The organism is Mesorhizobium sp. RCC_202 (assembly GCF_041355295.1).
In the GTDB taxonomy this organism is placed as follows: domain Bacteria; phylum Pseudomonadota; class Alphaproteobacteria; order Rhizobiales; family Rhizobiaceae; genus Mesorhizobium.
The window spans coordinates 1-56,350 of sequence record NZ_JBFUPO010000013.1 but is presented as its reverse complement, the minus strand read 5'-3'; the positions used below and the strand labels follow the sequence as shown (position 1 = coordinate 56,350).

The following is a 56,350-nucleotide window of genomic DNA, read 5'->3' as shown; positions in this document are numbered from 1 at the left end:
TTTCTCGACATCGCCGGCCTGGGTGGCGACATCGGCTTCCGGCAGCATGCGGTAGTCGATCGAGACGAACACGAAGCCGTTGGTGAGCAGGAAAGCGGGCTTGGCTCCGACCTGGCTGCGCTTGCCGAGCCGCCACGCGCCGCCATGGACGAAGAAGACCACTGGCAGGTTGTTCGGTCCTTCGGCTGCATAGACATCGAGCTTGGCCGGACCGTAATCGAGGGTTTGCGGTTCCGGCCGGCCCGGACGCCCGGCGGCTGACGCACCTGGCGGCAACAGTGCCGCCAGCAATGCCGCGATGAAGCTGCGTCGATCGATCGTCGTCATCTCCGGCCAGGTTGCGGCAACAGCGCGCGAACGCTCGCCACGCACCTCATTATGGACCAAAAATGACAACTTTCGGTGCGAAAACAAATCCGCTCCTTGACGGTCCGCTGGCAATCACCACGTATCATATCAGGCGAGCATTTTCGGCCGAATCGGGCGACCCCGAGGGCCGATGTCGGAGTGCGGTGCGCTCTCCCTTCACGTGAAGGGAACCACACTGCTTTCCGGCAGTTGATGGATAAGCCGATTGGCTGCCGGTCGGCTCCGAGGCGAAGCATCATGCGCGAGAATCAATCAGACGTCTTCGACCTGTTTTCGGAGATTTATTCCAACGCGGCCCAGGAAGAGATCAGCCTCCAGCAATATCTGCTAGCCTGCCGCGAGGACAAATCCATGTATGCCTCGGCGCCCGAACGCATGGTCGAGGCCATCGGCGAGCCGAACCTGATCGACACCAGCAAGGACGAGCGGCTCGGCCGCATTTTTTCCAACCGCACCATCAAGGTATATCCCTCCTTTTCCGATTTCTACGGAATGGAGGACACGATCGAGCGCATCGCCGGATATTTCCGCTACGCCTCGCAGGGTCTCGAGGAGCGCAAGCAGATCCTCTATCTCCTAGGTCCTGTCGGCGGTGGCAAATCCTCACTCGCCGAACGGCTGAAGAAGCTGATGGAGGAGCGCCCGATCTACACGCTCAAGGTCGGCAACAAGATCAGCCCGGTCTTCGAATCGCCGCTCGGCCTTTTCCATCCCGACCGCATGGGCGATCTGCTGGAGGATAAATACGGCATCGCCCGCCGCCGCCTGAACGGACTGATTTCACCCTGGGCGGCCAAGCGCCTCGATGAACTGTCCGGCGACATCTCCAAATTCAGCGTGGTCAAGCTGATGCCGTCGCGGCTGCGCCAAATCTGCATCGCCAAGACCGAGCCCGGCGACGAGAACAATCAGGACGTCTCGGCCCTGGTCGGCAAGGTCGATATCAGGCAATTGGAGAACTTCAGCCAGTCCGATCCCGATGCCTATTCCTACAGCGGTGGACTGAATCGGACCACGCAAGGGCTGCTCGAGTTCGTCGAGATGTTCAAGGCGCCGATCAAGGTTCTGCATCCATTGCTGACGGCAACCCAGGAAGGCAACTACAATGGCACCGAGAATTTCGGCGCCTTCCCATATCAGGGCATCGTCGTTGCCCATTCAAACGAGTCCGAATGGCAGCAGTTCAAGAACAACAAGAACAACGAGGCCTTCCTCGACCGCATCCTCGTGGTGAAGGTTCCCTATTGCCTTCGGATCACTGAAGAAAGGCAAATATACGAGAAGCTGCTACGCGAAAGCGAATTGGCCAGCAGCCCCTGCGCGCCCGAAGTGCTGGACATTCTTAGCCGGTTCACGGTCTCGACCCGCCTTGCCGAGCACGAGAATTCGCCACTCTATACCAAGATGCGCGCCTATGACGGCGAAAACCTCAAGGAGGTAGATACGAAGGCAAAGTCGGTCCAGGAATATCGCGACGCGGCCGGCGTCGACGAAGGCATGACCGGGGTCAGCACCCGCTTCGCCTTCAAGATCCTCTCGCAGACGTTCAACTACGACACGACGGAGGTGGGCGCCGATCCCGTGCACCTGATGTACATCCTCGAGGAAGCGATCAAACGCGAGCAATATCCGAAGGAAACGGAAGCCGCCTATCTCGAATTCATCAAGTCGGAACTCGCGACGCGCTATGCCGAGTTCATCGGCCACGAGATCCAGAAGGCGTATCTGGAATCCTACAGCGAGTACGGTCAGAACCTTTTCGACCGCTACATCGCCTATGCCGACGCCTGGATCGAGGATCAGGACTACAAGGACCCCGACACCGGCCAGATGCTCAACCGCGAGGTCCTGGACAAGGAATTGTCGCAGGTCGAAAAACCGGCTGGTATCGCCAATCCCAAGGACTTCCGCAACGAAGTGGTCAAATTCACCTTGCGTGCCCGGGCCCGAAACCATGGCCGCAATCCGTCCTGGACGAGCTATGAAAAGCTTCGAGAGGTTATCGAGAAGCGTATGTTCGGCCAGGTCGAGGACCTTTTGCCAGTGATCAGCTTTGGCTCTAAGCAGGACAGCGTCACCGAGAAGCGGCACAACGAATTCGTGCAGCGCATGGTGGAGCGCGGCTATACCCAGCGGCAGGTGCGCCGGCTGGTCGACTGGTACATGCGCGTGAACAAGGCGGGTTGAGCGACGCCCGAACGGTGCCATGCCGATCTTCATCGACCGCCGCCTGAACCCGAAGGACAAGAGCCTGGGCAATCGCCAGCGCTTCCTCAGGCGTGCCCGCGAAGAGCTCAAGCGCAGCATCCGCGACAAGGTCCGCACCGGCGGCATCGCAGAGCTCGACCGCGAGCACGCCGTGCCGATGCCTCGCAAGGGCACCGGCGAACCGACCTTCGGCAACGACAAGGAAAGCGGCCGGCGCCAGCACATCCTGCCTGGCAACAGGACGTTCAGCCCCGGCGATCTTATCGACAAGCCTGCCAGCGGTGGAGGCTACGGATCGGCTCCGGGAACCACGGAATCCGAAGACGAGTTCCGCTTCGTGCTGTCGCGCGAGGAAGTGCTCGACCTTTTCTTCGAGGACCTCGAACTGCCCGATCTGGTCAAGCTCAATCTAAAGCAGATACTGAGCTTCAAGCCGAGACGGGCTGGCTTCACGGCAAGCGGAGCGCCGACCAACATCAATGTCGGACGCACGATGCGAAACAGCCAAGGGCGCCGCATCGCGCTCAGGCGTCCCAAGCGGGCGGAGCTCGATGCAATCGCCCTGCAGATTGCCGAGCTTGAAGCGAAGCCGGCAAGCGCGGCGGTGCGCGAACGCATCGCGGCCCTGCGCGAAGCGTTCGAGTTGCTTGAGCGCCGGCGCAGGCGAATTGCCTATGTCGATCCGGTCGACATCCGTTTCAATCGCTTCGATCCCCAGCCGGTACCGAACGCGAGCGCGGTGATGTTCTGTCTGATGGACGTCTCGGGATCGATGGGAGAGCGCGAGAAGGATCTGGCCAAACGCTTCTTTGTGCTGCTGCACCTCTTCCTGACGCGCCGCTACGAACGCACCGAGGTCGTCTTCATCCGCCACACCCACGAGGCCAAGGAAGTGGACGAGCATACGTTCTTCTACCACACCGAAAGCGGCGGCACGGTGGTCTCCACCGCGCTCGAGGAAATGCACCGCATCATCGAAGAACGCTATCCGGTCGCCGAATGGAACATCTACGCCGCCCAGGCCTCCGACGGCGATAATTTCGCCACCGACTCCGAGCGCTGCATCGAACTGCTCGACCGCAAGCTCATGCGGCTTTGCCAGTATTTCGCCTATGTGGAGATCATCGACGAGCGGGAAAGCCACATTTTCGGCTCGACCGAGAACGGGACGTCGCTCTGGCGCGCCTACAACGCCGTCGACGGCAAATGGCCGAATTTTCAAATGAGGCGCATTGCCGCGCCGGCCGACATATACCCGGTCTTCCGCGAGCTCTTCGCTAGGCAGCCAGCTTTGCGCAAGAGTGCGTGAGGGCCCGAGCCGATGGTCAGTCAGGCGCGCAAATCCGAACTGCTGTTTTCCGGGTCGGACTGGGATTTCAACAAGCTTTCCCGGGCCTATGACGAGATCGAAGCGATCGGCCGCGAAGAGCTTCGCCTCGACATCTACCCGGTGCAGATGGAGGTCATTTCCTCGCAGCAGATGCTCGATGCTTATTCATCGGTCGGCATGCCGCTGATGTATCGGCATTGGTCGTTCGGCAAGCGTTTCCTCTACGATGAGCTGCTTTACCGCAAGGGCGCGCGCGGTTTGGCCTATGAATTGGTCATCAACTCCAATCCCTGCGTCGTCTATCTCATGGAAGAAAACACCATGGCCCTGCAGGCCCTGGTGACGGCCCATGCTGCGCTCGGGCACAACCATTTCTTCAAGAACAATCACCTTTTCCGGCAATGGACGGATGCCGGCGGCATCCTGAGCTATCTGGATTTCGCCAAGAGCTACATCGCCCGATGCGAGGAGCGGCATGGCCTGGCCGCCGTCGAGGCGATCCTGGATTCGGCCCACGCGCTGATGGAGCAGGGGGTGTTCCGCTATCATCGACCGCCGAAACTATCGACCGAGCAGCAGCGCGAAGGGCTTCGCGAGCGCCTGGAATACGAGGAGCGTTCCTTCAACGATCTCTGGCGAACGCTGCCGCCGTCGCCGGGAAAGAGCAAGCCGGAAGCCAGCGACGAAATCCTTGCCGAGCGAAAGAAATCGCTCAACCTGCCGGAAGAAAACCTGCTCTATTTCCTCGAGAAGAACAGCCTCGTCCTCGAGCCCTGGCAGCGCGAGATCATCAGGATCGTGCGTGTCATCGCGCAATATTTCTATCCGCAGCGGCAGACCCAGGTGATGAACGAAGGTTGCGCCACCTTCGTGCATTACACGATCATGAACACGCTGTTCGACCGTGGCCGCATCAACGAAGGCGCCATGCTCGAGATTCTGCGCAACCACTCGAACGTCGTCTTCCAGCCGGCCTATGACGACCCGCGTTTTTCCGGCATCAATCCCTATGCGCTGGGTCTCGACATGATGCAGGATATTCAGCGCATCTCGACCGCGCCGACCGCCGAGGACCGCGATTGGTTTCCCGACATCGCCGGTCGCGGCAACTGGCGCGACACCCTTCTCGACGCCTGGGCCAACCACCGCGACGAATCCTTCATTCGCCAATATCTGAGCCCGACGCTGATCCGCAAATGGCGGCTCTTCTTGCTGGCCGACGGCGCCGACGAGCCGCACTATGAAGTAGCCTCGATCCACAATGAACGTGGCTATCGCAAGATTCGGTCGGCGCTCGCTCAAAGCTACGATGTCGGGGCGCGCTCGCCGGATATCCAAGTGGTCGACGTCGACCTCCTGGGCGATCGGCATTTGCGGCTCCAGCATAAGGTCAAGGACGGCGTCATGCTCGAGGGCCAGGGCCGCGACGCAACCCTGCGCCATATCCGCACCCTCTGGGGCTACGACGTCAGCCTGGCCGCCATCGATGCCGGAACCGGCTCAATCCTCAGTGAGCGCTCGGCCAAGGACCTTTGAGATCGCAGGAAGGCACTGCCTCACCAATAGGCCTTAGCCCTCGCCGACCGGCCTGATCCTCAACCGGGCGATCCGGTTCTTCTCGCGCCGCATCACCACGAAACGCTTGCCGTGGAAGGTGAAGGCCTGTTTCTCCTCGGGGATCGACTGGGTCTCGTGGATGACGAGGCCGGCGATCGTGGTGGCTTCCTCATCGGGCAGGTCCCAGTCGAGCGCCCGGTTCAAATCGCGGATCGACACCGTGCCGTCGACGACCACCGAGCCGTCAGCCTCCTTCTTGACGCCCTGCATGTCGACATCGTGTTCGTCAGCGATCTCGCCGACGATCTCCTCGATGATGTCTTCCAGAGTTACCAGCCCTTCGACCTCGCCATACTCGTCGACGACGATGGCGAAATGCGCTTTGCGGCGCAGGAAGGCGTTGAGCTGCTCCTGCAAGGTGGTGGTGTCCGGCACGAACCACGGTTTCGACGCGATCTTCATCACGTCTATCCGGGAAAAGTCGTTGCCGACTTCGTTGAGGGCTCTCAGCAGATCCTTGGCGTGCAGCACGCCGACAATGTTGTCGAGCGAGCCTTTCCACAGTGGCATGCGGGTGTGCGGGCTCTGCAGAATCTCGCGCACCACGGCTTCCGGCGCATTGTCGGCATTGACCGAGCGCATATTGGTGCGGTGAACCATGACGTCGGACACTTCGAGCTCGGCGAGGTCGAACAGGCCGCCGACGCGATCGCGATCTTCGCGCACCACCTGGCCGTCGCGGCGGAAATCGTCGACCGCGCCGCGCAATTCGTCCTGGGTCGACCGCTGCGGCTCGATACGCGACAGCTCATAGCCGAAGACCGCAAGCAGGCGCTTGCGCAGGGCGACAGTCAGCACGACGAGCGCGGCAAAAGCGGCAAGGACGATCCAGCCGCTGTCGCTGTTCATCTTAGCCGGCTTTCCTGTTGGCCGGATGCTTCTCCTTAAGGAAAGAAAGCACCTCGGATGGCGGCACGTCCTTGGCGATGAAGGCCTGGCCAATGCCGTGCGTCAGGATGAAGGTAAGCGCGCCGCGCGACACCTTCTTGTCCTGGGTAATGTAACCAAGCAGCGCTTCGGCGTCCGGCAGTTCGCCAGGGATGTCGGACATCCGCCAAGGCAGGCCGACAGCACGAAGATGCGTCTCGACGCGGTCCGCGTCGTCCGGGCTCGCCAGATTGAGGCGGGCCGAAAAGCGATGCGCCAGCGCCATGCCGATTGCAACGCCCTCGCCATGGACGAGGCGCGCGCCGTCATATCGCGTGGCGGCTTCCAGCGCATGGCCGAATGTGTGGCCGAGATTGAGCAGCGCGCGATCGCCGGTTTCGAACTCGTCGCGGGCAACCACATCGGCCTTGGCGCGGCAGGCTTCGGCGATCGCCTCGACCCGCGCCGGACCGCCGGCAAACACATCGCGCCAATTCTGCTCCAGCCAGGCAAAGAAAGACGGGCGGTCGATCAGCCCGTATTTGGCAAGCTCGGCATAGCCGGCGCGGAATTCGCGGATCGGCAGCGTGTCGAGCACGCCGGTATCGGCCAGCACCAGTCTGGGCTGATGGAAGACACCGACGAGATTCTTGCCGCGCGCGCTGTTGATGCCGGTCTTGCCGCCGACGGAGGAATCGACCTGCGCCAGGAGCGAGGTCGGGATCTGCACGAAGTGCATGCCGCGCCGCACGATGCCGGAGGCGAACCCGGCGAGATCGCCGATGACGCCGCCGCCAAGCGCGATGACAGTGTCGCGGCGCTCCAGCCTGGCGGCGAGCACACCATCGACCACCTCTTCAAGGCGAGCAAAGCTTTTCGTTTTCTCGCCGGCGGGCAGCGTGATGACGGCGGATTGGATGCCGCCCCGCTCAAGCCCCGCCGTCAGCGTTTCGAGATGCGCGGCAGCCACATTCTCGTCGGTGACGATGGCCGCGCGGGTGCCGGGAAGCCGCCCGGCGATCTCCTCGCCCGAGCGCGCGAGCAACCCGGACCCGATCAGTATGTCGTAGGCGCGCTCGCCGAGCCCGACTTCGACCTTCACCGGTTCGCTCACGATTGCACCTCATCGCTGGTGGCGATCGCGGCGATGCCGAGATGCACGCAAACTGTCGAGACCACCTCGCCGGCGATGATCTCCTTGCGGTCGTCGCGCGTCGGCACCGTAAGGTCGGCCGTGGCATAGACGGGATAGCGCTCGACCATCAGCTTCTCCAGCACCTCGCGCGGATCGGAGTTTTTCAAAAGCGGCCTGTTTGGCTTCTTCGAGACCCGTTCCATCAACAGGTCGAGATCGGCCTTCAGCCACACCGATATGCCGTGCGCCGAGATCGCCTCGCGGGTCTGCGCGTTCATGAAGGCGCCGCCGCCGGTCGACAGCACCTGCGGGCCGTTTTCCAGCAAGCGCAGGATCACCCGCTGCTCCAGCGCGCGAAATTCGGGTTCGCCGTAGCGCTCGAACAGTTCCGGTATCGTCATGCGCGAAACGCTTTCGATCTCCTGGTCGCTGTCGGTGAAGGGCAGCGACAGCATCGTCGCCACCTTGCGGCCGATCGCCGTCTTGCCCGCCCCCATCAATCCGACAAAGACGAGCGAGCGGCTGCCGAGCTTTTCGAGCAGCGCGGCACGGCCTTCGTCCGGCGGATTTGCTGGCAATGCGTTCATGCGGACCCTCTTTGCGCCGTATCGACATCAAAAGCCTGTTTGCGTCAAGCACGGCGCGGAAAGCTAGCCTTTCACTTGAGTTTCGCCACAAGCCTGTTTCGCGCGCGCGGCTTCGTCCTTGAATTGGTCGGATTGGCGTCCCATAAGGGCACAGGGGCTGGAATCGCAGAACAACAAGACGGGCGAAAATTGAATGCCGACTTTGTTTCGGTTTGTTGTGACGGTGGCGGTTCTGGCCGGTATTGCCTATGGCGCCATGTTTGCTTTGGCGATGTTCGTCGAGCCCAAGAAGGCGGAAATGAGCGTGCGCATTCCGGCCGACAAGCTCAATCCGAAGAAGAACTGACCAAGAGCTGATCCTGGCCCGATGAACAGCGCCGCCCGCATCGAAGCCTTCCTCGAAATGATGAGCGCCGAACGGGGAGCGGCCGAAAACACGCTCTCTTCCTATCGCCGCGATCTGGAGGATGCCTCGCAGGCGATCCGCGGCGGACTGGCGGCGGCTGGATCGTCCGACATCCGCGCCTATCTCGACGACATCGCCGCGCGCGGCTTCGCGTCGACTTCGCAGGCGCGCAAACTGTCGGCCATCCGCCAGTTCTTCAAATTCCTCTATGCCGAAAACCTGCGCGGCGACGATCCGACCGGCACACTGGACAGCCCGCGCAAAGGCCGGCCGCTGCCCAAGACGATGAGCGAGGCCGAGACCGGCCGCTTGCTCGACCGCGCGGCGCTGGAGGCGTTGGACGCCGCACCGGACGGCGACAGTCTGGCCGCGTTGCGTCTGCATGCGCTGGTCGAGGTTCTCTACGCCACCGGCCTGCGCGTCTCCGAACTGGTCGGCCTGCCGGTGACGGTGGCGCTGCGCGATGACCGCTTCTTCATGGTGCGCGGTAAGGGCGACAAGGAGCGCATGGTGCCGCTCTCGACCAAGGCGCGAACCGCCATGCGCGCCTGGCTCGCCGCCAGGGCCGAGCGGCCGGCCATTGCCGAAAGCCCGTTCCTGTTTCCCGCCTCTTCCGACAGCGGCCATCTCTCCCGGCAGGTTTTTGCCCGCGATCTCAAGGGGTTGGCCGCGCGCGCCGGCATTGCCGCGGCAAAAATCTCGCCGCACGTGCTTCGCCATGCTTTTGCCAGCCATTTGCTGCAGAACGGCGCCGACCTCAGAGCCGTTCAGCAGTTGCTTGGCCATGCCGACATCTCGACGACGCAGATTTATACCCATGTGCTGGAAGAGCGGCTGGTGCGCCTGGTCAACGATCATCATCCGCTTGCCGACTAGGCCTCATATCGCTATGTGAGGGCGACGTTCCACCGCCCGGAGCCGGCGTATAAGCGGTTCCGCCAGCCACAAGCCTTCCGACGGATCGGTCCGCCCAAGAATGTATAACTACCTCGATTTCGAAAAGCCGGTGCAGGATCTGGAGCTCAAGATCCTTGAACTGAAGAAGCTCGCCGAGAATGGCGAAGCGGTCGATGTGGCGGAGGAAATCAGCCGGTTGGAGAAGCGCTCGCGCGACGCGCTACGCGACCTCTACAAGGCGCTCACCCCTTGGCAGAAGGTGCAGGTCGCCCGCCATCCCGACCGCCCGCATTGCGTCGACTACATCAAAGGCCTGTTCACCGACTTCACGCCCTTGGCCGGTGACCGCAATTTCGGCGACGACGAGGCAATCGTCGGCGGCTTTGCCCGCTTCCGCGGCGAGCCTGTCGCGGTGATCGGCCAGGAAAAGGGCTCCGACACGGCAAGCCGCATCAAGCACAATTTCGGCTCGGTGCGGCCCGAGGGTTACCGCAAGGCGGTGCGCCTGATGGAGCTCGCCGACCGCTTCAACATCCCTTTGCTGACGCTGGTCGACACCGCCGGCGCCTATCCCGGCGTCGGCGCCGAGGAGCGCGGCCAGGCCGAGGCCATCGCCCGTTCGACGTCCGCCTGCCTTTCGCTCAAGGTGCCGTCGATCTCGGTGGTCATCGGCGAAGGCGGTTCCGGCGGCGCCATCGCCATCGCCACCGCCAACCGCGTCTATATGATGGAACATGCCATCTATTCGGTGATCTCGCCTGAGGGCGCGGCCTCGATCCTGTGGCGCGACACCACCCGCTCCAAGGACGCGGCGACCAATATGAAGATCACCGCGCAGGATCTTCTGGAAATGAAGATCATCGACGCCATCATCCCCGAGCCTATGGGCGGCGCCCAGCGCGCGCCGGATACGGTGATTGCCGCGACCGGCGACCTCATCGCCAGGACGATGAAGGATTTTGGCGGCGCCAACATCGATTTCCGCGAGCAGCGCCGCGAGAAATATCTGGCGATGGGCCGCAGCCTCTGAGGCAGCCAAGCTATTCAACTGTGGCCGGAATGAGCAATTCCGCCACAAAAATGCCGCCGCATTCGGGTCAATGGATTTGACGCGAGGGGTTGGCCCGGACTTGCGGTCGAGGCTTGCGGTAAGGAATTTTCAAGGTTAACGGGCTTACGGTCCGTCAGTGTTCCGCATGGCGGCCCGACCACAATGGACCGTTGGCCCGAGAGAAAAGACATAGCCGTACCGATGTTTGCCAAGCTTGCCCGCACCGGAGTCCTGATCGCCGCCATTGGCGTCGCCGGCTGCAACGATTCGTCGATGAAGGATTTTGCGCCGGAGGCCAACAAGCCGCTGCCCGACAAGATCCTGGCCGACATGCAGGCCAAGGGCATGGTGCGCACCTCTTCGGTGATGGCGCGCATCTTCAAGGAAGAAGGCAAGCTCGAAATCTGGAAGGCCAAGACCAACGGCCGCTACGAGATGGTGGCCAGCTACGAGATCTGCAAATGGTCCGGCAAGCTTGGGCCCAAATACACCGAGGGCGACCGCCAGGCGCCGGAAGGCTTCTACACCGTGCGGCCGTCGCAGATGAATCCGCGCTCGAACTACCATTTGTCGTTCAACATCGGCTTTCCCAACGCCTATGACCGCGCCAACGGCCGCACCGGCCAGAACCTCATGGTGCATGGCGCCTGTTCATCTTCGGGCTGCTATTCGATGACCGATGCGCAGATCGAGCAGATCTATGCTTTCGGCCGCGACGCCTTCCAGGGCGGCCAAACCGAATTCCAGATCCAGGCTTTTCCGTTCCGCATGACCGCCGCCAACATGGCGCGCTACCGCAACGACCCGAACTACGAGTTCTGGAAGATGCTGAAGGTCGGCTACGACAATTTCGAGATCACCAAGGTGCCGCCGAAGGTCGATGTCTGCGAAAAGCGCTACGTCTTCAACCAGGTGGCGCCCGAGGGCACGACCTTCGACCCGACCGGCCCCTGCCCGGCGATGACCCAGCCGGATTCGCTGAAGTCGGCCTTTGCGAACTACGAGAAAAGCTACGACGCGGCGTTCAATTCGGCCGTGAATTCCAGCACGCCGCCGCCGAAGCCGACCATTGCCGGCGTCAAGGAAGCAAGCATCGTCTCCGACTGGTCGAAGCGCCGCGCCCGCGGCGAGCGCGTGCCGATCGACCCGCCATCGATGAATTCGGACGGTTCGGTGACCGAGACGACCCGCATGGGCCGCATCGATTCGCCTGCCGGCCGCAAGATGGCGGCGCTCGACGCCGAGAAGGAAGCCAAGCGCAAGGCCGAGGAACAGCGCGTGGCGGCGATCGAAGCGGCCAAGGCCGCCAAGGAAGCGGCGAAGGCGCAACAGTTGGCTGAGAAGGAAGCTGCCAAGCAGGCCGCTCAGCAGCAGGTCGTCACCGCAGGCGTCGAAACGGCGCCCGCCCAGCCGGCCGCCGAAACGCAGGCGGCGGATGCCGACCAGGGCACTGTCTCGAAGCTGAAGAAGAAGCTGCTCGGCATGTTCGGCGGCTGAGAATTAAATGCCTGTCGGCCAAAAGTGCAAAGCGGTTTTGGGATAACGACATGCATGAACAAAAGGCGAAACAGGCAGCCATTTACGATCTCAAGGGACTGAACTGCCCGCTGCCAGTGCTGAAAGCGCGCAAGCGACTGGCGGCGATGCGGCCGGGCAGCCGGCTTTGGCTTGAAACCACCGACCCGCTGGCCGTGATAGACATTCCAGCTTTCTGCGCCGATGCCGGCCACCAATTGGTTGAGACGGCAGCCGTCACGGGCGGCCACCGCTTCCTGGTCGAGCGCGGCGCGGTCTGAATCGCCGGTTCTCTCGACTTATAGCCCGGCGATCGCCAGCGGATTGGCCTCGAGCGCCGCCCGGTCCGGCGTGTCGATCGACGGCTTGTTAGTGAAAGCCGCGAAGAGGCGCTGGATATAGTCCTGCGGCATATCGAGCGTGATCAGCACCAGCCTGGTGCCGCGCTGGCCGTCCGGCCAGGCCGGCAGCCTTGCCGGCGGATGCAGGATTTTCTGCACGCCGTGGATGACCAGCGGCCGTGAAGGATCCTCCATCAGCTCGATGACGCCCTTCATGCGCAACAGCTTCTCGCCATGGGTGGAGCGCAGGAGATCCAAAAACATCTCGATCGCCGAGAACGGCACCGGGCCTTCATGTACGAGCGAATGCGAGCGTACACGGGCATCGTGGCGATGGTGATCATGGTGGTGGTGATGATCGTGGCCATCGTCATGGTGATGATGGTCATCGTGGTGACGATCATGATCATGCGCCGCCTCTTCACCCAGCCAGCGCCGCACGTCGGGGCTCTTGGTTTCAGGGTTGTAGAGCCCGCAATTGAACAGCGACGCCGCACCGGCATCGGCACCGCCGAGAACCAACGCGCCAGGGTTGATCTGCCTCAGTCGCGCCCGCAGGCCATCGACTTCGCCCGGATCGGCAAGGTCGGTCTTGGTCAGCACGATGCGATCGGCGACCGCGGCCTGTTTCACAGCCTCGACATGGGCGTCGAGCGTGGCCTCGCCATTGACGGCGTCGACCAGCGTGATCACGCCGTCGAGCCGGAAGGCCTGCACCAGCGCCGGATGTGCCATGATCGACTGCAGTACCGGCGCCGGATCGGCGAGACCCGTGGTTTCGACCACAACCCGCGCCAGCCTCTCGATGTGGCCGGTCTGCAACCGGTCGACAAGATCGGCCAGCGTGTCGACCAGGTCGCCGCGCACGGTGCAGCACAGGCAGCCATCCGAAAGCTGGATGATGCCATCGGAGGCCTGTTCGACCAGAAGGTGGTCGATCGCCACGTCGCCGAACTCGTTGATGATCACCGCCGTGTCGGTCAGCTGCGGATCCTTGAGCAGCCGGTTGAGCAGCGTCGTCTTGCCGGCGCCGAGGAAGCCGGTAAGCACAGAGACGGGGATGGGAAAGCCGCTCATCGGAGTTGTCCTTGATGGAGCATGATCTTTTCCGAACCGTAGGTCAGCGAAGCAAAAACCGGTTCCCACTTTTCGGGATCATGCTCTTCAGTTCGCCGCCTTGACCGGCTGGTCGCCCTGCGCGGCTGCATTGGCCGTTCCGGTTGCCAGCGGTTCGGCGCCGGCGGGCATCGGCTTGTCGGGCCGCCAGCTCGGCAGCGGCACATCGGCATAATTCTGGTTGGCCTGATCGACAAAAGCCTTGGGCGCCGGTCCGGTGGCGCCGCCGAGGCCGACCGCGATCAGCGTCGGATGGTCAAGCTTCACCTGATACGGCGATTTCGGCACGTCCTTGGCGGCAATTTCGGGGGCCGCCTCGGACTGCTCCTCTTTCGGCTTCTTCTTGCAGATCTCGTCTTGCATGTCGTTAGGTGACAGCGTGTCGCCGTAAGGCTTGAGAGCGGCCAGCGTGGGCAAACCCGCCGCCGGCGTATCAAAACCCTGATCGAGCAGCTTTGCCGCCGCCTCGGCCCGGCTGACAGCGGATTTCTCGCCAAGCACCACGGCAACCAGGGTGCGGCCGTTGCGCGTCGCCGAACCGATCATGTTGAAGCCCGACGAACAGACGAAGCCGGTCTTCATGCCGTCGGCGCCGGGGTAGCGGCCAATCAAAAGATTGTAGTTCGGGATCGCCTTCTTGCCGACGGCGAGCCCTTCGATCGAGAACCAGGGCGCATATTGCGGGAAATCGGTGCGCAAGGCCGTCACCAGCACCGCGAGGTCACGCGCCGTCGTATATTGTTCGGGCGAATAGAGCCCGTTCGGGTTGACGAAATGCGTTCCAACCATGCCGAGCCGCGCCGCCTCGGCGTTCATGCGATCGGCAAAGGCCGCTTGTGTCCCGCCGATGTTCTCGCCGACCGCCATGGCAATGTCGTTGGCCGATTTGACCAGCATCATCTTCAGCGCATTGTCGAGCCGCATGACCGAGCCCGGTTTGAAACCCATCTTGCTCGGCGGCTCGCCGGCCGAATGTTTCGTCACCTTGATCGGCGAATCGAGCGCCACCTCGCCTGCCTGAATCGCGCGGAAGGTGACATAGGCGGTCATCAGCTTGCTCAGCGAAGCCGGATACCAGCGTTTGAACGCATCCTGATGCTCGAGCACGTTGCCGCTCTTCAGGTCGAACAGGACCACCGGATTGGCGCGCGCTGCACCAACAAGCACCGGAAACGCCAGCGCACCCGCCAGCAATAGGTTGAGGAAATGCCTTGGCCGCATGATCTATTCCGAAATCGCCTCTTGCCGTAATCGCCGCTGGCTCCGTAAGATTTGGTTACACGATTGCCAGCATGATGCGATCCGACCCTCAACCCCGGACCGCATTTGTCGTGCTATTTACCCTATGTGACGCCAAAATGGCAGAGTGCCGGACAATCACAATTGCTGAGCAGCCGCTCTGAACCAACTGCCGTCAACCAACCAAGAGATGGACCGATCATGCCGATTTTGAACCGCGCCGCGGAGATGCAGGAAGAAGTTGCCGGCTGGCGGCGCCATCTGCACCAGACGCCGGAACTGAACTTCGATGTCTTCCAGACCGCCGACTTCGTTGCCGAGAAGCTGAAGGCTTTCGGCTGCGACGAGGTGGTGAGAGGGCTAGGCAAGACCGGCGTCGTCGGCATCATCCGCGGCCGCAAGGGCGATGGCTCGACTGTCGGCTTACGTGCCGACATGGACGCGCTGCCGATCGAGGAGATCACCGGCAAGCCGTGGGCCTCGACCGTTTCAGGCAAGATGCATGCCTGCGGCCATGACGGCCACACGGCCATGTTGCTGGGTGCGGCCAAATATCTCGCCGAGACGCGCAATTTCGCCGGCACCGTGGCGGTGATCTTCCAGCCGGCCGAGGAAGGCGGCGGTGGCGGCAACGAGATGGTCAAGGACGGCATGATGGAGCGCTTCGGCATTGCCAAAGTGTTCGGCATGCACAATATGCCGGGACTGCCCGTCGGTCAGTTCGCCATCAAGCCCGGCCCGATCATGGCCGCGACCGCCGAGTTCACCATCACAGTCAGGGGCCGCGGCGGCCATGCGGCGATGCCGCACGGCACGATCGACCCGATCGTCATCACCAGCCAACTGGTCGTCGCTTTGCAGACCATTGCCTCGCGCAGCACCGACCCGGTCGAGGCCGTGGTGGTCTCGGTGACCAAGTTCCATGCCGGCGACGCCTATAACGTCATCCCCGAAAGCGCCCAGATCGCCGGCACGGTACGCACGCTGAAGAAGGAAGTGGCCAGGAAATCTGAAGAGCGCATCCGCGCCATCTGCGCCGGCGTCGCCACCGCGTTCGGCGCCGTGATCGAGGTCGATTATGACGCCAACTACCCGGTCACCTTCAACCATGCGGAAGAGACCGTCTTTGCCGGCGACATCGCGGCAGGCGTCGCCGGCGACAGTCATGTCCACCGCGCCATCCAGCCGGTGATGGGCGGCGAGGATTTCTCCTACATGCTGGAAGCCCGCCCCGGCGCCTTCATCTTCATCGGCAACGGCGACTCAGCCGGCCTGCATCACCCGGCCTATGACTTCAACGACGAGGTCATCCCGCACGGCATGAGCTACTGGGTGAAGCTGGCAGAAACGGCGCTGGCCGCCTGACGATCCGGTGGTCGAAAGCGGCGGCATTTGCCGCCTTGCGATCAGGCCGTTTGGCCTGACCGGACGAGCGCCGACGGTGTCAGAGGGCCTCGGTCGCATACCCCGGTCGCATACCTCTTGGCGAACCGGCCCGAAGCGTTTATGTGTCGGGCCGCGTGGTCCCGTAGCTCAGTAGGATAGAGCGGCAGATTCCTAATCTGTAGGTCACAGGTTCGATTCCTGTCGGGATCACCAAGTTTTTCAAGGACTTGGCAAGCTCGCGCCTACTGAGGCTTGTCGCTCGGCGCCCATTTGAAGTGATCGCCGTCCTTTTCGATGTGGCCGATACCCGGGAACGGGAAGTGGGGCGCAAAGATCAACTCCTGGTCCTTGGCGAGCGCGGCCAGCGTCTTGGCTCTGTTCTGCTCCGCTTCAGGCTTGTCGCCATCGAAGGCCACAGCCCAGTCGGGCTTGGCGAGCGACAGGATCGAGCTGTGTGCGGTGTCGCCTATATCGAAAAGCCGTGCCTTCCCGGATTTGATCTGGTAGCCGACATGGCCGGGTGTGTGGCCCGTCAACGCGACCGAAATGATGCCGGGCGCCACTTGGGCGCCGGCCTTGAACGGCTTCACATGGTCGGCGATGACCTTGACGATATCGGCCACGCCGTTGTTGGACTTGGCGAAGTTCCACTCCACATCCGACATCCGTATCGAGGCATTGGGGAAGGCAAGTTTGCCGTCCTTGACCAGTCCGCCGATATGATCTGGATGGGAATGGGTGATCAGGATTTCGTTGACGTCGCCGGGTTTCACGCCGGCCTTGGCCAGGCTGTCCTGTAGCGCGCCGCCGACGCCGGTGTCGATCAGCACGATCTTGTTCTTCGATTTCACCAGCAGGGCATCGACGCTCAGCGTGATGTTGTCGGTGGGTGCGCCCGCTGCCTTGAGCAGTTCGCTGACTTCCGCAGGGCTGTGGTCGATGCCGAAGGTCTTGCCGTCGTTGGGTTTGATGAACTGGGCGTCGTGCAGCGCGACGATGTCGAGTTGGCCAAGCTTGAACGACTTGGCGTCTGGCTGTTGCGCCGGCATCTGCGCCATTGCCAACCCTTGATGGAGCATCATCAAGGCCGTCATGGCCATCAGCCTCGCCGTGGATTTTAACATTGTCATGACGATATCCTATCGCTGCGCGAGGCGTGACGGTACCGGATTGCCTCTCGTGCGGCAGGCATATTGGAGGACCGGTCTGATCACAAATTCGCTAGCGGATATAGGCCTTGGCGGGCCTCCGGCAATGAGTGCACGCCGCCAAAGATGAGACTTCCAATCGACACGCTGCCAAGCTCGCGGTGCTGACACGCCAGGCGGCTTGGCATATCGAGCAGACCGATGCCGCGGCGCAAAAGGTCGAGCAGGCAGTCGCTGAATTTGCCGAGGCAACAGCTCAGCGTTTGCCGTTTCCGTGAAACGGTGAAATGGTCTAACGAGCCCCGCCGGATCAGCCTGAGACAATTTCGTAGTGAAGTATCTGGGCGTCGCCCAGGGACGATCTACGTCCAGGCGAGATGACGCCGGAGCCGAAGAGGACAATATCTTCGCGGCGTACGAATACTTCATGGCCGGGTCCCATCGACACAAACGTGCCCGACGAGCTTCGCTCGACAAGCCGGGCCTTGCCACTCGAAATGGTGAAGGTCGCGTGGTGCCGTGAGACCCAGGGCCGCTGGACGACGATATCGCATTCCGGAGATCGGCCGATCGTCACGGATTCGTTGTTTCGGCAGGATCGCAACTGACCTTCATAGCGGATGACCAGATTGATCTGCGGCGGCGGGGCGGAGCGCCTGTCGACAACGGTGCCCCGGCTGGCGACGTGCGCACTGAGGGGGCCATCGTCGCTCCCCAGGGTATAGACATCGAAGAGTTCTTGCTTTCCCTTGAAGGCCATTTTGTCGAGGAGCCGCAAGGTACTGCGGCTGCCCGCGGAAAGAGCTTCGAAGAAGCTCTGGCTGATCAGGACCTCCCCTGGGTTGGCCGTGGTGGACAACCTTGCAGTGACGTTGACAACGTCGCCGAACACCGCGCCGCGCGCGCGAATGACCGTCCCGAAATGCAATCCGATCCGGGCGTTCAAAGGCTCTTTCGCCAGTTGGCCGTCAATCTGGCAGACGGCCCTCAGCGCCGCTTCCGGTCTCTCGAACAGGCTGAGCACGTCATCGCCCTTCGAGTGAATGAAGTCACCGCCGTGCTGGGCGACGATCTCGCGTATCGCGTCCAGGCAATCCGAAACCTGCCGCAGGGCGGCATCGTCACCGATGTTCTCGTAGAGAGGCACGCTACCCACGACGTCAGCCAAGAGGACTGCGGTTAGAAGTCTTTCCTGATCCATCGACTCGTGTCCGCCAGAAAACGCGGCGTGTATAACATACCAAAGTCGACCTTGACTTATCACTTGTGCGCCAAGAGGCCGGGGCAGCTGCCTTGTCGCTATTCTCTTGGGCGGACAGGCATCCGCCTTCCCGCCAAACGGGTTATCGGCCTCAAAACAGCGGCGACAACGACGTTTCGTTTCCCTAGAGCGTTTCACCGTTTCACGGAAACGGCGAACCGCTCTAACTCTTTGTTTTTAGGCAATTCCGGACGGAAAACCGCTCTCACTTTTCCTGGAATTGCTCTAGCCCGGGCTGCCGGCCGCCGGATTGGCGATGACGGCGGCCCGGAAGCGAGCGACGAAATCGTCGAGCGCCTGCCGGTCCGCATCCGAGATCGCCCAGTAGGAAAAGGCGTCGTCGGTCCAGTGTACCAGGAAGAAGCCGCCGGCTGAGAGGTCGTCCGCCACCGGCATTGACTTGGCCTCGTTCTGGCGCGGTGCGGCCACCAGCGTGATCAGGTGCTCGTGGTGGCGATAAACCAGCGCCGGCATCGGCTTGTCGCCGATGACTTCGACGCGACCGCCGACCAGCGCATAGCCATCCTTGGCCATGTCGGGGGCGGCGGGCGAGACACCGAGACGACCGTCGAGCCATGGCTTCACCGTGTGGCGGTCGGACGACACGATGTCGACCGGGGTTGCGGCGAGCAGGCTGCGGCGATGGCCGTTGGCTACGGCGACCGCGAAACTGTCCGGCGCATTGTCGACCATCAGCCATTGCGTCGCGCCGCTGGCGAGAAACGCCGTCAATACGATCGACGCTGCCATCTGGCGCCAGTCGAAGGAGGCGAAGCGGCGCGCAGCGCGTGGCCGCATCTCGATCACCTTGCCTTGTTGTTGCTGTGCGGGCGCTTCCGCTTCCACGGTGTCGGCCTCGTCGGTTCCCTTCACCGCGGCGATGGCCGCGATGCGCGCCAGGAAATCGTCGCTGACTGCGGGACGCTGCACATTGGCGAGCGCGCCACGCAGCGCAACCAGCCGGGCATGCTCGGCGGCAAGGTCCGGATCGGCGGCCATGCGACGCTCGACGGCAAGGGCTGCCGCGGCGTCGAGCTCGCCATCGACAAGGGCGTGGATCATCAGCTTCATATCCTGCGGGTCTTGCGGCAATCCATCCTCACGCGGGCGATTTTCATGCGGGCTCATGATGGCGCCCTCCAAGTTCCGTCATCAAAAGACCGCGGGCCCGCGCCAGCCGCGACATCACCGTGCCTTGCGGCACGCCGAGCATGGTGGCGATCTCGCGGTAGCTGAGACCGTTTATGTCGCGCAGCACCACCGTCTCGCGAAACGCTTCCGGCAGCCCTGCGATCGCAGCCTCTACAGCCGCCGTATTCGCCTTGGCGATCAGCACCGCTTCCGGGCTGTCCGCATCATTGTCTGGCAACGGCGACACATCGTCGAGGTCAGCGAGATCGCCGACCGCGACAACGGCGCGCGGCCGGTTGCGCGCCATCCATGTGTAGGAGGCATTGCGCACGATGGTGAGCAGCCAGGCGCGGGCATTGCCGCCGGAAAAGCCGGCAATGCCGGCATGCGCCTTAAGGCAGGCCTCCTGCACCACGTCCTCGGCATCGGCCGTATTGCCGGTCAGCCAGCGGGCGAGCGACAGCGCGTCGCCGAGATGCGGCAGCACCACTTCGGCAAAACGCGCGGCCAGGACCTTTTCGCTCAACACCGTTCCACCGTCAGGCGCTCCCGCCAGGGGCTTGCTGCCATCCTCAGATGGCGCTGACCTGTCCCTGCTCGTGCGGGCGAAGATCGCGACTGCAGGCGAAGGCGCCTGCTTCGGGGGAGGTGAAGGCATTGGGGTCACCGGAGTCAAGGGTCTCGGAAGCAAGTGGCGCCTCGGAAGAGAACGGCGCATCGCTGGCTGCAATGAGATGCTGGCCGTCATGGTCGTAAATCTCGATGGTTGCGATCGGCACGGATCAGGGCCGGCGGCGCGGTGGGATGGCCCAGAATATATGCGCCCAGCTCATGCGCTCCAAAGGACGGCAATGGCTGATGCCCTCGCCCGCTTCGGTCGCAATCCTATTGTTTTCATGCCGCTTCATGTTGGTCTCCTGCTGCCGCGCACATCCGGCGCATGCCCTGAAGACCAGCGGACCCGGCTGTTTATTCCCGGCCGCCGGATTTTTTCGCTCACGCTAATGTGATCGCTTTTTGCGGGGACCGAGTTCGGCCGTATTGGCTTTTGTTATCCGGCTCACGCTTGGCCGGTGGCCCGTATGATATCAATTCATCCGGTTTTCAGCGGAGGGGACCCGTGCCGGATATCAGCTCAGGCAAGCCATTGCCGTGGACGACGTTCAGGGTCATTGCCGCCCTGCTGATCGTCACCTTCGTCTACCGTCTGTGTATCCCTTCGCATGAGTATGACAGCCGCGGTGTCGTCATTCTCGACATCGTACTGAACATCGGGCTGCTCGTCGGACTCTGGGGCACGAGACGCACGCTGAGCCAACAGGGGCCAAACGACGACCGCTGGAAAGTCGGCGCGCCCTTGTATTGGGCGGCGCTGATTTCCGGCATCGGCCTGCTGATGATCCGCTTCACCAGCAATTCCGCATGGTGGACCGGACATCTCATGTACAGCTTGTCCTGATTCAGGCCGCGCAAGGGCAACCGGTCGGGCGGCCAGGAACAAATATCAGAGCGGTTCGACGATTCTGAACCGCCCCGGATAAAGCCGTCCGCTACTGTGCTGTCCAGCCGCCATCCATCGGCAGCGTCGTGCCGGTGATTTGCCTGGCGGCGTCCGAGCACAGGAACAGCGTCAGCGCGGCGAGTTCCTCGACGGTGACGAACTCCTTGGTCGGCTGCGCGGCGAGCAGCACATCGTGCTTGACCTGCTCCTCGGTCATGCCGCGCGCCTTCATCGTGTCGGGGATCTGCTTTTCGACCAGCGGCGTCCAGACGTAGCCGGGCGCGATCGCGTTTACCGTGATGCCGTTTTGCGCCACTTCCAGCGCCACCGTCTTGGTCAGACCGGCAATGCCATGCTTGGCCGAGACATAGGCCGATTTGAACGGCGAGGCGACCAGCGCATGCGCCGAAGCGGTGTTGATGATGCGGCCCCATTTGCGGCTCTTCATGCCGGGCACCACCGCCTTGATGGCATAGAAGGCGGCCAAAAGGTTGATGCGGATGATCGCTTCCCACTTGTCGTCGGGAAACTCCTCGATCGGCGCGACGTGCTGGATGCCGGCATTGTTGACCAGGATGTCGAGGCTGCCGAAGGCAGCTTCGGCATCGTGGACCATCGCGGTCACCGCCGCGCCGTCCATCATGTTGGCGTCCGAGTAGCGGCACCTGACGCCGAAATCCTTCTCGATGCCGGCCCGCTCCTGCTCGATCGCCGCGGCGTCGCCGAGCCCGTTGATGGTGACATTGGCGCCCTCTGCGGCAAAGGCGCGGGCGATGGCCAGGCCAATGCCACTGGTCGAGCCGGTGACGAGCGCATTCTTCGAAGACAGGGAACCCATGGGAGATCTCGCGACAGGAGGGAAGGACTATCAAAGGCACATAGTTTGTGCGCCGCAGCATGACAATGCCACAGGCATATGTCGGCGCTATTACAGTCCAGCAAAGGCTTTGCCGGCTTTCGAACGTGCCTGTCGCGGTGCTGACACGGCACTGTCATGCTGCCATGCAACATATTTCCCAGCGCATTCGCGCGGGGTCATTTCAAGCTGTTTGGGGGCACCAGAATGGAAATCGCCGACGTCGTGAAGCGCGCCTATGCGATGCCGCTCACCAATCCGTCCTTCCCGCCCGGCCCCTATCGCTTCTTCGACCGCGAATACGTCATCATCACCTACCGCACGACGCGCGAGGCGCTCGAAGCGGCGGTGCCGGCGCCGCTTGAAATCGACGAGCCGCTGGTCAAATACGAATTCATCCGCATGCCGGATTCGACCGGCTTCGGCGACTACACCGAGACCGGCCAGGTTATCCCGGTGCGCTACAAGGGGCAGCATGGCGGCTTCGTCCATTCCATGTATCTCGACGACGACGCGCCGATCGCCGGCGGCCGCGAGCTGTGGGGCTTCCCCAAGAAGCTTGCCAGCCCCAAGATCGTGCATGAAGGCGAAGTGGTGGTCGGCACGCTGCACTATGGCAGCGTGCTCTGCGCCACCGGCACGATGGGCTACAAGCACCGCGAGGCCGACCATGACCAGGTGCTGGCGTCCCTCGCGGCGCCCAATTTCCTGATCAAGATCATCCCGCATGTCGACGGCAGCCCGCGCATCTGCGAACTGGTCCGCTACTACCTCACCGACATCACGCTGAAGGAAGCCTGGACGGCCCCGGCCGCGCTCGATCTCAGGCCGCATGTCATGGCCGATGTGGCGAAACTGCCTGTGCTCGACATCGTTTCGGCCGTTCACTTCAAAGCCGATCTGACGCTGGGCCTCGGCGAAGTCGTGCATGATTACCTCGCTGACCACAGCCAATCCGCTGCCGGCGCGACAAAGCTGGAGAAAGTCAGTGCTTGAGCGCAACCGCAGCACGGCAGCCGCCGCCACCATCGAGGAAATCACGGCTCAGTATGACCGCATCGCGCTGGTGTTCCAGGGCGGCGGCGCACTCGGCGCTTATCAGGCCGGCGTCTACCAGGCGCTCGCCGACGCCGGTTGCGAGCCGACATGGCTCTCCGGTGTTTCGATCGGCGCCATCAACGCCTCGATCATCGCCGGCAACGAGCCAAGCCGGCGCCTGCAGCGGCTGGAGCAGTTCTGGCAGACGATCTCGGGCCGCAAGATCTGGTCCTATACGCCCGAAGGCGACATCTATCGCGATATCCGCAACCAGACCTCATCCTTGATGACGATGACGATGGGCCAGCCGGGTTTCTTCAAGCCGCGCAATCCCAATCCCTGGCTCCAATTGTCGGGAGCGGACGGCGCCACCAGCTTCTACGACACGGCCGAGTTGAAGGACACGCTGGAGAGCCTGATCGACTTCGACGTGCTCAACGATGGCAAGAAGCGCCTGAGCGTCGGCGCGGTCAACGTCAGGACCGGTAATTTCGTCTATTTCGACACCGACAAGGTCCGCATCGGGCCGGAGCACATCATGGCCAGCGGCGCGCTGCCGCCGGCCTTCCCGTCGATCCGCATCGAGGGCGAGTACTATTGGGATGGCGGCATCGTCTCCAACACGCCGCTGCAATATCTGCTCGACCAGGAAGAGGACCGCTCCTCGCTGGTGTTCCAGGTCGATCTGTTCAGCGCTCGCGGCGTGCTGCCGCGCGGCATGGCCGACGTGCTGTCGCGCCACAAGGACATCATGTATTCGAGCCGCACGCGGCAGAACACCGACAATTTCGAGCGCATCCACGCGCTGAAGATGAAGCTGCTCGACGCGCTGAAGCGCGTGCCGCCGGAGCAACTCAAGGACGGCGAGAAGGAATTGATCGCCGACTATTCCAACGCCGGCGTCGTCAACATCGTGCACCTGATCTACCAGCACAAAGGCTATGAAGGCCACGCCAAGGACTACGAGTTCTCCGGCACCTCGATGCGCGAGCATTGGGAAATGGGCCAGGAAGACACGGAACGCACGCTGCGCCACAAGAAGTGGCTGATGCTGCCCAAAAATGTCGAAGGCGTCGCCATCCACGACCTGCATCGGGAAGACCCGACCTGATATTTTGCGTCGGGCAACGGGCTTCCTGAACACGGGCATTGCACGAAACGAATCCTTCGCCGGCTTCGGTCAGACCGACACTGCGCATCGTGCGCGTATCGCGCGCTTCCCGACACGCGCCCTTGAGAAGGCGCACCGTTTCGCCGATCCGATAGAGTCACCCCTGACTGCCCGGCAGAAACTGCGGTGCAGGGCAACGCCTGAATGTCTCCATGCCGCCGAGCACAATCTGCCGGGACTGTGAAGCCCTTCTTCACAGCCTATCAACATTATTGCGGATAGCCGCTTGTCGAAAGCGGACGTACATCCGGGGCAGCAACTACGCCAGGCTCAATGGAGTGCCGCCGATGACCGCCGAAGCTGGCTCCTCTACCATCGCCCCGTCGCGTGACGCCTGGCGCGGCCTGCTCTGGTTTGCGCCGCTCACGGCGCTTTGGCTACTGACGATCTTCAATTGGCCGGCGATCCCGGCCAGCGGCGTTCCGACCACAGCCCACCAGCTCGCGGCCCACGGGCTCATCGCGCTGGGACTGTGGCTCGGCCTTGAACGCACGGACCTGACGCATGGTCAACGCAGCGCGACCTGGTTGGCGATCATGATCCCGGACACGCTGTGGTTCGCCATCGCCTGGAGCGCCGCGATCAATGGTGTCTTCCATTCGGACGCCGCATCTTTCCCGGTGTTGCCGTCGGCGATCTTCCTGCCGGTGATCGTCGGAGCGCCGCTGTTGTTGTTCTCGAAGCGGATCGGGCAGGTGCTCGATGCGATGCCGGTGGGCTGGCTCGTCGCGGTTCAGGTCTACCGCGTATTTGGCAGTTGGGCTATCGCGGCCTGGCTGCACGGTTCGCTGCCTGGCGTGTTCGCACTGCCGGCAGGCATTGGCGACATGCTGACCGGGCTTCTGGCGTTGCCAGCGGCGATCACAGTGGCGACCGGCACAGCGGAAGGGCGGAGAGCTGCTGCTTTCTGGAACATCCTCGGCCTTGCCGACTTCGCTGTCGCGGTCACCATGGGCATGATTACCTCGCCAGGCCCGTGGCAGTTGATCGTTCCTGATGTGCAGACCATCGGCGCTGGCAATTACCCGGGTGTGCTAACTCCTGCTTTCGTGGTGCCAGGCTCAATCCTGCTACATGTGTTGTCGCTGCGCCAACTGAGCCGCCGCGGCAGGGCGGATGTTGCGCAGCAATAGCAGAGGCGAATTCCGCATCAGCGCCGACCGGAACGGGGTGATCCTCGGGCGAGCCGGAAACATGACCTTCGGTGTTGCGAAGCGCGTCGCGCGTGGTGCCGGCTATCTTCCCAGGCAAGCAGTGTCAGATCCGTTGCGTGGTTCATCGCCGCCACTCATGCCTGCGCCAAAATGAAACGGCGCCAGAACTGGCGCCGTCGATATTTACAGCCGAAACATGAACCGCCGCTCAGAACACCTGGCGGAAGATGATGAACAGCGCGAAAGCGAGCGCGATCGAGCAGGGCAGCGTCAGCACCCAGGCCAGCAGAAGGTTGCGCACGGTCGACCATTGCAGGCCCGAACCGTTGGCCGCCATCGTGCCGGCAACGCCCGAGGACAACACGTGTGTGGTCGACACCGGCAGGCCGAAGCGGTCGGCCATGCCGATGGTGATCATCGCCACCAGCTCGGCGGCCGCGCCCTGGCCGTAGGTCAGATGGCTCTTGCCGATCTTTTCGCCGACGGTGACGACGATGCGCTTCCAGCCGACCATGGTGCCCAGGCCAAGCGCCAGCGCGACGGCGACCTTCACCCAGAGCGGGATGAACTTCGTCGCATTGTCCACCGCCTTGTGATAGTCGGTGACCGCCTTCAAATCGGCGGCCTGCATCGGCAGCAACTGCTTCTTGTCGATCAGCTTCAGCGCTTCGCCAATCAGGTAGATGTCGTTACGGGCGTTGCTGACCAGGTCGGTCGGAACGTTGTCGACCGAGGCATAGGGCTGCAACGAAGCTGTCGTGTTGTGGATATAGGTCTGCAGCGCGACAGTCGTTTGATCGCTCCAGGTTTTGGTGCGCACAGCGTCCTGAACGGCGGCCTTGGCAGCAGCGGCATCGGCAACGGTGACGCCAGGCTTGACATATTTGCCCAGCGCCGTCTCCACGCTGACCGAAGCCGCCTTATAGGTTTCAAGATAGTTGATGTCGGGCGTGCGATTGAGCGCATAGGCGGTCGGCACGACACCGATCAGGATCAGCATGATCAGGCCCATGCCCTTCTGCCCGTCATTGGAGCCATGCGCGAAGCTGACGCCGGTGCAGGTGAAGATGAGCAGCGCGCGAATCCACCATGGCGGCGGCGCGTTGCCCTTCGGCGCCTCGTAGAGCGCCGGATTGCGCACCAGGAGCTTCATGGCATAGAGCAGGACGAAGGCGGCGAAGAAGCCGACGATCGGCGAGACCAGCAAGGTGATGCCGACATTGGTCGCCTGACTCCAGTCGACGCCACTGGTGGCGCTGCCGGCCGGAGCCATGAACTGGTTGGCAAGGCCGACGCCGATGATCGAGCCGACCATGGTGTGCGAGCTCGAAGCCGGCAGGCCGAGGAACCAGGTGCCGAGGTTCCACAGGATGGCCGCGACCAGAAGGGCGAACACCATAGCGAAGCCCGAGGACGAGCCGACCTGCAGGATGAGTTCGACCGGCAGCAGCGAGAGGATGCCGAACGCCACCGCGCCGCTCGAGGTCAGGACGCCGAGGAAATTGAAGGCGCCCGACCACATGACGGCGAATTCGGCCGGCAGCGAACGTGTATAGATGACGGTGGCGACCGCGTTTGCGGTGTCGTGGAAGCCGTTGACGAATTCGAAGCCCAGCGCAATCAGAAGCGCAATGCCGAGCAGAATCCACGGCACGGTCTTGGCGACCGCCAGATCGTTGCTGAGCGCATAACCGACATAGATAATGCCGACGAGCACAAGCACGCCGAAGGCCGGCAGGAACCATTTGGCACCGCCTGATTGATGCAGGGGATGATCCGGTCTCGGAATCCCCGCCTCGCTGGAAACTACGTCCACCATTGTCCCACTCCGTTTGCATGCAGCAAAGAACCGAAGAGGACGCTATGTCCGTAGGATGAAGCTGGTGTGACGCTCTTGACCAGTTTGGTCACTACCAAACCCGTTTGGTGACCTAACCGGCTATCTTCAGGAGAGCGGCCACCAGGAGCTTGTGCTCATCGGGCGAAAGCACATCGGAATCGAAAAGATTCATGCTGCGCAGCCCCTCGATGGCCAGGAAGCACACCAGCAACGACCCGAGAGCGTCCGTCTCTTCCTTCAGCCGTTCGAACAGCTGTCGTTTGAACGCCTTTATCGGTGCCAGGAAGTCGGGATCCTCGGCAATGGCCGAGAACATCCATGACGCGGAAGGCTTCGGTTGCTCGCAGTCGTCGGCCGACAGTTTAATATAGGCCGATAGCACGCTCTCGTCGCCGTTCTCGGCGGCGCGTGCTTCCAACGCCTTCTGGAAATCCTTGAGATAACGCTCTACCAGCCCCTGCATCAGCTTGGCTTTGGTCGGGAAGTTATAGAGCAGGCCGCCCTTCGACACGCCGGCACGGGTCGCGACCGCTTCCAGCGACAGGCTTCCCGGCCCCGCCTCGCGCGCCACATCGGCCGCCGCGGCAAGGATTTTGTCGCGCGAATTTGCCTTGCGAGCTCTCATCACGCCTCCCCGTACATTAGCTTATGCGGAATTGACAACACCGTCCAGACGGTACAGTAAAGCGCCCGCCGTTTGAAATCGGGACTTATCGTGGGTATGTGTCCCGGCATCGATTGTTTTGCCGGTTGCCGGCTCGAGGGGACTGTCCGTGAAACGCTTTTTCATCATCACCGGATTCTTGGCGTTGCTCGTCGTGGTGTGCGTCGGCATCGTCGGCTTCAACCTGTTTCGCGACAGCGCGATCAAGCAGTTTTTCGCGACCATGAAGCCGCCGGCCGCGACCGTCTCGACCGTTACCGTGAAGCCCTCGGAATGGACGCCTGGCGTCGAGGCGATAGGCACCGTCAATGCGGTGCACGGCGTCGACCTGACCCTCGAGACCAGCGGCATCGTCAAGGACATCCTCTTCCACGCCAACCAGAAGGTCGCCGCCAACGCGGTGCTGGTGCAACTCGACGACGCCGTGGAAAAAGCCGATCTGTCGGCGCAGAAGGCCCAGGCCGCCTCGGATCAGGCAGCACTCGCCCGCGCGATCGAACTGCAGCGGCGCGGCGTCGGCACCGACGCCACGCTTGACGCGGCGCGGGCCGCGGCGGACGCTTCGGCCGCGCAGGTTATCAAGTTGCAGGCGGTGCTCGACCAGAAGCAATTGTCCGCGCCCTTCAACGGCACGGTGGGCATTCCCAAGATCGATGTCGGCCAGTACCTGGCGCCCGGCAACGCGGTGGTGACCATCCAGGATCTCGATACGATGCGTGTCGACTTCACCGTTCCCGAGCAGCAATTGCCACTGCTCAAGATCGGCCAGACGGTCAAGCTCGGCGGCAGCCTGGCGGACTTGTCGTTTGCCGGCTCCATTCGCGGCATCGACCCCAAGATCGATCCGGCGAGCCGCCTGGTCTCGATCCGCGGCGAGGTCGCCAATCCGGAAGGCAAGCTGACCCCTGGCCAGTTCGTGCAGATCCGGGTTGAGCTGCCGCAGGAAAACAACGTCATCTCCGTGCCGCAGACAGCGGTGACGACGAGCCTCTACGGCGACTATATCTTCGTGGTCGAGCCGGCAAAGCCTGCGGAGGGCGCCGCGGCCACGCCGGCAAAGCCGGACGAGCAGAAGGCCGCCGCCGAAAAGCCCGCCGGCGATGCCGCCAAGCCCGCCGACGCCGCCAAGCCGGCGACCGATGCCGCCAAGCCCGCCGACGCGGCGGCAAAGCCGGCCGACAAGGCCGCCGATGGCGCCAAGCCGGCCGACGCCGCGCAGCAGCCGGCCCTCGTCATCTCGCAGGTGTTCGTGAAACTTGGCCGACGCAACAATGGCATGGTCGAGATCACGCAGGGCCTGAAGGACGGCGATCAGATCGTCACGGCCGGCCAGAACCGGCTGTTCAACGGCATGTCGGTTGCCGTCGACAACACCATCGACCCGAGCAAATCGGCGAATAAGCAGGTTCAGCAGCAATGAGCTTTTCCGACCTCTTCATTCGCCGGCCTGTCCTGTCGACGGTGCTGGCCTGTATGATCCTGCTTCTGGGTTTCCAGGGCATCTTCGGCCTGTCGATCCGTCAGTATCCGAAGGTCGACGAGACCGCGATCACCGTCACCACGGCCTATCCAGGCGCCAGTGCCGACCTGATCCAGGGCTTTATCTCGGCCCCGATCGCGCGCGCCGTCGCCTCGACGGAAAACATCGACTACGTGACCTCGTCGAGCCGCCCGTCTTCCAGCACGGTGACGGTGCAGATGAAGCTCGGCTCCAACCCTGACGTGGCACTCGCCGAAGTGCTGTCCAAGGTCCAGGGCGTGCGCGGCACCTTGCCGGACGCGTCCAAGGACCCGGTGATCGTCAAGGGCACCGGTCAGCAGTTCGCGATGATGTACATCTCGATGCAGAATCCGAACATGACGAAGGAGCAGCTCACCGAATACATCGAGCGCGTCATCCGCCCGCGCATCTCCACCGTAGAAGGTGTGGCGGACGTCCAGGTGTTCGGCGCGCAGGAATATTCGATGCGCATCTGGATCGACCCGATCCGGCTGGCCGCCCGCGGCGCCACCGCCGCGGAGGTGCTGACCGCAATCAACAATTCGAACTTCCTGTCGGCGCCTGGCAACACCCAGAATGAATATGTGGTCTCCTCGATCACGGTTCGCTCGACCCTGCAGACACCCGAGGCCTTCGCCCAGCTGCCAATCCGTTCGACGGGCGGAGACGTTGTGCGCCTGCGCGACGTGGCGCGCGTCGAACTCGGCGCGGCGAACACCGACACCAGGGTGAGCTTCAACGGCAAGCCCGGCACCTTCCTCGCCATCTTCCCGACACCGGCGGCCAACCCGCTGACCACGGCGGCGGCGGTCACCAAGCTCGTGCCGCAAATCCAGGAGACCCTACCCAAAGGCATGACGATCGAGGTCGTCTACGATGCGACCGGCCAGATCAGCGCCTCGATCGAGGAGGTGTTCAAGACCATCGCCGAGGCGGTCGCCATCGTCATCGTGGTCATCCTTCTGTTCCTCGGTTCGTTCCGCTCGGTGCTGATGCCGATCGTGACCATCCCGCTGTCGCTCATCGGCGTCTGCTTCCTGTTGTTTGCCGTCGGCTACTCGATCAATCTTCTGTCGCTGCTCGCCATGGTGCTGGCGATCGGCCTTGTCGTCGACGACGCCATCGTGGTGGTGGAGAACATCCACCGCCATATGGAAGAGGACCACATGTCGCCGATGCAGGCGGCGTTCAACGGCATGCGCGAGATCGCGACAGCCATCGTCGCCATGACGGTGACGCTGGCCGCCGTGTTCGCGCCGCTCGCCTTCACCGGCGGCCTCACCGGCGCATTGTTCCGTGAGTTCGCGGTGACGTTGGCCGGCTCGGTGGTGCTGTCGGGCGTTATCGCCATCACCATCACGCCGATGATGTCGGCGCGCCTGCTGAAGCCCGGCCAGCACGGCCGTTTCCAGCGAATCGTCGACGGCACCTTCATGCGTGTCGAGCATCTCTATGAACGGGCGGTCACTGCTTCGCTGAGAAACCGCCCGGTAACGCTGATCATCGTCGTGGCGCTCGTCGCTCTCACTGGCTTCATGTTCACCAAGACCTCGACCGAACTGGCGCCGGAAGAAGATCAAGGCTTCCTGCTTTCGATCGTGACCGGCCCGCGCTATGCGACATCGGATTACACGGAAACCTATGTCAACCAGATGCTTGGCCTGGTGAAGGACATTCCCGAAACCAGGGCGCAGTTCTCGGCCGTCGCCTTTAGCGGCGCCACCAACGGCGCCTTCGTCGGCTTCGCCTTCAAGGACTGGTCCGAGCGCAAGCGCAATTCCAAGCAGTTGCAGGCCGACATCCAGGGCCGCCTCGCCAAGGTTGCCGGCGTCGAGGCCTTCGTCTTCGCGCCGCCGACCTTGCCGGGCTCCGGCGGCGGTCTGCCGATCTCCATGGTGGTGCGCTCTACCGGCGATCCCTCCGAGGTTTTCGACCAGGCGGAGAAGATCAAGAACAAGGCTCAAGCCTCCGGCCGCTTCATCGTCGTGCAGAATTCGATGTCCTATGACGCGCCGCAGGTGACCGTCACCATCGACCGCGAGCGCGCGGCGGCGCTCAACCTGCCGATCGCCGACATCGGCGGCACGCTGACGCTGCTGGTCGGCGGCGCCGAGGTGGCGCAGTTCGACCGCGATTCCAACAGCTACGACATCATCCCGCAGGTGCCGATCGAATTCCGCGACAATCCCGAGAGGCTCGGCGAGTATTTCGTGCGCAGCACGGACGGCAAGATGGTGCCGCTATCGGCGGTGGTGAAGATCTCGACCAACGCATCGCCTGCCGCGATCGAGCAGTTCAACCAGCTGAACTCCGCCACGATCTCGGCCCTGCCGCTACCCGGCGTGACCACCGGCGACGGGCTGAAAGCGCTGGAAGATATCGCCAAGGAGCAGCTTCCGGACACCTTCTTCGTCGACTATTCCGGCCAGTCGCGGCAGGAAAAGGAACAGGGCAACACCATCCTGATCGCCTTCGCCGCCGCCATCGTCGTCATCTATCTGGTGCTCGCCGCCCAGTTCGAGAGCTTCCGCGACCCGCTGATCATCATGATGGCCGTGCCGCTGTCGATCTTCGGCGCCATCGTGCCGCTCAACATTGGCCTGGGAACGCTCAACATCTACACCCAGGTCGGTCTGATCACGCTGATCGGCCTGATCACCAAGCACGGTATTCTGCTGGTCGAGTTCGCCAATCAGCAGCGCGAGATCCACGGCATGCGGCGACGCGACGCCATTATCGCTTCGGCCAAGGTGCGCCTGCGGCCGATCCTGATGACCACCGCCGCCATGGCGCTCGGCGTCGTGCCGCTGATCGTTTCCAGCGGCGCGGGTGCGGCGGCGCGCTACTCGATGGGCCTGGTCATCTTCACCGGCATCCTGGTCGGCACCATGTTCACGCTGTTCGTCGTGCCGATGTTCTACACCTTCATCGCCAGCAAGGACCTGCCGCATCTCGCCGAGAAGCCCGATCCGAAGCTGATGCCGGCGCTGCCGGACTGAGACGGCGACGAAGCGAAAAACAAAAGAGGCCGGATCATTCCGGCCTCTTTTTTTGACGGTCGCCTCACGGCTTCGGTACTGAGCAATTCCAGGAAAAGTGTCTAGACCGTTTCACCGTTTCACGGAAACGGCGAACCGCTCTATCTCTTTGTTTTGATGCAATTCCGGGCGGAAAACCGATCACACTTTTCCTGGAATTGCTCTAACGGTTGGGCTCGGCGACTTCGCCGTAGCCTTCCGTCCGGAATTGCGACTCACAAACTGACCGAAGGCGGCAACCCGCCTGCTACTGATCCAGACCGTTACTTGACGATGACGATGCTGGTGTTGGACGGGCCGAAAGCCTCGACAAGCTGGTAGAAATCGGCCGCCGCATCCGGATGCAGCCGCACGCAGCCATGCGACGCCGGACGCCCCAGGTGGTTGATGGCATAGGTGGCATGCACCGCATAGCCGCCGCTGAAGAAGACCGAATGCGGCATCGGCGCGTTGTCGTATTTCTTCGAATACCACATCTCATGCATGCTCTGCGGCCTGAACGAGCCGGTCGGCGTGATGTGGCGCCGGTCACCCGTCGACACTTTCCAGGTATAGGTCGGCCGGCCGTCGACCGTGACTTCCATGATCTGCTGCGACAGCGAAACCTTGGCGACGATCTGGTTGGCGTGGGCGGCGTTGCTGCCGATGAGCAGTGCCGCACCGGTGAGCGCGGCGGCAGTGATATTGATGAGCTTGGCGGAGATGGCGGTGTTCATGACGTCCCTCTGTTTTCTGCCGATGCGTTCCGGCTTCAATTTCGATGGCCGCCTTATCTCGCTCGCCCGTTTCAATTCTATTTCGCTTAACACTCGTTTGTGTTTCGAATCTGTTTCCATAAGTTAACAAAGGGGGACTGCGAGAAGTATCCCGGACCATTGCCCGACATGTGGCGATGGCGTGATGCACAATCCGCTCAACGCAGAAGCGAAAGTTCATGTCCCTCATATGAAAGGGAAAAATGCAATTTTCGAAACCAATCTGCAACAAAGCGCGGCGTGCGCGGCATGAAGTGGATACAGGCTGGCGGCAGATTTGACGCAACGGGAACAGACACAGCAAACGAAAATGGACAGCACATCGAACCTGCGCTCCTGGCTTGTCAGGATCAGCGCCGCGGCAATAATGATCGGTGGAGCCGCCTCCGTGGCCGGCCATCCGGTGACGACGCTGGCGGCGATGAGCACCGCTGAGGTTTCGACGCTGCACATGGCTCTGTTCATCGCCTTGGTCTGGATCGTCTCCAGCCTGCGCGTCTCCCGGTTGAAGGCCTTCTGGCGGGTCGGCCTTCGATCGATGGGGATGCGCGGCCCCTCCGGCTACTTGCTGCCGAGAGGACCGAAGGCCCGCGCCGCAGCGGGGGGCTCCGTAAGCGGCGCGGGCACTTCGGGGATTTCCTGAAGCACCGGCAATAAAACAACTCCTGTCCGGAGTGGCTGAAAATAGAAAGAGGGCGTTTCGCCGTTTCGGTGAAACGCTCTCGTTGAGATTGAGGATCAAAGACATGAGGACGAAATTGGCCGCCTCGGTGCTTTCCGCACTGCTTTACGCTCAAGGCCTGCTTGGTTTTGCCGCGCTGGCGACGGTGCTGCTCAAGGATCGCGCCCATGCCGGCGAGATCGCGATCAGCACCAATATGCCTTCCGGTCCATCGATCCTGGTAGCGCGCTGACCACGGAACGTCGGATCCAGGTGGAAATCAGGCCGAGGATCCGATGACGAACGATGAAAACCGTCTCGCCGGCCGCGTCTCACTCGTTGCGTTGGGTTGGCGGATCGAAACGGTAGCCGGCGCCGCGGATGGTGATGATGGTCTCGGTATCGAGCTTGCGACGCAGCCGCACGATGCGCGAGTCGATCGAGCGGTCGAAAGCATCGGCATTCTCGGCCGGCGCGGCGGCGATGATGTCGTCGCGCGTCAACACCTTGCGCGGGCTGGCCAGGAACAGCCTGAGCAGCGCCACCTGTCCGGGCGACAGCTGGTCCTCTGTGCCGGAGCGATGCATCACCATGGCCGACCGCAGATCGACGGTCGCGTTCTCCAGCACGATCAACTCCCCGCCAGTCCTGCCGCGCCGCGTCATCAGGCCGCCGATGCGCGCTGCAAGCTCGCGCACGTTGAGCGGGCTTTCGACCACATCGGCGGCGCCGAGCTCGAGCGCCAGCACCTTGTCGACGAGATCGCGCGGCCGGCAGATCAGGATGAAATCGGGACCGCCCTCGCCACCGGCGCCCTGGCCACTGTAACGCTTGAGCAGTTCCCGCCCCTCCGCCTGGCTGACGTCGTCGCCGATCACCACGACATCGATGCCGCCGGCCGAAAGCAGCGATTCAGCTTCCCAGGGCTGGCGCGCCTGGCGCACGTCGTGCCCGCGCCGTTCGAGATGATCGGCAAGGTCGCGCGCCACCACATCGGCGACGGACACAAGCGCGATGACGGATCGTGCGGCCATTTTCTTCCCCCGCCACAGACAACTCGAGATGAGTGCTGGACATCATGTTTATACCCAATCTACTTTCCACTGAAAGCGGGAGCGAGCGCGTCGTGAAGGCACGTATCATCGTCGTCGAGGATGAGCCGGATCTGAGGGAGGCCGTGGCCGAGTATCTCGGCGCCAGCGGCTATGACGTCACCATGGCCGAGAACGCCGTGGCGGCGCGTGCTTTGTTCGAGACGCAATCCTTTCACCTCGCCATGCTCGACATCGCCATGCCCGGCGAGGACGGGTTGTCGCTCGGCCGCTGGCTGCGTTCGAAAACGCAGATCGGTATCATTTACGCCACGGCGGCCGGCACCGCGCTCGACCGAATCGTCGGGCTGGAACTCGGTGCCGACGACTACATCGTCAAGCCTTATGAACTGCGCGAGGTGCTGGCGCGGGTCCGCAGCGTGCTGCGCCGCGTGCCCCAAGCGACGGAACCGCAGCCGGCCAAGGCCGCGACCAGCGACCGTCGCTTCATGAATTTCGGCGGCTTCCAGGCTGACTTCGACGGCCGCCTGGTCACCGGTGTCAATGGCACGGTCATCGATATGGCAAAGAGCGAGTTCGACGTGCTCGAGGTTTTCCTCACCCGCGCTAACCGGCTTTTGACCAGGGCGGCGATTTCGGAAGCGATCGGCTTTGTGGAAGACCCTGAATCATCACGCGCGGTCGACATCCGCATCATGCGGCTGAGGAAAAAGATCGAAGCCGATCCGGCCAATCCGAAATTTCTGCGCACGGTGCGCGGCGAAGGCTATATCTTCTCGCTGCCGACAAACGACAGCAATTGAGCCCGCCGACCAGGCTCCGAAGGACGGCCGACCATGACTGCTGAGGCAGGACGCACCGACATGCATGGCTCGCGCCCGGGTGGCGCCGCGATGGCGGCGGTCCATGTCGTGCGCCGCCTGCGTGAAGCCGGCGACTGGCAGCGCGAGATGGACGGCATACTGGAAACCATTTGCCGCAAGATGGATTGCCAGCGCGGCATCCTCTTTCGCCTGCGTGAACTGCCGGGCGAAGGCTTCGCTCAATCCGTCGCCTCCTACTGGATCGACCCTGGCTTCGGCGGCGAACTGGCCTCGCCAACGGTGATCATGCAGACGATCATCAATTCGGATTCCCTGCTGGAAAAGCTGCAGGAGGACGAACGCCAGGGCAAGATCTTTGCCGGCCACACGCGCGACCTCGACGGCTTCCTGCGGGTCGACTTCGAGAAGCAGAACATCAAGTCCTTCCTCTCGGTATCGGTCTTCACGCATGGCCATCTGTGGGGCACGCTTGCCGTCAACGACTGCATCGCCGAGCGCCAATGGACCGACGAGGAAGAAGCGACGCTGCACATCATCGCCTTGGCCATCGGCGATGCCATCGAACGCTCGCCCTCCGAGGCGCATGCCAGCGAGGTGATCCGCCGCACCATGCTGCAAGCTTCGCTCGACGCCATCCTCGTCATCGACGAGGCCGGCTCGATAATCGAGTTCAATCCGGCCGCCGAAAAAATGTTCGGCTTCAAGCGCAGCGACATCCTCGGCAAGGATCTGCTCAACACCGTGGTGCCCGTCTACTATCGCAAAGGCTACACCTCCGGCGCCGACTACATGTCGGGCCGTGGCGCGCCCATGGTCGGCCATCGGCTGGAGACGATGACCCAGAACGCGGCCGGTGAAATCTTTCCGATCGAATTGACCGCGACCGAGATGCGCGTTGCCGATCGGCGGCTGATCTTCGGCTCGATTCGCGACCTGCGCGAGAAGCTGCATGCCGAGGAAGAGATCAACCGCCAGCGCGAGAAGCTGCACCAGAATGAGAAGATGGCGGCGATGGGCTCGCTGCTCGCCGGCGTTTCGCACGAACTCAACAACCCGCTGGCCGTGGTGGTGGCGCAATCGACGCTATTGCACGAATTCGCCCCCGACCCGCAGACCAAGGTGCGTGCCGAAAAGGTGCGCGCCGCCGCCGAGCGCTGCGGCCGCATCGTCAAGAGCTTCCTGTCGATGGTGCGCCTGCATCCGACCGAGCAGGCCGAGACCGACCTCAACCAGGTGATGCGCTCGGCGCTCGAGGTCACGGCCTACGGCGCGCGCTCCAGCGGCATCATCATCGACACCGACTTCGCCGACGGGCCGCTGCTTGCCATGGCCGATGCCGACCATGTGACACAGGTCGCGGCGAATTTCCTCATCAACAGCCAACACGCGCTTGCCGGGATCGCCGCCGAAAGATGCATCAAGGTACGCACTTTTCGCGGCGAGCGCGGCAACCCGGGCTTCTCGGTCGAGGACAACGGTCCAGGCATTCCCGAGGCGATCCGCTCGCGCATTTTCGAATCCTATTTCACCACCAAGCCGGTCGGCGTCGGCACCGGCATCGGCCTGTCGATCTCGAAGTCGATCGTCGAGCGCCACAACGGCAACATCTGGTTCGAGGAGGTGCTGCCGCATGGCGCGCGCTTCATCGTCCAGTTGCCGGCGATCGCCGGCGGCGCCGCCAAGGCCGGCGAAAACGCGCCGCGTTCGAGCGGGCTGCGCCATGCGCTGATCATCGACGACGAGCCCGATGTCGCCGGTTCGCTGTCAGACATATTGGAACTGATGGGTTTGAAGTCGCGCGTCGTCGCAAGCTGGACGTCGGCGACCGACGTGCTCACCGGCCACATGCCGCCGGACATCGTCTTTTCCGACCTGCGCATGCCGGGCATCAGCGGCATGTCCGTCTATCGCGAACTGCTCGCCGAGCGGCCGGCACTGGCGCAGCGCTTCGTGCTGGTGACCGGCGACTTGATCGGCGCCAAGGCCGAGATCGAGGCGCTGCCGCCGCTGCAGCGCCCGCAGATCCTGGAAAAGCCGTTCTCGACCCTGGACGTCCGCGGCGTCCTCTCCGCCATCGCAGACCAGGCCGCGGCCGACACCTGAACGCACGCGGCCGCGCTTTGAACCGGCGCGGGTCTGTTCAGATTCAGGTCAGCCCGTGCCGAGAAGGGTGGGTTTCGAGAACCGGAGCGGAGCGTACTTAAAGTACGTGAGCACCGGAAGCGCAGGAACCCGCCCTTCGCAGGCCGAGCTCACCTGAATATGGACAGGCCCGAAAAAAGAGGCTCCCGACCGACTTAGCGGTGGGAGCCTGACTTGAGCGCAGGAGGGGCGCTCGGGGAGGTCGTGAAAGCTGTTAAAAAATATTCGGCGTGCTGGTGAGCGGCGCCGCGTTGGCAATCATGCGCACCGCGCGGGCCCTGTGCTGGCCGGACTGCTCGGCGATGACGCGCAGGCAGTCAGCGCTTTCGGCGCCCCAGTTCTGGCCCTTGCAGGCAAAATCGATTTCCGGTTCCGGCAGGCGCGCGGTCTTCTGCGTCGTCGGCGCGCCTTGAACGACATTGGCCGGCGGATTGATCGAAGCGAAAGCCGGGCCGGACGCCGGCGCCACCAGCATGCCGACAAAAGCGCTGGCCCCGATCAGCATGAACATCGCCATCGGATGGTCGCTGGCACGCTGGCGAAGTGCCAGCTTCGGCCGGCGATCATTGCGTTCCGGCCCGTGCGGGCCCTGGTTTGTCTGAGCGGTTTGCACTTTCGCGAACATCGCCGTTCTCTTCGTTATCTTTCTTTTTCCCTTGAAACGAACCTAATCGCGCCAGGTAACAGCTGAATGGTTGAGTGCGATCGTCCGTGTAACAAGATTGAAACAGCCGTTTTGCCGCCGTTTTCGTCCTGCTTGCGGCCATTCAGCCGTGATTGAGTCCGGGTTCATATGCCCCGACTGCACCGGGCCGACTGTAAACGACATCACACAGCACCCTGATTGTGGCTGCGCGGACCCCGCTTCCGGCGCCTGGGTTGCTGAGAAATCGACCCCTTTGCAGGCGCATTTTCAGTACCAGAATCGCTGTTTTGCTTCCTCGATTAAGACCCGGATTTTCCGTGATTTTCCTGGCTTGGGTGGCTTAAAATCCGAAGCCTGGGATTTTTCATATTTCTGCAAGCCATTGCATTTCAATATAAAATATGCTTTTATTGAATGAGTATTCAACAAAAAGAAGAGCATGCCCATGAACCCGCACCTCCGTGACGTGGCGATCCCGAACGATTGGGACCGGCGGGGTTTGCCGGGGTGGAGTTATCATTCCAACGCCCTGCTCGAGCTCGAGAAGGAATACGTCTTCCGCAATCATTGGCAGATCGCGGGCCATATCTGCGACGTGCCCAATCCCGGCGACTATCTGACCATGGACGTCGTCGGCGAGCGCGCGCTGATCGTGCGCGGCAAGGACGGCGTCGTGCGCGCTTTCAACAACATGTGCCGTCACCGCGGCAGCCGTGTCGTCGCCGACAGTCAGGGCACCTGCAAGAACGCACTTGTCTGCCCGTTCCACGGCTGGGTCTACAATCTCGACGGCACGCTGCGCGGTGCGGCCCGGCCGCGCTCCTTCCCCGATCTCGACAAGACCGAGTTCGGCCTGATGCCGCTCGACCTCGAGCTCTGGATGGGCTTCATCTTCATCCGTTTCCGCAAGGGCGGCCCGCAACCGTCGGTGGCCGAGCTGCTGAAGCCGATCGAGGCGGAGATGGCGCACTACAACGTCGCCGACATGGTGCCGAGCTGGGGCATCTGGACCCAGAAGTCGCCGGTCAACTGGAAGTCGGTGCGCGACGTCGACAATGAAGGCTATCACGTCGCCATGGCGCATCCGGCGCTGCAGGACCTCTACGGTGCGACCTATTTCGACGAGCCGTTCATCAACGGCGTGTCGCGATCCTTCGCCAGCTACAATCTACATGCCGGCCGACGCTGGAGCGTGCGCGAATACATCAAGCACGCGCCCGACGCCTCACACCTGCCGGAGCACCTGCGCAAGGCCTGGATCTACTACGGCATCTTCCCCAACAACGCGCTGTCGATCATGCCGGAATCGGTGCAGTTCTATCAGGAGTTCCCGCTGTCGACCGGCGAGACGCTGCTGCGCGGGGCGGTCTATCGCTACAAGGACGAGACCAGGCAGCAGGCCGCGGCGCGCTACCTTGCCTACCGCATCGACCGCGACACGATGAACGAGGACGTCCAGCTTTCGGTGTGGTCGAACGAATCCATGCTGTCGGAAGCTTTTGAAGGCTTCTACTTGTCGGATTTGGAGTACGGCGTGCGCAGCCACCATGACCATCTGCGCAAGCAGATTCCGGTGCTGAACCTGGAGACCGCACCCGAGGAAAAGGACATGTGGGGCCTGAACGACGCGCTAAGGTCTAGGGGCTAGGCGAGGCGCCGGAACTGCTGATCTCCCCCCTTGCGGGGGAGATGTCCGGCAGGACAGAGGGGGGCGCGAAGGATCGCGACCTTCGCCACCTACGATCGTCCACAACTAACGAAAGTGCCCTGCTGCAATAGCTGAGATGCTGGCGGGACAGCGCCCCCTCTGCCCTGCCGGGCATCTCCCCCACAAGCGGGGAGATTGGCTAATCACCCCCGCCACACCCCTTCTTTCCGCAGATCATCCATGGTCCGAGAAATGCCTTCGCGCAGGATCCCCACCATGTCGTCGACCTGTTCTTTGGTGATGATCAGCGGCGGCGACATCACGCACATATTGATCAACGGCCGCACCAAGAGGCCGAGCTCGTGGCAATGCGCGTCGATGCGCTTGCCGACATCCTTGTCGAGCTGCAGCGGATCCTTGCTTTCGCGATCGGCGACGCATTCGACGCAACCCATCAGCCCGACGCCGCGCACCTCGCCGACCAACGGCAGTTCCTCCAGCGTCTTGAGCTGCGCCTGGAAATAGGGCGCAATCTCGCGGGTGTGCTGAAGTACGCTCTCTTCCAGGAGATCGAGATTCTTCAACGCCACCGCGCAGCCGATCGGGTGGCTGGTGTAGGTGAGACCATGACCGAACATCGCGTCGGGATGGTTGGAGCGGCGCAGCTCCTTCAGCAGCCGCTCCGACATGATGACGCCGCCAAGCGGGAAATAGCCCGAGGTGACGCCCTTGGCGAAGGTGATCATATCCGGATCGATGCCGAAGACGTCGCCCGAGGCAAAGACATGGCCGAGCCGCCCGAAGCCGGTGACGACCTCGTCGGAGACATAGAGGATATCGTTCTCGCGGCAGATCTCGCGGATGCGCTTCAGATACCCATCCGGCGGCACGATGACGCCGCCCGAGGCCTGCACCGGCTCGCCGACAAAGGCGCCGATCCGGTCGGCGCCGACACGCGCGACGGTGGCGCGGAACTGGTCGACCAGGAAATCGGTGAAGGCCTCGACGCTCATGCCTTTCGGGCGCCGGAACGGGTCGGGCGAGGAAAGCTTGACCACCAGCTCGTCGGCGCCGTCCATCCAGTCGCGATCGCGCGGCCGGCCATTGAGCGAGGCCGACAGATAGGTCGAGCCGTGATAGGCGCCGCCGCGGCTGAGGATCACCTTCTTCTCCGGCCGCCCACGCACATTGTTGTAGAACTGCATGAAGCGAAGCGCCGTCTCCACCGCCGACGAGCCGCCGGTGGTGAAGAAGGTGTGGCTGAGGTCGCCCGGAGCGGCATCCGCGATGCGTCTCGCGAGTTCGGCCGACGGCGCGTTCATCGTGTACCAGGGCGTGTTGTAGGAGAGCGCCATCGCCTGGTCGTACATGACCTTGGCCAGTTCCTCGCGGCGATGGCCGACATTGATGCACCACATGCCAGCAGGCCCGTCGATCAGCCGCTTGCCGGACGCTTCGGTGATATAGATGCCATCGCCCTCGCCGATCAGCGCCCGCGCCTCGTCGCCGACAGAACCGGCATAGGGCCAGGGCTGGACGAGATGGCGCTTGGCGAGCTCGACCGCGTCGTCATCACCGGTCTCGACGCGTTCGTTTGCCTTGATCTTGCTTTGAGCCGCCATCTTCGCCTCGTGTCATCGGAGTGCAGGATTTTATCGGGCATCAGGATGAGGTGAAGACCGCATAAATCCGGCCTTTCTTCACTTCATTTTGAATATCCGTTCAATCAATATCGCAGAAATAGCGCTTGATTTCAATCGGCGGATGCGCTCATGATGAAAGAAAGCCGGCAAGCCAGGGAGCGATCGCGCTCCACGCATAAATTGGGAACAGGCAGCCGGCGCCAAGGCATGATCCCGAAAAGTGGGAAACCGGTTTTCGGATAAGATCATGCTCCAACAAGGAGCCAGATCAGGATGGCGACCCAACGGAACGTCGTCCTGGTCTAGCAAATGGGAAGACCGCATGGCGGGACAGTCCAAGCCAGCAACTGAAATCACGCCCGGAGCGCGGCAATGACGGCTGCCGCGGAAGGGTCGCCCCCGTTGCATGCGGCGGGATTGAGACGAAGTCCCCTTCTGCAATCGGAAGCCGTACAGGGTTTTGCCCTGATCAGTCCTACCTTCGTTTACGCCCTCATTCTGCTTGTCCTGCCGATCCTGGTCGTCATCGCCCATTCCTTCTGGACGCAGGACTATCTCACCATCGACCACACATTCACGCTGGAGAATTACCGGATCGCGCTGACCGAGCCGATCTACCGCGACCTTTTGTGGCGTTCGCTCTATATCTCGTTGACGGTCAGCCTGCTCACCGTGGTCCTTGCCTATCCGATCGCCTATTTCATCTCCTTCCAGGGCGGACGCCACAAGAGCCTGTGGCTGTTCCTGATCACCATCCCGTTCTGGACCAGCTATCTGCTGCGCGTCATGTCGTGGAAGGTGATCCTCGGCTACAACGGCGTCTTGAATTCAGGGCTGATGGGCCTTGGCATCATCGACGAGCCGTCGACGGCGCTGCTCTATAATTCCACCGCGGTCATCATCACGCTGACCCATGCCTGGGCGACCTTCGCCATCCTGCCGATCTTCGTTTCGCTGGAGAAGGTCGACCGCACGCTGGTCGAGGCGGCAACCGATCTCGGCGACGGGCCGTTGCGCTCCTTCCTGCGCGTGACTTTGCCGCTGTCGGCACCCGGCGTGATCTCGGCGGCACTGATCGTGATGATCCCGACCGTCGGCGATTACGTCACGCCGAAGCTGGTCGGCGGCAAGGACGGCGTCATGATCGCCAACGCCATCCAGGCGCAATTCGGCAAGGCCTCGAATTGGCCGCTGGGCGCGGCACTTTCCGTCACCACCATGTTCATTGTCTCGCTGATGGCCGGAGCCACGGTGCTGATCATGCGCGGCCTGCAGAGGCTGGCGCGATGACGGCGATAAAACGTTTCCTGCCCAGCTGGCTGTCGACCTACGCCCTCCTCTACGTTGTCTTCCTCTATCTGCCGGTGATCTTCCTGCCGATCTTCTCGATCAACACGGCAGCGACGCCGAAATTCCCGCTCTCCGGCGTCACCCTTCACTGGTATGAAGACCTGCCGCGCACACCGGCGCTTCTCGACGCTGCCTGGAACAGCTTGATCGTCGGCATCTCCGCCTCGATCCTGTCGACGGTGCTTGGCATTCTCGCCGCCCGTTCGATCACCCGCTACCGCTATCCCGGCCGCCGCACGATCAACGGCCTGATCATGGCGCCGCTGGTGCTGCCAGAGGTGATCGTCGCCATCTCGATGCTGCTAGTCATGCTGCAGCTGGGCCTGAGCCTGTCGCTGTTCACCGTCGTGCTCGGCCATGTGCTGGTTTGCATTCCCTATTCGATGACGGTGCTGACGTCCGGCTTCGAAGGGTTCGACCGCAGCCTCGAGGAAGCCTCCGCCGACCTCGGCGAGAGCGCGTTCGGCACCTTCCGGCGGGTGACGCTGCCGATGGTCGCGCCCGCCATAATCTCCAGCCTGCTCGTCTGCTTCACCATCTCGCTCGACGAGTTCATCATCGCCTTTTTCCTCACCGGCACCGAGGCGACGCTGCCGATCTACATCTGGGGTCAGTTGCGCTTTGCGGCCAAGCTGCCCGGCGTGCTGGCGCTCGGCACCTTGCTGCTCATTGCGTCCTTCGTGTTGATGACAATTGCCGAAATCCTGCGCCGCCGCGCGGCCAGACGCACCCAGAGTGAGGGAGGCCTCTATGCTTGAGCGGGTTCAATCCGATCGCGCCCAATCCGAACGCACAATGATTGAAATCCGCGACGTCACGCGCAGCTACGGCACATTCAAGGCGCTGGACAATGCCACGCTCAGCATCCGCGAGGGCGAGTTCTTCTCGCTGCTCGGTCCATCCGGTTGCGGCAAGACGACGCTGCTGCGCATGATCGCCGGCTTCGACAAACCGACCAGCGGCTCGATCCTTGTCGGCGGCCAGCCGATGGACGGCATCCCCGCCAATCGCCGCCCGACCAACATGGTCTTCCAGAGCTACGCGATCTTCCCGCATCTCAATGTCGAGCAAAATGTCGCCTATGGGCTGAAGCGCCTGAAGCTGCAAAGCGGCGAGGAAAAGCGCCGGGTCGAGGAAGCGTTGGCGCAGGTCTCCCTGACCGGCCTCGGCAAGCGCCGCGCCACCGAACTCTCCGGCGGCCAGCGTCAGCGCGTTGCGCTTGCCCGCGCCTTGGTCATGCGGCCAAAAGTGCTGCTGCTCGACGAACCGCTCTCGGCGCTCGACAAGAAATTGCGCGAGCAGATGCAGGTCGAGCTGCGCCGCCTGCAGCAGGCGGTCGGCATCACCTTCGTGCTGGTCACCCACGACCAGTATGAGGCGCTGGCGATGTCTGACCGCATCGCGGTGATGTTCGGCGGCCGTATCGCGCAGGTCGCCTCGCCGAAGGAAATCTACCAGCGCCCCGTCAATCGCCAGGTGGCCGACTTCCTCGGCGGCATGAACTTCGTCAAGGCGCAGATCGTCGAGGAAAACGGCGCCTCGCTGGTGCTCGACACGCTGGGCTTTGGCCGCGTCAAGGCCGACAAGCCCCAGGCCTTCGTGCGCAATGGCGCTGCTGCCACGCTCGGCATCCGGCCGGAGCGCCTGCGCGTCTTATGGGACAATGCGACGGCGAAGTTCGAAGTCGCCGGCAAGGTGGTCGAACGTCACTATTTCGGCGAGATCACCCATCTGATCGTCGAGATACCTGGACTGGAAAAACCGCTTTCGGTCACCGAGACCAACGATTTCGGCGCCGACGACATTCCGGTCGGCACCTCGATCCGTCTCGGCTACGACCCCGAGGCGCTGGTCGCGATGGCCGACTGAATCTTTTTCGCCGCGATGCGCCCGGCAACGATGGCGCCTTCCACGTAGCCTGGAAACGACGGCGACACTTCCGAAGCGGCGAAATGTACCGGCGGCGCGCCGGCAAGGATGGTGCGCTCGGCATGTCGCGCCGTCACATCGACGATGAGATCGCTATAGGCGCCGCCGCTCCAGCGGTCATGCGTCCAGTCACGGGCGCTGAAATCGAGAACATTGCTTGCTTCGGGGCCGAACGCGTCGACGAGCCTTGCCATCACTTCCGCCTGCAATGCCGCCTCGCCGAGCGCGTGCCAGCGCAGCGCCAGTGGGCCGCCGACGAAGACGATGACCGCGGCATGGTCAATGTCCTTGCTGGCATCGCAGACGAACAGCCCAGGCAGATCGCGCCACATCACCATGCCGCTGAGATCCCGCGCACGCCAGAATGGCTTGGCGTAGCGCACCAGGATCTTGATCACCGCGCCGCTTTCCCAGACGGCCAGCGCCTTGGCCAGCACACCGGGCAAGGCCGGCGCGAAGGCAAGCTTCGCCGCGGTCGCCGGCGGCAGCGCAACCAGAACCTCGCGCGCCTCGACGATACCTGCCATCGTTGCGATACGAACGCCTTGCGGCCCTTGTTCGATCCGCGTGACCGGTGTGCTCAACCGCAACCGATCGCCAAGCTCTGAGGCAAGGTCCTCGGCCAGCGATTGCATGGTGTCGCGCAGAAAATACTGCAGCTCGAACACCTCGTTGGTGATGCGGCGGTCATTGTCGATCAGGTACCAGAGCGGCACCTTGTCCGCGGCCAGGCACCAGAGCCCTTCGACGAGCGAGCGGAAAGCAGCCTTGGCATCGGCTGCATCATGCTGGCGTTCCAACCACGCCGCGACGCTCAGTCCGGCAATCGCCGGATCGTCCGGATCGATCCTGTTCATGCGTTCGCGGATCGCCATCGAGGCATGATAGGTGTGTTCGGCCCGCGCCGGCGTCATCTGCGGATGGGTGATGAACTCGCCGTCGACATAAGTCTCGACGAATGCCTTGCCGTGGGCTTTGGCCAGCGCCATCACTTCGGGCATGTCCACGCACAGGAACTGGCCGCCGCTGTCAATGCGCTCGCCGAGGCCATTGCGGACAGCCTCGACCCTGCCGCCGACCCGGTCGCGCGCTTCGAGCAGCACGAAATCGATGCCGGCGCGCTGCAATTCGAGCGCAGCCGACAAGCCGGTGAAGCCGGCGCCGACGATTGCAACGCCGGTCTTGTCTATCTTGCTGCTCAATACCCGGCCTTGATCTTCTCGAATTCGGCGATCATCCGTTTCTTGAGGTCTGGCGCCACCGGTTGCTGGAACAGCGTCTTGTCGAGGAACTTGTCGAGATTGTCGAAGCCGCGGTCGACCAGCACCTTGTGATCGAGCGCCGCCATGCCGGCGGCATTGCCATGGCCGTAACCAAAGGTCTTGACCATATAGTCCGACACGCCGGGCGCGTTGACGGCGTTGAGGAAATCATAGGCCTGGTCGGCCTTGCCGGGTGCATCCTTCATCAGCACATAGCCGCACACCCAGGTCGAGATGCCTTCCTTGGTGTCGCGGTTCATCTCGATCGGCATGCCCTGGCCCTTGAGCGTCACATAGGTCTCGTTCCAACCCCAGACGAGATCGACCTCATTGCCTGTGAAGGCCTGGTTGAGGTCTGTGTCGTCGGTCCAGTAGAAGCGCACATTCTTGTGCACCTCGCGCAGGAAAGCGGAGGCCTCTCTGAATTGCTCGTCCGTCATCTTGGTCCAGTCCTTCAGACCGACGACCAGGCTCGCCAGCGCATAGGCGTCGTCGACATTGTCGCCGATGGTAACGCGGCCCTTGAATTTCGGATCGGCGAAAATCTTCAGCGACTGCGCCTCGTCCTTGGTGACCTTGTCGGTGCGATAGAGCAGCGAGGTGTTGCCCCAGTCGAACGGCATGAACCAGGCCTTGCCGTCGGCGGTGGTGGCGAGATCCTTCATCGCCATGATGCCCGGATTGAGGTCCTTCCAGCCGGTAATGCGGCTGGTATCGAGCGGCTGCAACAGACCGGCCTCGCGCCATTTCACCACGCTCTGCGAGCAAGGATGCGCGATATCGGCCTTGAAGCCGGCACGCATCTTCTCGAAAGCCTCGTCCTCGTCGCCGAAGAAGGCGAAGGTCGGTTCGGCGCCATACTTGGCGGTGTAAGCGGGGTGCAACAGCGGATCCTCGTAACCCGACCAGTCGAAGACGACGAGATCGCCGCCGCCCTCGGCGAACGTGTGGGCAGCGCCGGCGCCGAAGATGACGGCAGCGGCAAGGGCTAAACGGCAAAGCGTGGATTTCATGGCCTGAGTACTCCCCCCGTCGCAAACATTGCGAACGAAGTTAGGAGAATTCCCCGACTTTGGCGAGCCCGCCCGCGTCGGTTCGAAGCCAAGCGGACGGGCGCACAAAACGAGCCTCAATAGCCGGCTTTGATCTTCTCGAACTCGGCGATCATCTTGAGCTTGAGCTCGGACGGCAGCGGCTGCTGGAACAGCGTCTTGTCGACGAATTTCTCGACATTGTCGTAGCCCTTTTCCTTCAGGATCGCCGGGTCGACGCCGGCCATGCCCTTGGCGTTGGCCTGGCCGTAGCCCCAGTCCTTGACCAGCACCTTGGCGATTTCCGGATCGTTGACGGCGTTGAGATAATCATAGGCTTTGTCGACGTTGCCCGGCGCGTCCTTGAACAGCACGTAGCCGCACACCCAGGTCGAGATGCCCTCGTCGGTGTCCTTCTTCGACTTGATCGGCACGCCGGCCGCCTGCGACTGTACGGCGGCGTCGTTCCAGGCCCAGGCGAGATCGACCTCACCGCCGGAAAGCAGCTGCACGATGTCGGTGGTGTCGGTCCAATAGGAACGGACATTCTTGTGCACCTGGCGCAGGAAGTCGGACGCCTGCTTGAACTGCTCGTCCGTCATCTTGGTCCAGTCCTTGAGCCCGATGGCAAGGCTGGCCAGCGCATAGGCGTCGTCGACATTGTCGCCTATCGAGACCCTGCCCTTGTACTTGGGATCGGCGAAGGCCTTCAGCGACTGCACATCCTTCTCGGCGATCTTGTCGGAGTTGTAGGTGAGCTGCGTGTCACCCCAGTCCCACGGCATGAACCAGGCCTTGCCGTCGGCGGTCGTGGCCAGATTCTTCATCGCCATGATGCCGGGATTGAGATCCTTCCAGCCGGCGATCTTGGAGGTGTCGAGCGGTTGCAACAGACCGGCCTCGCGCCATTTCACAACGCTCTGCGAACAGGGATGGCCGAGGTCGGACTTGAAGCCGGAGCGGATCTTCTCGAACGCCTCGTCCTCGTCGCCGAAGAAGGCGAAGGTCGGCGAGTCGCCGTTCTTCTCGACATATTTCGGATGGAAGCTCGGATCTTCATAACCCGACCAGTCGAAGATGATCAGGTCCTTGTCGGCGGCGACCGCGAACGCCGTCGCCGAAGCGGCGAGCGCGCCGCCAAGCGCCAATGTCAATGTCAGGCGTCGGCTGAGTTTCTTCATATCGTTCCATCCTCTTTTGGTTCTGCCGGTCTTGCTGGCCGGCTGTTGCTAACTAAAATGTTTTGGGAAGGCGGCGGCCAGGAAGGCATTCGCCGCCTGTAGCGCCGTTTCGCGCGTGGTGTCCTCAGTGCCCATCATCAACCGCAGCCACAGCCCCTCCAGCATGGCCGACAGCGCCAGCGCCATCACCTGCGGCTCATAGGCATAGGGGCCGCTTTGCTTGAGGCTCGCGCAGAGGTCGATGAAGACCTGCTGGTAGTAATTGTCGCGCGAGCTGCTCAGTGATTGATAAGTCGGCCGCGACTTGGCCTCGCCCCAGAAGGCGAGCCAGGCGGCGAGCTTGCGCTTGTTGCAGATCGAGCGATCGAAATCGGCCCATACCAGCTGCTGCAGCTGTCTGGCCGGATCGTCGCCCGCCTTCTGCAGGGCGGCGCGCCAATGCGCGGAATACTCGTCATACATATGCTGCAGCGTGGCGATCAGCAGCTTTTCCTTGCTCTCGAAATGGAAGTTGACGATGCCGCGCGACAGGCCCGCGCCGTCGGCGACATCGGCCATCGTCGTTTCCGCGTAGCCGCGCTTGGCGAGCGAATCGATCGTCGCCTCGATCAGCTGCAACTGCCGGACTTCCTTCGAGGCCTTGCGGCCGCGCTTTTCGGCATCGTTCTTGCGCGTCGTTTCGGCAACGTCCCTGGCTGCGGAAGTCTTCATGGATGTGACGGTCTCCAGCATTGCCGGCTATCCTACCGGCTTCCAACCGCGCAGATGAGTGGGACGGTGCTCGCCACTGTCAAGCACCTTCTGCATTGCCTCCCAGGTCTTGATGTTCTTGTCGACATAGGCCGCTCCGACCGCCGCGGCGGCCTTGGCATAGAGCGGTCCCTTGAGCCGCGCGAGCTCGTCCCGCGCCACGTCGCGGTACCAGGAATTGCGGTCGCGCACGGTGATATCGGCAAAGCCGGCGCGCCGCATCGCCTCGGCATAACGCGCCGGCGACGCCATGGCGAAGGACAGCCCTTCCGCCGCGAGATAGGCCTTCATGTCCGGTGACGGTTCGCCGTCATGCGAGATCATCCAGTTCGACGCGGCAAAGACGCCGCCCGGCTTCAGGACGCGGAAGATGTCCGCGAACAGCGCGTCCTTGTCGGGCACATGCAGCAGCGCATCCTTGGAGAAGACGACGTCGAAGGAAGCGTCGTCAAAAGGAAGCGGCCCGGGCGGCGCCTGGACGAAGTCGACGCGGTCGTCGAGACCGTGCCTGGCCGCCCCTCGCCGCGCCGTCTCGATCACCGGCCCTTCGACATCGAAGCCGGTGGCTTGAGCGGCACCATGTCGCGCCGCCAGATGCAGCGTTATGCCACCGGCGCCGCAGCCGATATCGAGAACTGTCTTGCCCTCGAGCGACAGCCCTTCGACGACACGGTCGACCTCCTCCGGACCGCCCGGCGACAGGTAACCCTCGCCCCACAGCGCTTCGAGGAAGCGAATGGCCGTGTCGTCATATTCCGGTTCGGCGTTAGCCGTCTCGATCATCGGATCTTCACCCCAAATACCGATGGTGATCATTCCAGAAATGCAGGCAAAGCCTAGCGCATCAACGGGAAAACACAACACTGTTTGTTGAACATTCATTCAAAATGGCTGGACAAAAAACCGTGATCCATGCCAAATTCCCCGCATCGGGGAACAAAAGCACCGAGCAATCCCAGGAAAAGTGTGAAGCGGTTTTGCGTCCGGAATTGCGAAAAAACAAGAAGATAGGGCGGCCGGATGGAGGTTGAGCGCATATGAAGACGTGGGATGCGATCGTCATCGGCGGCGGCCATAACGGCCTGGTCAACGCCTGCTACCTGCAGCGCGCAGGGCTCGACGTGCTGGTGGTCGAAAAGAACGAATGGGTCGGCGGCGCCGCCACCAGCCGCGAGCTGACGCCGGGCTTCCTCTACTCCAACTGCTCCTATGTCTGCTCGCTGTTCAGGCCCGAGATCATGCGCGACCTCGAGCTGCCGCGCTTCGGCCTGCAGGTGATCTCCTACGAAGGCGGCGCGGTGTTCACGCGCGACGGCGACTACCTTGCCAACTACCGCGACCATGACGCTCATCGCCGCGAGTTCGCCCGCTTCTCCAAGCGCGACGCCGAGGCCTATGACCGCTATTCGCGCGACGTCACAAGGCAGTGTCGCTTCATCCAGCCGCTGTTGATGCGCACCGCGCCGGACCCGACCAGCTTCCGCCCACGCGACATCGGCGAATTGTTGTATCTCGGCAAGAAGTTCGCCGGGCTTTCGGCCGAGGAGATGGCGCTGACCTTGCGCTTCTGGACGATGTCGATCTCGGACTTCCTCGACGAGTATTTCGAGACCGACCTCATCAAGGCGAACTTCGCGCTGTCCGGCATCATCGGCACAGCGCTCGGGCCGATGTCGCCCGGCACGGCCTATGTGCTGCTCCACCACTATATGGGCGAGGTCGACGGCTCGGTCGGCGCCTGGGGCTATGCGCGCGGCGGCATGGGCGCCGTCACCAAGGCGCTGGCCGCGTCCTTCAAGGCCTCAGGCGGCACCATCCGCACCGGCGCCGAGGTCGACCATGTGCTTGTCAAGAGCGGCAAGGCCAAGGGCGTGGTGCTGGCCGGCGGCGAGGAGATATACGGCAAGCTCGTCATCTCCAACGCCGACGTCAAGCGCACCTTCCTGAAGCTGGTCGAGGAGAAGGAACTGCCCGACATCTTCCTACGCAGGGTCCGGAATTTCAAAATTCGCGGCTCGTCCGGCAAGGTCAACATCGCGCTCGATTCGCTGCCGGAATTCCCGGCTCTGCCGAAGGACTCCCCGGTCTATCGCGCCGACATGCATTTCACCGATTCCATCGAGCGGATGGAGCGCGCCTATGACGACTGGAAGGCCGGGCGCTGGTCGGCCGATCCCTTCCTCGACATGATGATCCCGACCACGCTCGACCCGACCATGGCGCCGCCGGGCAAACACTTCATGAGCTGCTTCGTGCAATACGCGCCGCCCAAGATCGACGGCCGCGACTGGACCGACGCCGACCGTGATGGTTTTGCTGAAAGCGTGATTGCGCAGATCGCGCAATATTCGCCGGGTTTCCGCGACCGCATCGTCCATATGGAGGTGCGCACGCCGCGCGAGATCGAGGCCGAGGTCGGCCTCACCGAAGGCAACATCTTCCAGGGCGAATTGACCTTCGACCAGTTGCTGTTCAACCGACCGGTGCCGGGCTACGCGCAATACCGTTCGCCGGTTGGCGGCCTCTATATGTGCGGCTCCTCCACCCATCCCGGCGGTGGCGTCATGGGCGCGCCCGGACGCAACGCCGCCGCCGAGATCCTGCGCGATCTCGCCAAACCAACCCTGCATATGAGCCCGGCCCATGACGTCATCTGAAATGAACTGGGATGCCATCGTCATCGGTGGCGGCCACAACGGTCTCGTCGCTGCCGCCACGCTGGCGAAATCCGGCCGCAAGGTGCTGCTGCTCGAGGCCGGCGACGACGTCGGCGGCGCCGCGCGCACCGAGGAGTTCGCGCCGGGTTTCCGCGTCTCCGCGGTCGCGCATCTGCTCAACCGCTTGCATCCCGATGTGGTGAAGACGCTGGAGCTCGAGCGCCATGGCCTCAAAGTGGAGCGCAGCGACTTCGTGCCGTCGGTCGCGCTGTCGAAGGACGGTCCCCTGGTATTGCACGGCGCCTATGGCGAGGTGCTGACCGGGGCAAGCCCTTCCGAGCAATCCGCCTGGAAGGAATTGCGCGCGCAACTGTTGCGCTATGCCGGCATCCTGAAGCCGTTCCTGTCGCGCCGGCCGCCGGACCTTGGCGGCCTGTCGCTCGCCGAGATGACCGGCCTCGGCCAGACGGCGCTGGCGCTGAAGCGGCTCGGCAGGGAGGACATGCGCGATTTCCTGCGCGTGCTGTTGATGAATGTCTACGACCTGCTCGACGAGCAGCTTTCGGACAACAGGCTGAAGGGCCTGCTCGCCTTCGACGCTACGCTCGGCTCGCATCTCGGGCCGCGATCGCCGACCTCGCTGCTCGGCCTCTACTACCGGCTGGCTGGCGAGATCGGCGGCCTCGCCGGCGCGCAGATGCAGCCGAAAGGCGGCATGGGCGCCGTCGTCGCTGCCATTCGGTCAGCCGCGGAGAAGGCCGGCGTTTCGATTCGCCAGGCTTCGCCCGTTGCGAAAGTCATCGTCGAGAAGGGCCGCGCTGTCGGCGTCGTCACGCAGAGCAGCGAAACGCTGCGCACAAAGACCGTCGTCTCCGCCATCAATCCCGCGACCACGATCCTGGACCTCGTCGGGCCGCGCGAGGTCGATACCGGCTTCGTGCGCAAGGTGAAGAACATCCGCATGAAGGGCGATGCGGCGAAGCTCAATCTGGCGCTCGAGCGGCCGCCGCACTTTGCCGGCGTCGATGCCGCCGACCACAAGGGACGCCTCGTCATCGCGCCTTCGCCCGACCATGTCGAGCGCGCTTTCAACCCGTCGAAATATGGCGAGTTCTCGCCAGAGCCGGTGATGGAAATCACGCTGCCCAGTCTCGCCGATCCATCACTCGCCCCTTCGGGAGCCTGCGTGCTCTCCGCCGTGGTGCAATATGCACCTTATGCGCTGAAAGAAGGCTGGGACGCCGGCAAGGCGAAATTCCTCAAGGCGATCATGACGCAGCTCGAAACCTACGCCCCAGGCATCGGCGCCACGGTGCGTCATGCCGAGCTCCTGACGCCGGCCGATATCGAGGCGCGCTACCGCATGCCAGGGGGCCATTGGCACCATGGCGAATTACAGGCCGACCAGATGCTGATATCGCGGCCGGTCTCCGGCCGGTCGGGCTACGACACGCCGCTCGAAGGATTGTTCCTGGCCGGCGCCGGCTCGCATCCGGGCGGCGGCATTTCCGGCGCGCCCGGCCTCAACGCCGCACGGCGCATCATCGCGATGAGGGCATGAGCATGGCGCAAGCAACCAGGAAGAAGCCCGTCATGGCCGAAGTCGACCCGGCGCTCGAAACACGCATCGCCGCGCAATCCCACTTCCGTACACTCAGGCTCGGCACGCCCTTCCAGCCGCGCATCGACGCGCTTGGCCTGCAGCAGGACTGGTACAGCTGGGCCGGCTACCGCGCCCCGCATTCGCTGTGGGACGAGGAGCTCGAATACTTCGGCATCCGCAGTCAGGCGGCGCTGTTCGACATTTCGCCGATGACGAAATACCGCATCGAAGGTCCGGACGCCGAGGCCTATCTCGACCGCGTCACCCTGCGCGACATGACCAGGCTGAAGCCCGGCCGCGTCCACTACACCGCCTGGTGCGACGACGAGGGTTTCGTGCTCGATGACGGGACATTGTTCCGGCTGTCGCCGACACGCTTCCGCCTCTGCTCGCAGGAACGCCATCTGCCTTGGCTGCTCGACAGCGCCATTGGCTATCAGGTCAGCGTCGAGGAAGAGACCGAAGCCGTGGCCGGCCTGGCGCTGCAAGGCCCGACCTCGTTCGCCATCCTGCGCGATGCGGGCTTCGCCGGCGTCGAGCGGCTGAAGGTCTTCGACCTCGCCGAGTTCGCGCATGACGGCGCCACGGTCACCATCTCGCGCACCGGCTTCACCGGCGATCTCGGCTACGAGCTGTTCGTGCCGGCCGACAAGGCGCTGAGCCTTTGGGACCGGCTGATGGCGGCGGGCGAACTGCGCGGCATCCGCGCCATCGGCTACACGGCGCTGAACCGTGCCAGGCTGGAGGCCGGGCTGATCGTCGCCAATGCCGACTTCACCACCGCCGAGCATGCCATCCGCACCGACCGCCTGCGCATGCCGGACGAGATCGGCCTCGGCTTCATGATCGAGCCGGCAAAAGGCCACTTCAACGGCCGCCGCGCCATCCTCGAAGCGCGGGCAAAAAAGAGGCTCCGGCATGTGCTGGTCGGGCTGGAGATCGAAGGCAACATCCCCGCCGAGCACGCCATCGTCTATTACAAGAAGAGCCAGGAAGTCGGGCTGGTCAGCGCGGCGATGTGGTCGCCCATGGCCAAGCGCAACATCGCGCTCGCCTCGCTGCAGCGGCCCTATGGCGACACGATCGTGGACGACCTCTGGGTCGAGATCTACGCCATGCGCGAGCTGCAGTATCAGAAGCTGATGAAGCGGGCGAAGGTGGTGCCGCGTCCCTTCATCAAGCTCGACCGCCGCACCGCCAACCCGCCGGCGGATTTCTGATCCATGACCACCGATGCACAGCCCGACGATGCCGAAGCCGCCGAGCAGTGGGAACTGGTCAACACGCCGCTCGGCGAGAAATGGTCCGGCCGTACTCGCTACGCGGCGGCGATGTTCTTCTTCAAGCGCGGCGAGATGAATGCCGAGACGCTGGAGGTCTACCGCATCTGCGCCCGGCTCGATGCCGAAAACCCCTTGCCGATCATCCGCGACCGCGGCGTCGGCAAGGAATGGCTGCAGCGGATCGGTTACGCGCAGTGAGCGTGCTCATCCTATGGTTCTTTCCAGCACGCTCAGCCAATTGCGGTAAGCAATCTTCTCGATCAGCGAGCGTCCGAAACCGCGCGCGGCGAGCGCGTCGATGAGCTTCGGCAGGCCGGCGACGTCGCCGATCACAGCCGGGATCATCGCGCCATCGAAATCGGAACCCAGCCCGACGCCGTCCTCGCCCAGCGCCTGCAGCAGCGAGTCGATGTGGCGCACCATGATGTCGAGGCTGGTGTCGGAATTCATGCGGCCGTCCTCACGCAGGAAGCCGGTGGCGAAGTTCAAGCCCACCATGCCGCCCGACTCGCGGATTGCGCCGAGCTGCCAATCGGTCAGGTTGCGCGAATGGCCGCAGATCGCATGCACGTTGGAGTGGGTCGCGACGAGCGGCGCATCGCTCAGGTCCGCCACGTCGCGAAAACCCTTCTCGTTGAGATGCGACAGGTCGATCATGATTTTCAACGTGTTGCAGGCCTTGACCAGCGCCTTGCCGGCATCGGTCAGGCCAGGCCCGGTGTCGGGCGACGAGGGGAAGCGGAACGGCACACCATGGCCGAAAGCGTTGGACCGGCTCCAGACGATGCCCAATGAGCGTAGGCCGGCGGCGTGCAGCACATCGAGCATCGCAAGCTCAGGATCAATCGCCTCGACGCCCTCGATGTGGAACACGGCGGCGATCGAGCCCTTGGCCATCGCGTCGCGAACATCACCGGCACTGCGGCAGACGGTCAGCGCGCCGGCGCGCTCCAGCCGAAACAGGATCGACGCCATACCGATGGTGGAGGTAATCGCGTCGGCCTGCGGCAACTCCGGCGGCAAAGGCTCATTGTCGCTCGGCGCCGGCGGCACGGCGCTGCGCTTCGACTTTTCGACCGGCGGCGGAAAGATCGCGAACATGCCGCCGGCAAAGCCACCCTTCTTGGCGCGCGGCAGGTCGATATGGCCGCCCGGCGTCCCCTCGATGAACAGCTTTTCGACGTCCGCATCCTTCGATTGGTAGAGGCGAAGGAGCGTGTCGTTGTGGCCGTCGAAAACGGGGATCAGGTCGGTATCGGTCATAAGGGGAGCCATTCAATTCGGTGACAGGCGGGACGAGTTTTCGTCCAAGCGAACTGTCAACTTAGGCAAGATGGCCGGGCGGCGCAAATGCCAGGCCGGCTCTTTTCCTTCTCCCCTTGTGGGAGAAGGTGGATCGGCGCTTTAGCGCCGAGACGGTTGAGGGGTGTTCCAGCGGAGTGAAACGTCAACTTTCCCTGGGGCACCCCTCATCCGTCGCCTTCGGCGACACCTTGCATAAGCGATGTTGTATGAAGTGGTCGTCTCGTAAGAGACGCCAACGGCCGGGTGGCCACCCGGCCGTTG

54 protein-coding genes and 1 tRNA gene (1 of these 55 cut by a window edge) are annotated in these 56,350 nt (G+C 62.9%); 31 read left to right on the top strand and 24 right to left on the bottom strand.

The window, feature by feature from the left end:
- A protein-coding gene (locus tag AB6802_RS25630; protein ID WP_371012988.1) for an alpha/beta hydrolase crosses the window boundary here: on the bottom strand, positions 1-327 show its beginning. It extends 486 nt beyond the left edge of the window; the window shows 327 of its 813 coding nt (coding positions 1-327); the start codon lies at positions 325-327; the stop codon falls past the left edge of the window.
- A gap of 279 nt (positions 328-606) precedes the next feature.
- On the opposite strand from AB6802_RS25630, the gene AB6802_RS25625 reads away from it, so the two are divergent.
- Genes AB6802_RS25625 through AB6802_RS25615 form a run of 3 tightly spaced genes read left to right on the top strand, consistent with a single transcriptional unit; the run spans position 607 to position 5,443 of the window.
- Positions 607-2,556 carry a PrkA family serine protein kinase gene (locus AB6802_RS25625; RefSeq protein WP_371012987.1) on the top strand — a complete coding sequence of 650 codons (1,950 nt, stop codon included), beginning with the start codon at positions 607-609 and terminating at the stop codon, positions 2,554-2,556.
- Positions 2,557-2,575: 19 nt separating this feature from the next.
- Positions 2,576-3,886: a YeaH/YhbH family protein gene (locus AB6802_RS25620; protein ID WP_371012986.1), complete on the top strand. Its 1,311-nt coding sequence runs from the start codon at positions 2,576-2,578 to the stop codon at positions 3,884-3,886.
- 12 nt (positions 3,887-3,898) lie between these two features.
- Positions 3,899-5,443 (top strand): SpoVR family protein, encoded by a 1,545-nt coding sequence (locus AB6802_RS25615; protein ID WP_371012985.1) that lies wholly within the window; start codon positions 3,899-3,901, stop codon positions 5,441-5,443.
- A gap of 33 nt (positions 5,444-5,476) precedes the next feature.
- On the opposite strand, the gene AB6802_RS25610 is transcribed toward AB6802_RS25615, so the two are convergent.
- From AB6802_RS25610 to AB6802_RS25600, 3 genes are read right to left on the bottom strand one after another with little or no spacing between them, the layout of a single operon-like run.
- A complete protein-coding gene (locus AB6802_RS25610; protein ID WP_371012984.1) occupies positions 5,477-6,373 on the bottom strand; it encodes an HlyC/CorC family transporter in 897 nt (298 codons plus the stop codon).
- A gap of 1 nt (position 6,374) precedes the next feature.
- A complete protein-coding gene (gene aroB / locus AB6802_RS25605) occupies positions 6,375-7,505 on the bottom strand; it encodes a 3-dehydroquinate synthase (RefSeq protein ID WP_371012983.1) in 1,131 nt (376 codons plus the stop codon).
- A complete protein-coding gene (locus AB6802_RS25600) occupies positions 7,502-8,113 on the bottom strand; it encodes a shikimate kinase (RefSeq protein ID WP_371012982.1) in 612 nt (203 codons plus the stop codon). Before AB6802_RS25600 ends, aroB begins: the two co-directional genes overlap by 4 nt.
- A gap of 193 nt (positions 8,114-8,306) precedes the next feature.
- Between AB6802_RS25600 and AB6802_RS25595 the strand changes: the two genes are divergently transcribed.
- The 5 genes from AB6802_RS25595 to AB6802_RS25575 all read left to right on the top strand — a co-directional run bounded on the left by AB6802_RS25595 (position 8,307) and on the right by AB6802_RS25575 (position 12,263).
- Positions 8,307-8,459 carry a histidine kinase gene (locus AB6802_RS25595; protein ID WP_371012981.1) on the top strand — a complete coding sequence of 51 codons (153 nt, stop codon included), beginning with the start codon at positions 8,307-8,309 and terminating at the stop codon, positions 8,457-8,459.
- A 21-nt stretch (positions 8,460-8,480) separates the two neighbouring features.
- Complete coding sequence (locus AB6802_RS25590; protein ID WP_371012980.1) at positions 8,481-9,395, top strand: site-specific tyrosine recombinase XerD; 915 nt, start codon at positions 8,481-8,483, stop codon at positions 9,393-9,395.
- A gap of 100 nt (positions 9,396-9,495) precedes the next feature.
- Positions 9,496-10,446 carry an acetyl-CoA carboxylase carboxyltransferase subunit alpha gene (locus AB6802_RS25585; protein ID WP_371012979.1) on the top strand — a complete coding sequence of 317 codons (951 nt, stop codon included), beginning with the start codon at positions 9,496-9,498 and terminating at the stop codon, positions 10,444-10,446.
- Between the two features lie 222 nt (positions 10,447-10,668).
- Positions 10,669-11,964, top strand: coding sequence for a L,D-transpeptidase family protein (locus AB6802_RS25580; RefSeq protein ID WP_371012978.1), 1,296 nt, complete (start codon positions 10,669-10,671; stop codon positions 11,962-11,964).
- A gap of 50 nt (positions 11,965-12,014) precedes the next feature.
- On the top strand, positions 12,015-12,263 hold the full coding sequence (locus AB6802_RS25575; RefSeq protein ID WP_371012977.1) for a sulfurtransferase TusA family protein: 249 nt from the start codon (positions 12,015-12,017) through the stop codon (positions 12,261-12,263).
- Positions 12,264-12,281: 18 nt separating this feature from the next.
- On the opposite strand, the gene AB6802_RS25570 is transcribed toward AB6802_RS25575, so the two are convergent.
- Together AB6802_RS25570 and AB6802_RS25565 are read right to left on the bottom strand one after the other, a co-directional pair.
- On the bottom strand, positions 12,282-13,400 hold the full coding sequence (locus AB6802_RS25570) for a GTP-binding protein (protein WP_371012976.1): 1,119 nt from the start codon (positions 13,398-13,400) through the stop codon (positions 12,282-12,284).
- 87 nt (positions 13,401-13,487) lie between these two features.
- Positions 13,488-14,660, bottom strand: coding sequence for a D-alanyl-D-alanine carboxypeptidase family protein (locus AB6802_RS25565; protein WP_371012975.1), 1,173 nt, complete (start codon positions 14,658-14,660; stop codon positions 13,488-13,490).
- Between the two features lie 219 nt (positions 14,661-14,879).
- Here AB6802_RS25565 and AB6802_RS25560 point away from each other — a divergent pair, with 219 nt between their 5' ends.
- Together AB6802_RS25560 and AB6802_RS25555 are read left to right on the top strand one after the other, a co-directional pair.
- Positions 14,880-16,043, top strand: a complete 1,164-nt coding sequence (locus AB6802_RS25560; RefSeq protein WP_371012974.1) for a M20 aminoacylase family protein — start codon at positions 14,880-14,882, stop codon at positions 16,041-16,043.
- 157 nt (positions 16,044-16,200) lie between these two features.
- A tRNA-Arg gene (locus AB6802_RS25555) sits at positions 16,201-16,277 on the top strand.
- Between the two features lie 29 nt (positions 16,278-16,306).
- Here AB6802_RS25555 and AB6802_RS25550 read toward each other — a convergent pair.
- Positions 16,307-17,194: an MBL fold metallo-hydrolase gene (locus AB6802_RS25550; protein ID WP_371012973.1), complete on the bottom strand. Its 888-nt coding sequence runs from the start codon at positions 17,192-17,194 to the stop codon at positions 16,307-16,309.
- A 128-nt stretch (positions 17,195-17,322) separates the two neighbouring features.
- On the opposite strand from AB6802_RS25550, the gene AB6802_RS25545 reads away from it, so the two are divergent.
- Complete coding sequence (locus tag AB6802_RS25545) at positions 17,323-17,490, top strand: hypothetical protein (protein WP_371012972.1); 168 nt, start codon at positions 17,323-17,325, stop codon at positions 17,488-17,490.
- 32 nt (positions 17,491-17,522) lie between these two features.
- Here AB6802_RS25545 and AB6802_RS25540 read toward each other — a convergent pair whose 3' ends face one another.
- The 4 genes from AB6802_RS25540 to AB6802_RS25525 all read right to left on the bottom strand — a co-directional run bounded on the left by AB6802_RS25540 (position 17,523) and on the right by AB6802_RS25525 (position 20,383).
- Positions 17,523-18,413, bottom strand: coding sequence for an adenylate/guanylate cyclase domain-containing protein (locus tag AB6802_RS25540; RefSeq protein ID WP_371012971.1), 891 nt, complete (start codon positions 18,411-18,413; stop codon positions 17,523-17,525).
- A gap of 285 nt (positions 18,414-18,698) precedes the next feature.
- Positions 18,699-19,601, bottom strand: a complete 903-nt coding sequence (locus AB6802_RS25535; RefSeq protein WP_371012970.1) for an anti-sigma factor — start codon at positions 19,599-19,601, stop codon at positions 18,699-18,701.
- On the bottom strand, positions 19,588-20,130 hold the full coding sequence (locus AB6802_RS25530; RefSeq protein ID WP_371012969.1) for a sigma-70 family RNA polymerase sigma factor: 543 nt from the start codon (positions 20,128-20,130) through the stop codon (positions 19,588-19,590). Before AB6802_RS25530 ends, AB6802_RS25535 begins: the two co-directional genes overlap by 14 nt.
- A gap of 46 nt (positions 20,131-20,176) precedes the next feature.
- Positions 20,177-20,383, bottom strand: a complete 207-nt coding sequence (locus AB6802_RS25525) for a hypothetical protein (protein ID WP_371012968.1) — start codon at positions 20,381-20,383, stop codon at positions 20,177-20,179.
- A gap of 72 nt (positions 20,384-20,455) precedes the next feature.
- Here AB6802_RS25525 and AB6802_RS25520 point away from each other — a divergent pair, with 72 nt between their 5' ends.
- Positions 20,456-20,614, top strand: coding sequence for a hypothetical protein (locus tag AB6802_RS25520; protein WP_371012967.1), 159 nt, complete (start codon positions 20,456-20,458; stop codon positions 20,612-20,614).
- Between the two features lie 110 nt (positions 20,615-20,724).
- Positions 20,725-21,063, top strand: coding sequence for a hypothetical protein (locus tag AB6802_RS25515; protein WP_371012966.1), 339 nt, complete (start codon positions 20,725-20,727; stop codon positions 21,061-21,063).
- A 91-nt stretch (positions 21,064-21,154) separates the two neighbouring features.
- On the opposite strand, the gene AB6802_RS25510 is transcribed toward AB6802_RS25515, so the two are convergent.
- Positions 21,155-21,943: a 3-hydroxybutyrate dehydrogenase gene (locus AB6802_RS25510; RefSeq protein WP_371012965.1), complete on the bottom strand. Its 789-nt coding sequence runs from the start codon at positions 21,941-21,943 to the stop codon at positions 21,155-21,157.
- 225 nt (positions 21,944-22,168) lie between these two features.
- Here AB6802_RS25510 and AB6802_RS25505 point away from each other — a divergent pair, with 225 nt between their 5' ends.
- From AB6802_RS25505 to AB6802_RS25495, 3 genes are all read left to right on the top strand, one after another.
- A complete protein-coding gene (locus AB6802_RS25505) occupies positions 22,169-22,957 on the top strand; it encodes an acetoacetate decarboxylase (protein WP_371012964.1) in 789 nt (262 codons plus the stop codon).
- Positions 22,950-24,110, top strand: coding sequence for a patatin-like phospholipase family protein (locus AB6802_RS25500; protein WP_371012963.1), 1,161 nt, complete (start codon positions 22,950-22,952; stop codon positions 24,108-24,110). The genes AB6802_RS25505 and AB6802_RS25500 overlap by 8 nt, the downstream gene beginning before the upstream one ends.
- 347 nt (positions 24,111-24,457) lie before the next feature.
- Positions 24,458-25,303 carry an MFS transporter gene (locus AB6802_RS25495; protein WP_371012962.1) on the top strand — a complete coding sequence of 282 codons (846 nt, stop codon included), beginning with the start codon at positions 24,458-24,460 and terminating at the stop codon, positions 25,301-25,303.
- A 229-nt stretch (positions 25,304-25,532) separates the two neighbouring features.
- Here the strand turns inward: AB6802_RS25495 and AB6802_RS25490 are convergent, their stop codons facing one another.
- Both AB6802_RS25490 and AB6802_RS25485 read right to left on the bottom strand, forming a co-directional pair.
- Positions 25,533-27,143: an inorganic phosphate transporter gene (locus AB6802_RS25490; RefSeq protein ID WP_371012961.1), complete on the bottom strand. Its 1,611-nt coding sequence runs from the start codon at positions 27,141-27,143 to the stop codon at positions 25,533-25,535.
- A 112-nt stretch (positions 27,144-27,255) separates the two neighbouring features.
- A complete protein-coding gene (locus AB6802_RS25485) occupies positions 27,256-27,789 on the bottom strand; it encodes a TetR family transcriptional regulator (protein ID WP_371012960.1) in 534 nt (177 codons plus the stop codon).
- A 148-nt stretch (positions 27,790-27,937) separates the two neighbouring features.
- Here AB6802_RS25485 and AB6802_RS25480 point away from each other — a divergent pair, with 148 nt between their 5' ends.
- Both AB6802_RS25480 and AB6802_RS25475 read left to right on the top strand, forming a co-directional pair.
- Positions 27,938-29,248, top strand: coding sequence for an efflux RND transporter periplasmic adaptor subunit (locus AB6802_RS25480; RefSeq protein WP_371012959.1), 1,311 nt, complete (start codon positions 27,938-27,940; stop codon positions 29,246-29,248).
- Positions 29,245-32,328: an efflux RND transporter permease subunit gene (locus AB6802_RS25475; protein WP_371012958.1), complete on the top strand. Its 3,084-nt coding sequence runs from the start codon at positions 29,245-29,247 to the stop codon at positions 32,326-32,328. Before AB6802_RS25480 ends, AB6802_RS25475 begins: the two co-directional genes overlap by 4 nt.
- Positions 32,329-32,630: 302 nt before the next feature.
- Here the strand turns inward: AB6802_RS25475 and AB6802_RS25470 are convergent, their stop codons facing one another.
- Positions 32,631-33,083 (bottom strand): L,D-transpeptidase, encoded by a 453-nt coding sequence (locus AB6802_RS25470; protein WP_371012957.1) that lies wholly within the window; start codon positions 33,081-33,083, stop codon positions 32,631-32,633.
- A 349-nt stretch (positions 33,084-33,432) separates the two neighbouring features.
- On the opposite strand from AB6802_RS25470, the gene AB6802_RS25465 reads away from it, so the two are divergent.
- Together AB6802_RS25465 and AB6802_RS25460 are read left to right on the top strand one after the other, a co-directional pair.
- On the top strand, positions 33,433-33,765 hold the full coding sequence (locus AB6802_RS25465) for a hypothetical protein (RefSeq protein WP_371012956.1): 333 nt from the start codon (positions 33,433-33,435) through the stop codon (positions 33,763-33,765).
- Positions 33,766-33,868: 103 nt separating this feature from the next.
- Complete coding sequence (locus AB6802_RS25460) at positions 33,869-34,036, top strand: hypothetical protein (RefSeq protein WP_371012955.1); 168 nt, start codon at positions 33,869-33,871, stop codon at positions 34,034-34,036.
- Between the two features lie 79 nt (positions 34,037-34,115).
- Here the strand turns inward: AB6802_RS25460 and AB6802_RS25455 are convergent, their stop codons facing one another.
- Positions 34,116-34,817: a response regulator transcription factor gene (locus AB6802_RS25455; protein WP_371012954.1), complete on the bottom strand. Its 702-nt coding sequence runs from the start codon at positions 34,815-34,817 to the stop codon at positions 34,116-34,118.
- A 92-nt stretch (positions 34,818-34,909) separates the two neighbouring features.
- Here AB6802_RS25455 and AB6802_RS25450 point away from each other — a divergent pair, with 92 nt between their 5' ends.
- The gene (locus AB6802_RS25450; RefSeq protein ID WP_371012953.1) at positions 34,910-35,638 is read left to right on the top strand and encodes a response regulator transcription factor; all 729 of its coding nucleotides are present in this window, start codon (positions 34,910-34,912) and stop codon (positions 35,636-35,638) included.
- A 33-nt stretch (positions 35,639-35,671) separates the two neighbouring features.
- The gene (locus tag AB6802_RS25445) at positions 35,672-37,762 is read left to right on the top strand and encodes an ATP-binding protein (RefSeq protein ID WP_371012952.1); all 2,091 of its coding nucleotides are present in this window, start codon (positions 35,672-35,674) and stop codon (positions 37,760-37,762) included.
- A 253-nt stretch (positions 37,763-38,015) separates the two neighbouring features.
- Here AB6802_RS25445 and AB6802_RS25440 read toward each other — a convergent pair whose 3' ends face one another.
- Positions 38,016-38,426: a hypothetical protein gene (locus AB6802_RS25440; protein ID WP_371012951.1), complete on the bottom strand. Its 411-nt coding sequence runs from the start codon at positions 38,424-38,426 to the stop codon at positions 38,016-38,018.
- A 70-nt stretch (positions 38,427-38,496) separates the two neighbouring features.
- On the opposite strand from AB6802_RS25440, the gene AB6802_RS25435 reads away from it, so the two are divergent.
- Together AB6802_RS25435 and AB6802_RS25430 are read left to right on the top strand one after the other, a co-directional pair.
- Positions 38,497-38,865, top strand: a complete 369-nt coding sequence (locus tag AB6802_RS25435) for a hypothetical protein (RefSeq protein WP_371012950.1) — start codon at positions 38,497-38,499, stop codon at positions 38,863-38,865.
- Positions 38,866-38,892: 27 nt separating this feature from the next.
- Positions 38,893-40,095, top strand: a complete 1,203-nt coding sequence (locus AB6802_RS25430) for an SRPBCC family protein (RefSeq protein ID WP_371012949.1) — start codon at positions 38,893-38,895, stop codon at positions 40,093-40,095.
- Positions 40,096-40,298: 203 nt separating this feature from the next.
- Here the strand turns inward: AB6802_RS25430 and AB6802_RS25425 are convergent, their stop codons facing one another.
- A complete protein-coding gene (locus AB6802_RS25425; RefSeq protein WP_371012948.1) occupies positions 40,299-41,717 on the bottom strand; it encodes an aminotransferase in 1,419 nt (472 codons plus the stop codon).
- A gap of 393 nt (positions 41,718-42,110) precedes the next feature.
- On the opposite strand from AB6802_RS25425, the gene AB6802_RS25420 reads away from it, so the two are divergent.
- Genes AB6802_RS25420 through AB6802_RS25410 form a run of 3 tightly spaced genes read left to right on the top strand, consistent with a single transcriptional unit; the run spans position 42,111 to position 44,957 of the window.
- Positions 42,111-43,028: an ABC transporter permease gene (locus AB6802_RS25420; protein WP_371012947.1), complete on the top strand. Its 918-nt coding sequence runs from the start codon at positions 42,111-42,113 to the stop codon at positions 43,026-43,028.
- A complete protein-coding gene (locus AB6802_RS25415; protein WP_371012946.1) occupies positions 43,025-43,846 on the top strand; it encodes an ABC transporter permease in 822 nt (273 codons plus the stop codon). Before AB6802_RS25420 ends, AB6802_RS25415 begins: the two co-directional genes overlap by 4 nt.
- A 37-nt stretch (positions 43,847-43,883) precedes the next feature.
- Positions 43,884-44,957, top strand: a complete 1,074-nt coding sequence (locus tag AB6802_RS25410; RefSeq protein WP_371013072.1) for an ABC transporter ATP-binding protein — start codon at positions 43,884-43,886, stop codon at positions 44,955-44,957.
- Here AB6802_RS25410 and AB6802_RS25405 read toward each other — a convergent pair.
- The 5 genes from AB6802_RS25405 to AB6802_RS25385 all read right to left on the bottom strand — a co-directional run bounded on the left by AB6802_RS25405 (position 44,921) and on the right by AB6802_RS25385 (position 50,024).
- Positions 44,921-46,219 carry a flavin monoamine oxidase family protein gene (locus tag AB6802_RS25405; protein ID WP_371012945.1) on the bottom strand — a complete coding sequence of 433 codons (1,299 nt, stop codon included), beginning with the start codon at positions 46,217-46,219 and terminating at the stop codon, positions 44,921-44,923. The genes AB6802_RS25410 and AB6802_RS25405 overlap by 37 nt on opposite strands.
- Positions 46,216-47,292, bottom strand: coding sequence for an extracellular solute-binding protein (locus AB6802_RS25400; RefSeq protein ID WP_371012944.1), 1,077 nt, complete (start codon positions 47,290-47,292; stop codon positions 46,216-46,218). Before AB6802_RS25400 ends, AB6802_RS25405 begins: the two co-directional genes overlap by 4 nt.
- Before the next feature lie 116 nt (positions 47,293-47,408).
- Complete coding sequence (locus tag AB6802_RS25395) at positions 47,409-48,491, bottom strand: ABC transporter substrate-binding protein (RefSeq protein WP_371012943.1); 1,083 nt, start codon at positions 48,489-48,491, stop codon at positions 47,409-47,411.
- 48 nt (positions 48,492-48,539) lie between these two features.
- Positions 48,540-49,202 (bottom strand): transcriptional regulator BetI, encoded by a 663-nt coding sequence (betI, locus tag AB6802_RS25390; RefSeq protein ID WP_371012942.1) that lies wholly within the window; start codon positions 49,200-49,202, stop codon positions 48,540-48,542.
- A gap of 27 nt (positions 49,203-49,229) precedes the next feature.
- Positions 49,230-50,024: a class I SAM-dependent methyltransferase gene (locus AB6802_RS25385; RefSeq protein WP_371012941.1), complete on the bottom strand. Its 795-nt coding sequence runs from the start codon at positions 50,022-50,024 to the stop codon at positions 49,230-49,232.
- Between the two features lie 254 nt (positions 50,025-50,278).
- Here AB6802_RS25385 and AB6802_RS25380 point away from each other — a divergent pair, with 254 nt between their 5' ends.
- From AB6802_RS25380 to AB6802_RS25365, 4 genes are read left to right on the top strand one after another with little or no spacing between them, the layout of a single operon-like run.
- Positions 50,279-51,898, top strand: a complete 1,620-nt coding sequence (locus AB6802_RS25380) for a phytoene desaturase family protein (protein ID WP_371012940.1) — start codon at positions 50,279-50,281, stop codon at positions 51,896-51,898.
- A complete protein-coding gene (locus AB6802_RS25375) occupies positions 51,885-53,459 on the top strand; it encodes a phytoene desaturase family protein (protein ID WP_371012939.1) in 1,575 nt (524 codons plus the stop codon). The genes AB6802_RS25380 and AB6802_RS25375 overlap by 14 nt, the downstream gene beginning before the upstream one ends.
- A gap of 2 nt (positions 53,460-53,461) precedes the next feature.
- Positions 53,462-54,721: an aminomethyltransferase family protein gene (locus AB6802_RS25370; protein WP_371012938.1), complete on the top strand. Its 1,260-nt coding sequence runs from the start codon at positions 53,462-53,464 to the stop codon at positions 54,719-54,721.
- A 3-nt stretch (positions 54,722-54,724) separates the two neighbouring features.
- Entirely contained in the window at positions 54,725-54,982 is a 258-nt protein-coding gene (locus AB6802_RS25365; RefSeq protein WP_371012937.1) for a hypothetical protein, read from the top strand.
- Positions 54,983-54,988: 6 nt separating this feature from the next.
- On the opposite strand, the gene AB6802_RS25360 is transcribed toward AB6802_RS25365, so the two are convergent.
- A complete protein-coding gene (locus tag AB6802_RS25360) occupies positions 54,989-56,047 on the bottom strand; it encodes a dipeptidase (RefSeq protein ID WP_371012936.1) in 1,059 nt (352 codons plus the stop codon).
- Positions 56,048-56,350 lie beyond the last annotated feature (303 nt).

Bases quoted from the DNA above. Each gene is read 5' to 3' on its own strand.
- AB6802_RS25625 (WP_371012987.1), top strand. From the start codon at position 607: ATGCGCGAGAATCAATCAGACGTCTTCGACCTGTTTTCGGAGATTTAT.
- AB6802_RS25620 (WP_371012986.1), top strand. From the start codon at position 2,576: ATGCCGATCTTCATCGACCGCCGCCTGAACCCGAAGGACAAGAGCCTG.
- AB6802_RS25615 (WP_371012985.1), top strand. From the start codon at position 3,899: ATGGTCAGTCAGGCGCGCAAATCCGAACTGCTGTTTTCCGGGTCGGAC.
- AB6802_RS25610 (WP_371012984.1), bottom strand. From the start codon at position 6,373: ATGAACAGCGACAGCGGCTGGATCGTCCTTGCCGCTTTTGCCGCGCTC.
- AB6802_RS25600 (WP_371012982.1), bottom strand. From the start codon at position 8,113: ATGAACGCATTGCCAGCAAATCCGCCGGACGAAGGCCGTGCCGCGCTG.
- AB6802_RS25595 (WP_371012981.1), top strand. From the start codon at position 8,307: ATGCCGACTTTGTTTCGGTTTGTTGTGACGGTGGCGGTTCTGGCCGGT.
- AB6802_RS25590 (WP_371012980.1), top strand. From the start codon at position 8,481: ATGAACAGCGCCGCCCGCATCGAAGCCTTCCTCGAAATGATGAGCGCC.
- AB6802_RS25585 (WP_371012979.1), top strand. From the start codon at position 9,496: ATGTATAACTACCTCGATTTCGAAAAGCCGGTGCAGGATCTGGAGCTC.
- AB6802_RS25580 (WP_371012978.1), top strand. From the start codon at position 10,669: ATGTTTGCCAAGCTTGCCCGCACCGGAGTCCTGATCGCCGCCATTGGC.
- AB6802_RS25575 (WP_371012977.1), top strand. From the start codon at position 12,015: ATGCATGAACAAAAGGCGAAACAGGCAGCCATTTACGATCTCAAGGGA.
- AB6802_RS25570 (WP_371012976.1), bottom strand. From the start codon at position 13,400: ATGAGCGGCTTTCCCATCCCCGTCTCTGTGCTTACCGGCTTCCTCGGC.
- AB6802_RS25565 (WP_371012975.1), bottom strand. From the start codon at position 14,660: ATGCGGCCAAGGCATTTCCTCAACCTATTGCTGGCGGGTGCGCTGGCG.
- AB6802_RS25560 (WP_371012974.1), top strand. From the start codon at position 14,880: ATGCCGATTTTGAACCGCGCCGCGGAGATGCAGGAAGAAGTTGCCGGC.
- AB6802_RS25550 (WP_371012973.1), bottom strand. From the start codon at position 17,194: ATGACAATGTTAAAATCCACGGCGAGGCTGATGGCCATGACGGCCTTG.
- AB6802_RS25540 (WP_371012971.1), bottom strand. From the start codon at position 18,413: ATGGATCAGGAAAGACTTCTAACCGCAGTCCTCTTGGCTGACGTCGTG.
- AB6802_RS25535 (WP_371012970.1), bottom strand. From the start codon at position 19,601: ATGAGCCCGCATGAAAATCGCCCGCGTGAGGATGGATTGCCGCAAGAC.
- AB6802_RS25520 (WP_371012967.1), top strand. From the start codon at position 20,456: ATGGCTGATGCCCTCGCCCGCTTCGGTCGCAATCCTATTGTTTTCATG.
- AB6802_RS25510 (WP_371012965.1), bottom strand. From the start codon at position 21,943: ATGGGTTCCCTGTCTTCGAAGAATGCGCTCGTCACCGGCTCGACCAGT.
- AB6802_RS25505 (WP_371012964.1), top strand. From the start codon at position 22,169: ATGGAAATCGCCGACGTCGTGAAGCGCGCCTATGCGATGCCGCTCACC.
- AB6802_RS25495 (WP_371012962.1), top strand. From the start codon at position 24,458: ATGACCGCCGAAGCTGGCTCCTCTACCATCGCCCCGTCGCGTGACGCC.
- AB6802_RS25490 (WP_371012961.1), bottom strand. From the start codon at position 27,143: ATGGTGGACGTAGTTTCCAGCGAGGCGGGGATTCCGAGACCGGATCAT.
- AB6802_RS25485 (WP_371012960.1), bottom strand. From the start codon at position 27,789: ATGAGAGCTCGCAAGGCAAATTCGCGCGACAAAATCCTTGCCGCGGCG.
- AB6802_RS25475 (WP_371012958.1), top strand. From the start codon at position 29,245: ATGAGCTTTTCCGACCTCTTCATTCGCCGGCCTGTCCTGTCGACGGTG.
- AB6802_RS25470 (WP_371012957.1), bottom strand. From the start codon at position 33,083: ATGAACACCGCCATCTCCGCCAAGCTCATCAATATCACTGCCGCCGCG.
- AB6802_RS25465 (WP_371012956.1), top strand. From the start codon at position 33,433: ATGGACAGCACATCGAACCTGCGCTCCTGGCTTGTCAGGATCAGCGCC.
- AB6802_RS25460 (WP_371012955.1), top strand. From the start codon at position 33,869: ATGAGGACGAAATTGGCCGCCTCGGTGCTTTCCGCACTGCTTTACGCT.
- AB6802_RS25455 (WP_371012954.1), bottom strand. From the start codon at position 34,817: ATGGCCGCACGATCCGTCATCGCGCTTGTGTCCGTCGCCGATGTGGTG.
- AB6802_RS25445 (WP_371012952.1), top strand. From the start codon at position 35,672: ATGACTGCTGAGGCAGGACGCACCGACATGCATGGCTCGCGCCCGGGT.
- AB6802_RS25440 (WP_371012951.1), bottom strand. From the start codon at position 38,426: ATGTTCGCGAAAGTGCAAACCGCTCAGACAAACCAGGGCCCGCACGGG.
- AB6802_RS25430 (WP_371012949.1), top strand. From the start codon at position 38,893: ATGAACCCGCACCTCCGTGACGTGGCGATCCCGAACGATTGGGACCGG.
- AB6802_RS25425 (WP_371012948.1), bottom strand. From the start codon at position 41,717: ATGGCGGCTCAAAGCAAGATCAAGGCAAACGAACGCGTCGAGACCGGT.
- AB6802_RS25420 (WP_371012947.1), top strand. From the start codon at position 42,111: ATGACGGCTGCCGCGGAAGGGTCGCCCCCGTTGCATGCGGCGGGATTG.
- AB6802_RS25415 (WP_371012946.1), top strand. From the start codon at position 43,025: ATGACGGCGATAAAACGTTTCCTGCCCAGCTGGCTGTCGACCTACGCC.
- AB6802_RS25410 (WP_371013072.1), top strand. From the start codon at position 43,884: ATGATTGAAATCCGCGACGTCACGCGCAGCTACGGCACATTCAAGGCG.
- AB6802_RS25400 (WP_371012944.1), bottom strand. From the start codon at position 47,292: ATGAAATCCACGCTTTGCCGTTTAGCCCTTGCCGCTGCCGTCATCTTC.
- AB6802_RS25395 (WP_371012943.1), bottom strand. From the start codon at position 48,491: ATGAAGAAACTCAGCCGACGCCTGACATTGACATTGGCGCTTGGCGGC.
- betI (WP_371012942.1), bottom strand. From the start codon at position 49,202: ATGAAGACTTCCGCAGCCAGGGACGTTGCCGAAACGACGCGCAAGAAC.
- AB6802_RS25385 (WP_371012941.1), bottom strand. From the start codon at position 50,024: ATGATCGAGACGGCTAACGCCGAACCGGAATATGACGACACGGCCATT.
- AB6802_RS25380 (WP_371012940.1), top strand. From the start codon at position 50,279: ATGAAGACGTGGGATGCGATCGTCATCGGCGGCGGCCATAACGGCCTG.
- AB6802_RS25375 (WP_371012939.1), top strand. From the start codon at position 51,885: ATGACGTCATCTGAAATGAACTGGGATGCCATCGTCATCGGTGGCGGC.
- AB6802_RS25370 (WP_371012938.1), top strand. From the start codon at position 53,462: ATGGCGCAAGCAACCAGGAAGAAGCCCGTCATGGCCGAAGTCGACCCG.
- AB6802_RS25365 (WP_371012937.1), top strand. From the start codon at position 54,725: ATGACCACCGATGCACAGCCCGACGATGCCGAAGCCGCCGAGCAGTGG.
- AB6802_RS25360 (WP_371012936.1), bottom strand. From the start codon at position 56,047: ATGACCGATACCGACCTGATCCCCGTTTTCGACGGCCACAACGACACG.